This window comes from Ornithinicoccus halotolerans, assembly GCF_009602535.1.
In the GTDB taxonomy this organism is placed as follows: domain Bacteria; phylum Actinomycetota; class Actinomycetes; order Actinomycetales; family Dermatophilaceae; genus Ornithinicoccus; species Ornithinicoccus halotolerans.
This window is the reverse complement of record NZ_WIQI01000009.1, coordinates 1-55,954: the sequence shown is the minus strand read 5'-3', so window position 1 is coordinate 55,954 and position 55,954 is coordinate 1. Positions and strand designations below refer to the sequence as shown.

At 74.1% G+C, this 55,954-nt stretch carries 54 protein-coding genes and 4 tRNA genes (1 of these 58 cut by a window edge); 18 read left to right on the top strand and 40 right to left on the bottom strand.

Translation table 11 applies throughout. The features are described 5' to 3' along the window. Both GFJ45_RS03730 and GFJ45_RS03725 read right to left on the bottom strand, forming a co-directional pair. A protein-coding gene (locus GFJ45_RS03730; protein WP_153394280.1) for a dynamin family protein crosses the window boundary here: on the bottom strand, positions 1–432 show its 5' end (the start). Its footprint begins 1,275 nt before the window's first position; the window shows 432 of its 1,707 coding nt (coding positions 1–432); it begins with the start codon at positions 430–432; its stop codon lies beyond the left edge, outside the window. Between the two features lie 41 nt (positions 433–473). Continuing rightward, a tRNA-Arg gene (locus GFJ45_RS03725) sits at positions 474–546 on the bottom strand. A gap of 58 nt (positions 547–604) precedes the next feature. On the opposite strand from GFJ45_RS03725, the gene tyrA reads away from it, so the two are divergent. Then, the gene (gene tyrA / locus GFJ45_RS03720) at positions 605–1,741 is read left to right on the top strand and encodes a bifunctional chorismate mutase/prephenate dehydrogenase (RefSeq protein WP_228386439.1); all 1,137 of its coding nucleotides are present in this window, start codon (positions 605–607) and stop codon (positions 1,739–1,741) included. Here the strand turns inward: tyrA and GFJ45_RS03715 are convergent. Continuing rightward, complete coding sequence (locus GFJ45_RS03715) at positions 1,709–2,920, bottom strand: PrsW family intramembrane metalloprotease (protein WP_153394278.1); 1,212 nt, start codon at positions 2,918–2,920, stop codon at positions 1,709–1,711. The two genes, tyrA and GFJ45_RS03715, sit on opposite strands and share 33 nt — an antisense overlap. On the opposite strand from GFJ45_RS03715, the gene orn reads away from it, so the two are divergent. Beyond that, a complete protein-coding gene (gene orn / locus GFJ45_RS03710) occupies positions 2,919–3,713 on the top strand; it encodes an oligoribonuclease (RefSeq protein ID WP_153394275.1) in 795 nt (264 codons plus the stop codon). The two genes, GFJ45_RS03715 and orn, sit on opposite strands and share 2 nt — an antisense overlap. 31 nt (positions 3,714–3,744) lie before the next feature. Further along, complete coding sequence (locus GFJ45_RS03705) at positions 3,745–4,419, top strand: SAM-dependent methyltransferase (RefSeq protein ID WP_153394273.1); 675 nt, start codon at positions 3,745–3,747, stop codon at positions 4,417–4,419. Here GFJ45_RS03705 and GFJ45_RS03700 read toward each other — a convergent pair. Further along, positions 4,409–5,593, bottom strand: a complete 1,185-nt coding sequence (locus GFJ45_RS03700) for a zinc-dependent alcohol dehydrogenase (RefSeq protein WP_153394271.1) — start codon at positions 5,591–5,593, stop codon at positions 4,409–4,411. The two genes, GFJ45_RS03705 and GFJ45_RS03700, sit on opposite strands and share 11 nt — an antisense overlap. 107 nt (positions 5,594–5,700) lie before the next feature. On the opposite strand from GFJ45_RS03700, the gene GFJ45_RS03695 reads away from it, so the two are divergent. Then, on the top strand, positions 5,701–6,675 hold the full coding sequence (locus GFJ45_RS03695; protein WP_153394269.1) for an SDR family NAD(P)-dependent oxidoreductase: 975 nt from the start codon (positions 5,701–5,703) through the stop codon (positions 6,673–6,675). 61 nt (positions 6,676–6,736) lie between these two features. On the opposite strand, the gene GFJ45_RS03690 is transcribed toward GFJ45_RS03695, so the two are convergent. Continuing rightward, positions 6,737–6,812: transfer RNA gene (locus GFJ45_RS03690), tRNA-His, on the bottom strand. Positions 6,813–6,867: 55 nt separating this feature from the next. Continuing rightward, complete coding sequence (locus GFJ45_RS03685; RefSeq protein WP_153394267.1) at positions 6,868–7,980, bottom strand: YihY/virulence factor BrkB family protein; 1,113 nt, start codon at positions 7,978–7,980, stop codon at positions 6,868–6,870. Between the two features lie 158 nt (positions 7,981–8,138). Here GFJ45_RS03685 and GFJ45_RS03680 point away from each other — a divergent pair, with 158 nt between their 5' ends. Beyond that, complete coding sequence (locus GFJ45_RS03680) at positions 8,139–8,486, top strand: hypothetical protein (protein ID WP_153394265.1); 348 nt, start codon at positions 8,139–8,141, stop codon at positions 8,484–8,486. 131 nt (positions 8,487–8,617) lie between these two features. On the opposite strand, the gene GFJ45_RS03675 is transcribed toward GFJ45_RS03680, so the two are convergent. Continuing rightward, a tRNA-Lys gene (locus tag GFJ45_RS03675) sits at positions 8,618–8,690 on the bottom strand. Between the two features lie 70 nt (positions 8,691–8,760). On the opposite strand from GFJ45_RS03675, the gene tdh reads away from it, so the two are divergent. Beyond that, on the top strand, positions 8,761–9,816 hold the full coding sequence (gene tdh / locus GFJ45_RS03670) for an L-threonine 3-dehydrogenase (protein WP_153394263.1): 1,056 nt from the start codon (positions 8,761–8,763) through the stop codon (positions 9,814–9,816). 8 nt (positions 9,817–9,824) lie between these two features. After that, a complete protein-coding gene (locus GFJ45_RS03665; protein WP_153394261.1) occupies positions 9,825–11,042 on the top strand; it encodes a glycine C-acetyltransferase in 1,218 nt (405 codons plus the stop codon). A 37-nt stretch (positions 11,043–11,079) separates the two neighbouring features. Here the strand turns inward: GFJ45_RS03665 and GFJ45_RS03660 are convergent, their stop codons facing one another. The 3 genes from GFJ45_RS03660 to GFJ45_RS03650 are packed head-to-tail and all read right to left on the bottom strand — an operon-like array spanning position 11,080 to position 12,663. After that, a complete protein-coding gene (locus GFJ45_RS03660; protein ID WP_153394259.1) occupies positions 11,080–12,057 on the bottom strand; it encodes a magnesium and cobalt transport protein CorA in 978 nt (325 codons plus the stop codon). Further along, the gene (locus GFJ45_RS03655) at positions 12,054–12,368 is read right to left on the bottom strand and encodes a GroES family chaperonin (protein WP_153394257.1); all 315 of its coding nucleotides are present in this window, start codon (positions 12,366–12,368) and stop codon (positions 12,054–12,056) included. Before GFJ45_RS03655 ends, GFJ45_RS03660 begins: the two co-directional genes overlap by 4 nt. A 16-nt stretch (positions 12,369–12,384) precedes the next feature. After that, the gene (locus GFJ45_RS03650; RefSeq protein WP_153394254.1) at positions 12,385–12,663 is read right to left on the bottom strand and encodes a DUF3618 domain-containing protein; all 279 of its coding nucleotides are present in this window, start codon (positions 12,661–12,663) and stop codon (positions 12,385–12,387) included. Positions 12,664–12,754: 91 nt separating this feature from the next. Between GFJ45_RS03650 and bcp the strand changes: the two genes are divergently transcribed. From bcp to GFJ45_RS03635, 3 genes are all read left to right on the top strand, one after another. After that, positions 12,755–13,222, top strand: a complete 468-nt coding sequence (gene bcp / locus GFJ45_RS03645; protein WP_153394252.1) for a thioredoxin-dependent thiol peroxidase — start codon at positions 12,755–12,757, stop codon at positions 13,220–13,222. Between the two features lie 52 nt (positions 13,223–13,274). Next, positions 13,275–13,356 (top strand) — tRNA-Leu (locus tag GFJ45_RS03640). Between the two features lie 111 nt (positions 13,357–13,467). Beyond that, positions 13,468–14,193: a hypothetical protein gene (locus GFJ45_RS03635; RefSeq protein ID WP_153394250.1), complete on the top strand. Its 726-nt coding sequence runs from the start codon at positions 13,468–13,470 to the stop codon at positions 14,191–14,193. Here GFJ45_RS03635 and thrB read toward each other — a convergent pair. The 8 genes from thrB to GFJ45_RS03595 all read right to left on the bottom strand — a co-directional run bounded on the left by thrB (position 14,168) and on the right by GFJ45_RS03595 (position 21,811). Continuing rightward, the gene (thrB, locus tag GFJ45_RS03630; RefSeq protein WP_228386437.1) at positions 14,168–15,151 is read right to left on the bottom strand and encodes a homoserine kinase; all 984 of its coding nucleotides are present in this window, start codon (positions 15,149–15,151) and stop codon (positions 14,168–14,170) included. The genes GFJ45_RS03635 and thrB overlap by 26 nt on opposite strands. Further along, on the bottom strand, positions 15,152–16,237 hold the full coding sequence (gene thrC / locus GFJ45_RS03625) for a threonine synthase (RefSeq protein ID WP_153394248.1): 1,086 nt from the start codon (positions 16,235–16,237) through the stop codon (positions 15,152–15,154). Positions 16,238–16,296: 59 nt separating this feature from the next. Beyond that, a complete protein-coding gene (rdgB, locus tag GFJ45_RS03620) occupies positions 16,297–16,950 on the bottom strand; it encodes an RdgB/HAM1 family non-canonical purine NTP pyrophosphatase (protein WP_194288503.1) in 654 nt (217 codons plus the stop codon). Continuing rightward, complete coding sequence (gene rph / locus GFJ45_RS03615; RefSeq protein ID WP_153394246.1) at positions 16,947–17,738, bottom strand: ribonuclease PH; 792 nt, start codon at positions 17,736–17,738, stop codon at positions 16,947–16,949. Before rph ends, rdgB begins: the two co-directional genes overlap by 4 nt. Positions 17,739–17,841: 103 nt before the next feature. Further along, complete coding sequence (locus tag GFJ45_RS03610; protein WP_153394244.1) at positions 17,842–19,428, bottom strand: molybdopterin-dependent oxidoreductase; 1,587 nt, start codon at positions 19,426–19,428, stop codon at positions 17,842–17,844. Between the two features lie 4 nt (positions 19,429–19,432). After that, on the bottom strand, positions 19,433–20,212 hold the full coding sequence (locus tag GFJ45_RS03605; RefSeq protein ID WP_153394242.1) for an MBL fold metallo-hydrolase: 780 nt from the start codon (positions 20,210–20,212) through the stop codon (positions 19,433–19,435). Continuing rightward, on the bottom strand, positions 20,209–21,024 hold the full coding sequence (murI, locus tag GFJ45_RS03600) for a glutamate racemase (RefSeq protein WP_153394240.1): 816 nt from the start codon (positions 21,022–21,024) through the stop codon (positions 20,209–20,211). The genes GFJ45_RS03605 and murI overlap by 4 nt, the downstream gene beginning before the upstream one ends. Before the next feature lie 10 nt (positions 21,025–21,034). Continuing rightward, positions 21,035–21,811 carry a fumarylacetoacetate hydrolase family protein gene (locus GFJ45_RS03595; RefSeq protein WP_153394238.1) on the bottom strand — a complete coding sequence of 259 codons (777 nt, stop codon included), beginning with the start codon at positions 21,809–21,811 and terminating at the stop codon, positions 21,035–21,037. 17 nt (positions 21,812–21,828) lie between these two features. Here GFJ45_RS03595 and GFJ45_RS03590 point away from each other — a divergent pair, with 17 nt between their 5' ends. After that, positions 21,829–22,731, top strand: coding sequence for a 3-methyladenine DNA glycosylase (locus GFJ45_RS03590; RefSeq protein WP_153394236.1), 903 nt, complete (start codon positions 21,829–21,831; stop codon positions 22,729–22,731). 74 nt (positions 22,732–22,805) lie between these two features. On the opposite strand, the gene GFJ45_RS03585 is transcribed toward GFJ45_RS03590, so the two are convergent. Beyond that, a complete protein-coding gene (locus GFJ45_RS03585) occupies positions 22,806–23,909 on the bottom strand; it encodes a branched-chain amino acid aminotransferase (protein WP_153394234.1) in 1,104 nt (367 codons plus the stop codon). 55 nt (positions 23,910–23,964) lie between these two features. Beyond that, a complete protein-coding gene (locus GFJ45_RS03580) occupies positions 23,965–24,927 on the bottom strand; it encodes a ketol-acid reductoisomerase (RefSeq protein ID WP_153394232.1) in 963 nt (320 codons plus the stop codon). Positions 24,928–25,040: 113 nt separating this feature from the next. Between GFJ45_RS03580 and GFJ45_RS03575 the strand changes: the two genes are divergently transcribed. Beyond that, positions 25,041–25,874, top strand: a complete 834-nt coding sequence (locus GFJ45_RS03575; RefSeq protein ID WP_153394230.1) for a glycerophosphodiester phosphodiesterase — start codon at positions 25,041–25,043, stop codon at positions 25,872–25,874. Here GFJ45_RS03575 and GFJ45_RS03570 read toward each other — a convergent pair. The 8 genes from GFJ45_RS03570 to GFJ45_RS03535 form a co-directional block, all read right to left on the bottom strand. After that, positions 25,856–26,386: a SixA phosphatase family protein gene (locus GFJ45_RS03570; RefSeq protein WP_194288505.1), complete on the bottom strand. Its 531-nt coding sequence runs from the start codon at positions 26,384–26,386 to the stop codon at positions 25,856–25,858. The genes GFJ45_RS03575 and GFJ45_RS03570 overlap by 19 nt on opposite strands. A 4-nt stretch (positions 26,387–26,390) precedes the next feature. Beyond that, positions 26,391–27,338: a 2-hydroxyacid dehydrogenase gene (locus GFJ45_RS03565; protein WP_228386435.1), complete on the bottom strand. Its 948-nt coding sequence runs from the start codon at positions 27,336–27,338 to the stop codon at positions 26,391–26,393. Positions 27,339–27,348: 10 nt separating this feature from the next. Then, entirely contained in the window at positions 27,349–27,975 is a 627-nt protein-coding gene (locus GFJ45_RS03560) for a DUF421 domain-containing protein (protein ID WP_153394226.1), read from the bottom strand. A 24-nt stretch (positions 27,976–27,999) separates the two neighbouring features. Next, entirely contained in the window at positions 28,000–28,146 is a 147-nt protein-coding gene (locus tag GFJ45_RS03555; RefSeq protein ID WP_153394224.1) for a hypothetical protein, read from the bottom strand. A 158-nt stretch (positions 28,147–28,304) separates the two neighbouring features. Beyond that, positions 28,305–29,864 (bottom strand): Asp-tRNA(Asn)/Glu-tRNA(Gln) amidotransferase subunit GatB, encoded by a 1,560-nt coding sequence (gene gatB / locus GFJ45_RS03550; protein WP_153394222.1) that lies wholly within the window; start codon positions 29,862–29,864, stop codon positions 28,305–28,307. Next, positions 29,861–31,450: an Asp-tRNA(Asn)/Glu-tRNA(Gln) amidotransferase subunit GatA gene (gene gatA, locus GFJ45_RS03545; protein ID WP_153394220.1), complete on the bottom strand. Its 1,590-nt coding sequence runs from the start codon at positions 31,448–31,450 to the stop codon at positions 29,861–29,863. The genes gatB and gatA overlap by 4 nt, the downstream gene beginning before the upstream one ends. A 9-nt stretch (positions 31,451–31,459) precedes the next feature. Then, positions 31,460–31,756: an Asp-tRNA(Asn)/Glu-tRNA(Gln) amidotransferase subunit GatC gene (gene gatC / locus GFJ45_RS03540; protein ID WP_153394218.1), complete on the bottom strand. Its 297-nt coding sequence runs from the start codon at positions 31,754–31,756 to the stop codon at positions 31,460–31,462. Positions 31,757–31,809: 53 nt separating this feature from the next. Then, the gene (locus tag GFJ45_RS03535) at positions 31,810–32,070 is read right to left on the bottom strand and encodes a glutaredoxin domain-containing protein (RefSeq protein WP_153394216.1); all 261 of its coding nucleotides are present in this window, start codon (positions 32,068–32,070) and stop codon (positions 31,810–31,812) included. Positions 32,071–32,194: 124 nt separating this feature from the next. On the opposite strand from GFJ45_RS03535, the gene GFJ45_RS03530 reads away from it, so the two are divergent. Next, positions 32,195–32,965, top strand: coding sequence for a hypothetical protein (locus GFJ45_RS03530; protein ID WP_153394214.1), 771 nt, complete (start codon positions 32,195–32,197; stop codon positions 32,963–32,965). 19 nt (positions 32,966–32,984) lie between these two features. On the opposite strand, the gene GFJ45_RS03525 is transcribed toward GFJ45_RS03530, so the two are convergent. The 11 genes from GFJ45_RS03525 to GFJ45_RS03475 all read right to left on the bottom strand — a co-directional run bounded on the left by GFJ45_RS03525 (position 32,985) and on the right by GFJ45_RS03475 (position 44,145). Next, entirely contained in the window at positions 32,985–33,413 is a 429-nt protein-coding gene (locus GFJ45_RS03525; RefSeq protein WP_153394212.1) for a glutaredoxin domain-containing protein, read from the bottom strand. Positions 33,414–33,438: 25 nt separating this feature from the next. Beyond that, positions 33,439–35,550 (bottom strand): NAD-dependent DNA ligase LigA, encoded by a 2,112-nt coding sequence (ligA, locus tag GFJ45_RS03520; protein ID WP_228386422.1) that lies wholly within the window; start codon positions 35,548–35,550, stop codon positions 33,439–33,441. Then, positions 35,547–36,551: a DMT family transporter gene (locus GFJ45_RS03515; RefSeq protein ID WP_228386421.1), complete on the bottom strand. Its 1,005-nt coding sequence runs from the start codon at positions 36,549–36,551 to the stop codon at positions 35,547–35,549. Before GFJ45_RS03515 ends, ligA begins: the two co-directional genes overlap by 4 nt. A gap of 70 nt (positions 36,552–36,621) precedes the next feature. Continuing rightward, positions 36,622–37,650 carry a uroporphyrinogen decarboxylase/cobalamine-independent methonine synthase family protein gene (locus GFJ45_RS03510; protein ID WP_153394208.1) on the bottom strand — a complete coding sequence of 343 codons (1,029 nt, stop codon included), beginning with the start codon at positions 37,648–37,650 and terminating at the stop codon, positions 36,622–36,624. 48 nt (positions 37,651–37,698) lie between these two features. Beyond that, positions 37,699–38,391, bottom strand: a complete 693-nt coding sequence (locus GFJ45_RS03505; RefSeq protein ID WP_153394206.1) for a dihydrofolate reductase family protein — start codon at positions 38,389–38,391, stop codon at positions 37,699–37,701. A 74-nt stretch (positions 38,392–38,465) separates the two neighbouring features. Beyond that, positions 38,466–39,563, bottom strand: a complete 1,098-nt coding sequence (mnmA, locus tag GFJ45_RS03500; RefSeq protein WP_153394204.1) for a tRNA 2-thiouridine(34) synthase MnmA — start codon at positions 39,561–39,563, stop codon at positions 38,466–38,468. Then, positions 39,563–40,765 (bottom strand): cysteine desulfurase family protein, encoded by a 1,203-nt coding sequence (locus GFJ45_RS03495; RefSeq protein ID WP_153394202.1) that lies wholly within the window; start codon positions 40,763–40,765, stop codon positions 39,563–39,565. Before GFJ45_RS03495 ends, mnmA begins: the two co-directional genes overlap by 1 nt. A 63-nt stretch (positions 40,766–40,828) precedes the next feature. After that, complete coding sequence (locus tag GFJ45_RS03490) at positions 40,829–41,803, bottom strand: electron transfer flavoprotein subunit alpha/FixB family protein (RefSeq protein ID WP_153394200.1); 975 nt, start codon at positions 41,801–41,803, stop codon at positions 40,829–40,831. A gap of 26 nt (positions 41,804–41,829) precedes the next feature. Then, a complete protein-coding gene (locus tag GFJ45_RS03485; RefSeq protein ID WP_153394198.1) occupies positions 41,830–42,609 on the bottom strand; it encodes an electron transfer flavoprotein subunit beta/FixA family protein in 780 nt (259 codons plus the stop codon). 151 nt (positions 42,610–42,760) lie between these two features. After that, positions 42,761–43,552, bottom strand: a complete 792-nt coding sequence (locus GFJ45_RS03480) for an enoyl-CoA hydratase/isomerase family protein (protein ID WP_228386420.1) — start codon at positions 43,550–43,552, stop codon at positions 42,761–42,763. After that, positions 43,549–44,145 (bottom strand): hypothetical protein, encoded by a 597-nt coding sequence (locus GFJ45_RS03475; RefSeq protein WP_194288502.1) that lies wholly within the window; start codon positions 44,143–44,145, stop codon positions 43,549–43,551. Before GFJ45_RS03475 ends, GFJ45_RS03480 begins: the two co-directional genes overlap by 4 nt. 35 nt (positions 44,146–44,180) lie before the next feature. Here GFJ45_RS03475 and glgX point away from each other — a divergent pair, with 35 nt between their 5' ends. Beyond that, positions 44,181–46,358 carry a glycogen debranching protein GlgX gene (glgX, locus tag GFJ45_RS03470; protein ID WP_153394196.1) on the top strand — a complete coding sequence of 726 codons (2,178 nt, stop codon included), beginning with the start codon at positions 44,181–44,183 and terminating at the stop codon, positions 46,356–46,358. Between the two features lie 120 nt (positions 46,359–46,478). Continuing rightward, positions 46,479–48,062 carry an SLC13 family permease gene (locus GFJ45_RS03465; protein ID WP_153394194.1) on the top strand — a complete coding sequence of 528 codons (1,584 nt, stop codon included), beginning with the start codon at positions 46,479–46,481 and terminating at the stop codon, positions 48,060–48,062. A gap of 12 nt (positions 48,063–48,074) precedes the next feature. Here GFJ45_RS03465 and glgP read toward each other — a convergent pair whose 3' ends face one another. Then, complete coding sequence (gene glgP, locus GFJ45_RS03460) at positions 48,075–50,609, bottom strand: alpha-glucan family phosphorylase (protein ID WP_153394191.1); 2,535 nt, start codon at positions 50,607–50,609, stop codon at positions 48,075–48,077. A gap of 92 nt (positions 50,610–50,701) precedes the next feature. Between glgP and GFJ45_RS03455 the strand changes: the two genes are divergently transcribed. The 3 genes from GFJ45_RS03455 to GFJ45_RS03445 all read left to right on the top strand — a co-directional run. Continuing rightward, on the top strand, positions 50,702–52,783 hold the full coding sequence (locus GFJ45_RS03455) for an alpha-1,4-glucan--maltose-1-phosphate maltosyltransferase (RefSeq protein ID WP_323368706.1): 2,082 nt from the start codon (positions 50,702–50,704) through the stop codon (positions 52,781–52,783). A 5-nt stretch (positions 52,784–52,788) separates the two neighbouring features. Beyond that, a complete protein-coding gene (treS, locus tag GFJ45_RS03450; protein WP_153394187.1) occupies positions 52,789–54,510 on the top strand; it encodes a maltose alpha-D-glucosyltransferase in 1,722 nt (573 codons plus the stop codon). A 6-nt stretch (positions 54,511–54,516) separates the two neighbouring features. Continuing rightward, a partial coding sequence (locus tag GFJ45_RS03445; RefSeq protein ID WP_323368705.1) for a maltokinase N-terminal cap-like domain-containing protein occupies positions 54,517–55,954 on the top strand: 1,438 nt, incomplete at its 3' end.

Below are 55,954 nucleotides of genomic sequence, written 5' to 3'. Positions count from 1 at the left end.
CAGCCGCGACGAGGTGACCAGCCGCAACGAGCCGGGGTCGGTGGCCTCCCCGGCGCTCCCGGTGACCCGGGTGAGCTCGGGCAGCACCCGGGGGCCGGCGAACCAGTGCTGGTCCTCGGGGTGGTGCACCAGCACCGAGGAGCGGGTCGTAGGCCGGAGCACCCCCGCCCGGGAGACCTCCTCGCCGACCAGGGAGTTGACCAGCGTGGACTTGCCGGCACCGGTGGAGCCACCCACGACGCACAGCAGCGGGGCGTCCAGCGCCCGCAGCCGGGGCAGCACGTAGTCGTCCAGCTGCTGGACCAGCTCCCGGCGGTCCGCCCGTGCGGACCCGACGTCGGGCAGCTCCAGCGGCAGCAGCACCTGCTCGGCGGCGGCCCGTAGCCGCTCCACGGCGGCCAGCAGCGCCGGCGCGGTCTCGGTGCTCGTCACGGCTCCACCCTGCCCTGCCTCCTCGGTGCTCACCACTGCGGCGCCCCCGGCAGGACTCGAACCTGCAGCCTTGTCATTAGAAGTGACCTGCTCTGTCCGTTGAGCTACGGGGGCCGGCCCGCCGCGGCGGGCGGACGCCACGCGCATTCTAGGGCGCCGATACGATCCGCCCATGGACGGCATGGAGGACCCGGCGGCCCCGCTGGCCGGGCTGCGCCAGCAGATCGACGAGGTCGACCAGGCCGTGCTGGAGCTGCTGGCCCGGCGGCTGGAGCTGGTCGCCGAGGTCGGGAAGGTCAAGGGCCGGCACGGCGTGCCGATCTACGCGCCCGAGCGGGAGGCGGAGATGATCGCCGCCCGCCGCGCGCAGGCCGAGGCCCGGGGCGTCCCGCCCGACCTCGTCGAGGACGTGCTGCGCCGCTGCATGCGGGCCTCCTACACCCACGAGCGGAACGTCGGCTTCACCCAGCAGGCTCCCGGCCTGGGCCCGGTGGTCATCGTCGGCGGGGCCGGCCGGATGGGCCGGCTGTTCGCGCGGATGCTCACGCTGTCCGGGTACCAGGTGCGCACCCTGGACGCCGGTGACTGGGAGCGCGCCGAGGAGATCGTCGACGGCGCCGGGCTGGTGCTGGTCAGCGTGCCGATCCATGACACCGTCGAAGTGATCGGGCAGCTGCCCGCGCTGCCGCCGGACTGCCTGCTGGCCGACCTGACCTCGACCAAGCGCGGCCCGATGGCCGCGATGCTGCAGGCCCACCCCGGGCCGGTGGTGGGGCTGCACCCCATGTTCGGCCCGGACGTGGACAGCTTCGCCAAGCAGGTCGTCGCCTACTGCCCGGGCCGGGACCTGTCGGCGGCGGACTGGCTGCTGGAGCAGATCCGGCTCTGGGGGGCGCGGCTGCACCCGGTGGAGGCCGAGCAGCACGACCACGCCATGGGGCTGATCCAGGCGCTGCGCCACTTCTCGACGTTCGCCTACGGGCTCCACCTGGCCGGGGAGGACCGGCCGCTGGACGAGCTGCTGGCGCTGTCCTCCCCGATCTACCGGCTGGAGCTGGTCATGGTGGGGCGGCTGTTCGCCCAGGACCCCGGCCTCTACGCCGACATCATCATGGGCTCCCCCGAGCACCTGGACCTGATCGAGCGCTACCACGACCGGTTCGCCGAGGCGCTGGAGCTGCTGCGGCAGGACGACCGGGACGGCTTCGTGGCGCGGTTCCGCGAGGTGGGCGACTGGTTCGGCAGCTACGCCGAGCGGTTCCTGGCGGAGAGCCGCTCACTGCTCGCCCACGCCGACTCCTCCCGCTGAGCCCGGGGCGAACCCGGCGCGGTTGCCGGTGAGTGCGTGGAGCAGCTGCTGCTCGCGGCGCGGCCAGACCGGGTTGTCGTCCCCGCGCTCGATGTGCCGCCGGGCGACCGCGAGCTCGACGGCCTCGTCCTGGAAGGAGGTCATCGCCCGGGCGGCGCGCCGCCCGCCCTGCTGCCGGGCCCACCGCCGGGCCCGGCGCCGCTCCGCCGGGGAGATGAGCATGGCCACCTCGGCGGGGGTGAACCAGCCGTTGAGGCCGTAGCCGGTCAGGTGGTCCCGCAGCATCCGGCCCTCGCGCCGCCGCGCCCAGACCAGCAGCGTGACGAACCCGACGAACAGCGGCACCTGCACCACCAGGTACACCAGCAGCCACCCCTCCGCCGTGCTCACCGCGGCGAAGTTCCACAGCGTGTGCAGCGCCACCGCCGCCAGGTAGCCACCGAGCGGCAGCAGCAGGCGCCACACCGACCGCCGGTGGGCCACGAACCCCAGCGCGATGCCGAAGCACACCGTGAACATGGGGTGGGCGAACGGGCTCATCAGCACCCGCAGCAGGAACACCCCGGCCAGTCCCTCCCCGCCCAGCTCGGCATACGCGGAGCCGAGGTAGAGCACGTTCTCGACGAAGGCGAAACCGGCTGCGGTGACGCCGGCGTAGGCGATCCCGTCGACCACGCCGTTGAACTCCCGCCGCGCCACCCAGAAGATGACCAGCACCCCGAGCGCCTTCAGCGCCTCCTCCACCGCCGGGGCCACCAGCACCGCGCCCGCGACCAGCGGGTCCACCTGGAGCCCGGCGAAGACGGCCATCCCGAGCTCGTTCAGCACGGCCGCGCCCAGGGTGGCCACCAGCGCGCCCCACAGGAACGCGAACAGCATCCAGCGCAGCGGCTCGGCCTCCAGCCGGTCCACCCACAGGAAGACCGGCACCACGATGCCGATGGCCGTCGAGGCCGCGAGCAGCCCCAGCACCGCGCCGCGGACACCCGCGGTCTCGGTGATGACCAGCGTCATCACCAGCGCGCACAGCGCGAAGACCGAGACGCTGACGCCGGCGACCAGCAGCCCGCGCAGCAGCGGGCGCACCGTGCGGTTCCCGACCGGGCGGACCGGGGGGCCGGCCGTCACGGGCGGGCCGGAGGGACCGACGGGAGCAGAACCGGGCGGGCTGGTGGGCATGGCCCACACGCTAGCGGGGCCGGGCCGTAGGGTTGAGCCCGTGAGCCAGACCGCCGCCAGCCGCGCCCAGACCGACCGGATCGTGTGGATCGACTGCGAGATGACCGGGCTGGACCTGCAGCGGGATGCCCTGATCGAGGTAGCGGCCCTGGTCACCGACTTCGACCTCACCGTCCTGGGCGAGGGGGTCGACCTGGTGGTGCGGCCCCCGGACGCGGCGCTGGCGCAGATGGGCGACTTCGTCCGGCAGATGCACACCGACTCGGGGCTGCTGGACGTGCTCACCGAGGGGGTGAGCCTGGAACGGGCCCAGGAGCAGGTGCTGGCGTACGTGCGCACCTGGGTGCCCGAGGCCGGCAAGGCGCCGCTGGGCGGCAACACGGTCAGCACCGACCGGGCGTTCCTGGCCCGGGACATGCCGGAGCTGGAGCGCCACCTGCACTACCGGATCATCGACGTCTCCTCCGTCAAGGAGCTCAGCCGCCGGTGGTACCCCCGGGCCTACTTCGCCGCCCCCGAGAAGACCGGCGGGCACCGGGCGCTCGGGGACATCCAGGACTCGATCGCCGAGCTGCGCTACTACCGGGAGGCGGTCTTCCGCCCGCGGCCGGGGCTGGACACCGCCTCGCTGCGCGCCATCGCGCAGCGCTACGGCACGGCGCCGCCCGAGCCGACCGATCCCGACGAGGGCCACACCACGGCCGCGGCGGCCGCCCCCAGCGGCCAGCCCGGGCCGCCGACCGCCGGCGAGGCGGTCACCCCGTCGCCCGCCACGCCCGACGACGCCGGGTAGCGGCACACCGGAACGGCGGAGCGGGGCGACGATGGGCTGCTGCGAGCCAGCCGGGTACGGGCGGGTCTTCACCCCCGGCTCGGCGCGCCGGCAGGCCCAGGCCGCGACCCGTCGCGGAGTGCGCGGCACCGAGGCGCTGCTGGCGCGGATGGCGGCGGCGCACACCCGGCTCCGGGACGCCACTGTGCTGGAGGTCGGGGCGGGAGTCGGCGGGCTGACGGTGACCCTGCTGCGCCGTGGCGCCGCGCACGCCACCGCGCTGGAGATGACGGACAGCTACGACGAGGCCGCCGGGCAGCTGGCGCGGGAGGCCGGCGTCGCCGACCGGGTGCAGCGCCGGATCGTGGACCTGGCACGCGAGCCGCAGGCGGTGGCTCCGGCGGACGTGGTGGTGCTGCACCGGGTGGTGTGCTGCTACCCCGACCACGCCGCGCTGCTGCGGGCGGCCGCCGGCCGGACCAGGAGGCTGCTGCTGCTCACGCTCCCGCGGGAGCGACTGGCGGTGTGGGCAGGCATCAGCCTGGGCAACCTGACGCTGCGGCTGACCGGCCAGCAGTTCCGCGCGTACGCGCACCCGCACCGGGAGGTCCTGGCCGAGCTGGCGGCCGCGGGGCTGCACCCGGTCGCCGACGAGCAGGGGCTGCTGTGGCGCAGCCTGGCGCTCGCCCCGGTGGAGCGGGCCGGGCCGGGCCCGGTCACGGCGTGAGGACCACCTTGACGCACCCGTCGCGCTTGGCGCGGAACATCTCGTAGCCCTCGACGGCCTCCTCCAGCGGGAGCCGGTGCGTGGCCAGCGACTCCAGCCCCAGCACGTCCTCGGCCCCGGAGACCAGCTCGAGCAGCTCCGGCGCCCACCGGTGCACGTTGCACTGGCCCATCCGCACCTGGACCTGCTTGTCGAAGAGGGTGAGCATCGGCATCGGGTCGGCCGTGCCCCCGTAGACCCCGGAGAGGGAGATCGTCCCGCCCCTGCGCACCGCGTCGATCGCGGTGTAGAGGGCCGCGAGCCGGTCCACGCCGGCGTGCTCGAACGCCGCCCGGCCCAGCGGGCCCGGGAGGCGGCGCGCGCCGCGGATCACCGCCGCGGCCACCGGGTTGCCATGGGCCTCCATCCCGACGGCGTCGAGCACGGCGTCCGGGCCGCGGCCGTCGGTCAGGTCGCGCAGCGCGTCACCGACCTCGTCCACCGCGGACGCGTCGACGACCTCGGCGCCGTACGCGGAGGCGAGGGCCAGCCGCTCGGGCACCAGGTCGACCCCGATGACGCGGCCGACCCCGCGGTGGCGGGCGGCGCGCACCGCCAGCTGGCCGACCGGGCCGAGCCCGAGCACGGCGAGGGTGTCGTCGCTGCCCACGTCGGCGTACTCCAGGCCCTGCCAGGCGGTCGGGAGGATGTCGGAGAGGTAGAGGTAGCGCTCGTCCGGGCCCTCGGCAGGCAGCCGCACCGGGCCGGCGTCCGCGAACGGGACCCGCACGTACTCGGCCTGGCCACCCGGGACGCCGCCGTAGAGCTCGGTGTACCCGAACAGCGCCGCTCCGCTGCCGTGCTCGCGCACCTGGGTCGTCTCGCACTGGGTGTGCAGCCCGCGGGAGCACATCCAGCAGCGGCCGCAGGCGATCGGGAACGGCACCACCACCCGGTCTCCCGGCGTGAGGGAGGTCACCTGCTCGCCCACCTGCTCGACGATGCCCATGAACTCGTGGCCGAGGACGTCCCCGGACCGCAGGAACGGTGCGAGGACGCCGTAGAGATGCAGGTCGGAGCCGCAGATCGCGGTCGAGGTGACCCGCACCACCGCGTCGGTGGGCTCCTGCAGGACCGGGTCCGGGACCTCCCGGACCTCCACCTTCTCGACTCCCTGCCAGGTCAGTGCTCGCATGGCTCGACAGTAGGCCGACCGGTACCTCCCCGCATCCGGGCCGCGGTCCGGCGTCGCGCCGGTGGGTTCGGCGAGCGCAGCCCGCCCCGGGGACCTACCGTCGGTGGATGAACAACGCACCCGTCGCCCTGGTCGCCGGAGGGTCCCGCGGGCTGGGGTGGCTGATCGCCCGCGAGCTGCTCCAACGGGGGCACACCGTCGCCGTCTGCGCCCGGGACGCAGCCGTGCTCGCCGAGTCCACCAGCCGGCTGGCCACCGAGCGGCACGGGCCGGGGACGGTGCGCGGCTACCCGTGCGACCTGACTGACCCCACCCAGGTGACCGACCTGGTGCGTCGGGTCCGGGAGGAGCTGGGTCCGGTCGAGGTGCTCGTCACCGTCGCCGGGGTGATCCAGGTCGGCCCGGAGGCGGCCACCACCGAGGCCGACTTCCGGGCCTCGGTGGACACGATGCTCTGGGCGCCGATCCGGCTCGCCCGGGAGGTGCTGCCGGAGATGCGGGCCCGTGGGCACGGCCGGATCGGCACCATCACCTCGATCGGCGGAGTCGTCCCGGCCCCGCACCTGCTGCCGTACACGACCGCCAAGTTCGGCGCGGTCGGCTTCTCCGAAGGGCTGGCGGTCGAGCTGTCGGGGACCGGGGTCACCTCCACCACGGTGGTGCCGTGGCTGATGCGGACCGGCTCCCACGAGAACGCCTGGTTCGTCGGTGACCAGGCGCGGGAGTACGCCTGGTTCGGTCCGTCGGCGTCGCTACCGCTGCTGGCGATGAACGCCGAGCGGGCCGCGCGCCGCATCGTCGACGGCGTGCTGCGGGGCCGGCCGATGGTGGTGCTCACCCCGATGGCCAAGGTGGCGATGCGGGTGCACGGGCTGGCGCCGGCCACGACGGTGCGCGCGCTGGGGCTGGCCGCCCGGTTGCTCCCCTCGGCTCCCGACTCGGCGACGCACCCGGCGGCACGCGGCCACGAGGCCGCCCGCAGGCTCGGCTCCCGCACCGTCGGGGCCCTGACCGCCTTCGGCTCCCGGGGGGCGCGCCGCTACCAGCAGCGCTCCGCCCAGCGCACCGGCGGCGACCGGTAGCAGGCGTAGAGAACGGCACCGCCCCCGACTGCCTTCGTGCAGGTCAGGGGCGGTGCCGGCGTGGGGTGAGTGACGGGACTTGAACCCGCGACATCTGCGACCACAACGCAGCGCTCTACCAGCTGAGCTACACCCACCATGCCGCCCTGGCGGGTGACCCCGTCCGGACAACGCGGACCATCGTACCTGCTGTCAGGAGTCGCTCCGGCCACGGGGCCGGCGGGCGGCGCGCAGCCGGATCCGGCGTGCCTCGGCGACCAGCTCTTCCTGCTTCTCGGCCTTCTTTACGGCCTGCCGGTCGTCCCGCGGCGGCAGCTGGATGGCCTCCTCGGCGGGTAGTCCGGCGTGCAGCTCCCGGCCCCGCTCCAGCTCGGCGTCGAACTCGGCACCGAACAGCAGCGCGATGTTGGTCAGCCACAGCCACAGCAGGCCGATGATGACGCCGGCCAGCGCGCCGTAGGTGGCGTTGTAGTTGCCGAAGTTGGCGACGTAGACGCCGAAGGCCACGGTGCCCAGGGCCCAGGTCACGATGGCCACCGCGGCGCCCGGGCTGACCCACCGGAACTTCGGGGGCTTCACGTTCGGGGTGCCCCAGTAGAGCAGCGCGATCAGCGCGACGACCAGCAGCAGGACCACCGGCCACTTGGCGATGCTCCAGACCGTGACCGCAGTGCCTCCCAGGCCCACGACGGAGCCGACCGCCTCGGCGAGGCCGCCGGTCAGCACCAGCGCCACGACGATGAGGACCACCATCAGCAGCATGAGCAGGGTCAGCAGCAGCATCCAGGGGCGCAGCTTCCAGATCGGCCGCCCCTCCTCGACCTCGTAGATCCGGTTCATCGCGCGGGAGAAGGCGTTGACGTAGTTGGACGCGGTCCACAGCGCACCGACCAGACCCAGGACCAGACCGATCCCGGCGCCCTGGACGGTCTGCATGTTGCTGACGTAGCTCTCGACGATCTGCATCGTGTCCCCACCGGCGCCCAGCTGCCCGATCAGGTCCAGCATCGCCTGCGTGGTCTCCCGGCCACTCCCGAAGACCCCCAGCAGCGAGGTGAGGGCCACCAACGCCGGGAACACCGACAGCACCGCGAAGTAGGTCAGTCCGGCGGCCAGGTCCAGGCACTGGTCGGACCCGAACTCCGAGACGGTGCGCTTGAGCACACCCTTCCAGCTCCGCTTGGACAGGTCCGTCGGGTCGTCGGGGAACTGGTCGCTGTCGGCGAACCGCTCCTCGCCCGCCGCCCGGCCGCGCGTGGTGTGACCCTCGTGAGCGCTCGACGAGCCGGTCTGCTGCTGCTCCACGATGGATCAGGCCTCCTCACTGCGCTGGCCAGCGGACGCGTCAAGTCTGCCCCAGCGAGCCGCAGCGCGCGCCTCGAGCCGCACCGCGGACCGCGCCGCCGGGACACGCCGGTGGCACCCCGGTGGACCGCACGGGCGGCCGGGGTGATGCTGGGGTGATGACGACCGAGGACCCGACCCCATCCGCGCCGGACTCCCCGGCCGGGAAGCTGCGACAGAACAGCACCGGTGGAGACGAGCCGCGGGAGCAGCAGCAGACGCTGACCGACGACCCCACCGCCCCGCGGGGCCAGGAGCCCCCGGAGGTGCTCGCTCACCGCGAGCGCCCGGCGCGGCCCGCCTCGCTGGTGCAGCTGCCGGCCGGCGCGACGTTCGGCCGCAGCGACCGGATCAGCCCGGAGGAGCGCGAGCGGCTGGCTGCCTACGCGGCGCGGGCGCTGGCCGAGCTGGAGGGCGAGTCCGACCGCCGCGTGCTGCCGGACGAGCGGGACGCCGAGCAGCAGTGACGCCGAGCAGCAGTGACGCGGCGGCCTGGCGTGTTGGCCGCGCGGCCTGGCGTGTTGGCCGCGTTACCTGCCCCGGGCCCCCGGACGCGGACAGGCCCCGCCAGGCTGGTGCCGGCGGGGCCTGTTGGGGGTGCGCCATCAGGGACTCGAACCCCGAACCCGCTGATTAAGAGTCAGCTGCTCTGCCAATTGAGCTAATGGCGCAACAGCCGAGAACACTAGCACCGGGGAACCCCCTCGATGAAATCGAGACGGTTGCGTCAGGATGGCGGTCATGCGTGCTCTCGTGAAGCCCACCGCCGCGCCCGGACTCGAGCTGCAGGAGGTGCCCGAGCCGCAGCCAGGACCCGGGGAGGTCAAGATCCGGGTGCTGCGCGCCGGGCTGTGCGGCACCGACCTGCACATCGAGGCGTGGGACGACTGGGCGGCCTCCATGCTGCGTCCGCCCCTGACGGTCGGGCACGAGTTCTACGGCCAGATCGTCGAGCTGGGACCCGGCGTCCCCAGCCAGGGAGGCAAGTACGACCTCGCGGAGGGCATGTACGTCTCCGTCGAGGGCCATGTCGTCTGCGGGGTGTGCCGCAACTGCCGGGCCGGGCGTCAGCAGATGTGCGTGCAGACCTCCAGCCTCGGCGTCAACCGGGACGGCGCCTTCGCCGACTACGTCGTCGTGCCGCACAGCAACGTCTGGGTGCAGCCGGACATCATCGACGCCGACCTGGGCGCGGTCTTCGACCCGCTCGGCAACGCCGTCCACACCACGCTGCAGTTCCAGGTCTCCGGCAACGACATCCTCATCACCGGCGCCGGCCCGATCGGCGTGATGGCCACCGCGATCGCCCGCCACATCGGCGCCCGCTACGTCGTGGTGACCGACGTGTCCGACTACCGGTTGGCGCTGGCCAGCAGGGTCGGCGCAGACCACGTCGTCAACGTGGCCCGGGAGCGGATCGAGTCGGTGCAGGAGCGGCTGGGCATGGCCGAGGGCTTCGACGTCGGCCTGGAGATGTCCGGCTCCCCCACCGCGATGTCCGAGCTGATCGAGAACTGCACCCACGGCGGCAAGATCGCGATGCTGGGCATCCCCAAGGAGCCGTTCGGCATCAACTGGGGCCCGGTGATCACCCGCATGTTGACCATCAAGGGGATCTACGGCCGGGAGATGTACGACACCTGGTACCGGATGACCTTCATGATGCAGACGTCGGAGACGCTGCGGGAGCGGGTGCGCTCGGTCATCACCCACCGCGTGCCCGCCGAGGACTGGCAGGACGCGTTCGCAGCCGCCCGCTCGGGCGAGTGCGGCAAGGTCATCATGGACTGGAGCTGAGGAGGCGCATGATGGAGGCAGTCAGGGAGCAGCTGGCGCAGGAGCTGGAGCAGATCAGGGAGGCCGGCCTCTACAAGGTGGAGCGGGAGCTGTCCTCCCCGCAGTCGGCGCACGTGACCACCCAAGGGGCCGAGGCGCTCAACTTCTGCGCCAACAACTACCTCGGGCTGGCCGACCACCCCGACGTCCGGGCGGCGGCCCGGGAGGCGCTGGACAGGTGGGGCTTCGGGATGGCCTCGGTGCGCTTCATCTGCGGGACCCAGACCCAGCACCGCGAGCTGGAGCGGGCCATCGCCGACTTCGTCGGCACCGAGGACGCCATCCTGTTCCCCTCCTGCTTCGACGCCAACGGCGGCATCTTCGAGGTGTTGTTCGGGCCCGAGGACGCGATCGTCTCCGACGAGCTCAACCACGCCTCGATCATCGACGGGGTCCGGCTCAGCAAGGCGCGCCGGTTCCGGTACCGCAACCGCGACATGGCAGACCTGCGCGCCCAGCTGGAGGACGCCCGCGAGGGCGGCGCGCGCCGCACCGTCATCGTCACCGACGGAGTGTTCTCGATGGATGGCTACTACGCCCCGCTGGCCGAGATCTGTGACCTCGCCGACGAGTATGGCGCGCTGGTGATGGTCGACGACTCGCACGCGACCGGCTTCGTCGGCGAGCACGGCCGTGGCACCCACGAGCACTGCGGCGTGCTGGACACGACAGCGGAGACCCACAACCGGGTCGACATCCTCACCGGCACGTTCGGCAAGGCGCTCGGCGGCGGCAGCGGCGGCTACGTGGCCGCCCGCCAGGAGGTCGTGGACCTGCTCAAGCAGCGCGCCCGGCCCTACCTGTTCTCCAACGCGGTGGCCCCCTCGATCGTGGCCGGCTCGCTCAAGGCGCTGGAGATCGCCCGCGAGTCCGCCGAGCAGCGGGAGGCGCTGCGGCGCAACACCGGGCTGTTCCGGGACCTGATGGCCGAGGCCGGGTTCGACCTGCTGGAGGGCTCGCACGCGATCGTGCCGGTCATGTTCCCCGGTGAGGATGGCGCCAGGCAGGCCACCCAGATCGCCGACGCCATGCTCGAGCACGGCGTCTACGTGATTGCCTTCTCCTACCCGGTGGTGCCGCGCGGCAAGGCCCGGATCCGGGTGCAGCTGTCGGCGGCCCACTCCGAGGAGGACGTGCGCCGCTGCGTGGACGCCTTCGTCGCCGGCCGCAGCGCCGTCGCCGGGTGACCCGCCACCCGGCCGGGACGGCGCCGGGCCGGAGCCGCTACAGCCAGCCGGACCGGCGGAACAGCCGGTACAGCACGAAGCACAGGGTGGCCATCACCGCCAGCGCCACCGGGTAGCCATAGGTCCACTCCAGCCCCGGCATGTGGGTGAAGTTCATGCCGAAGATCCCGGCCAGCAGGGTGGGCACCGCCGCGATCGCCACCCAGGCCGAGATCTTGCGCATGTCGTTGTTCTGCTGCACCGAGACCTGGGCGAGGTGGGCGCTGAGGACGTCGGTGAGCAGCCGGTCGTAGCTCTCGATGTGGTCGACGATGCGCTGCAGGTGGTCGGTGACGTCGCGGAACTGCAGCCGCAGCTCCTCCGAGGCCACGGGGCCGCGCGACCCGATGAGCCAGCCGACGGAGGACACCAGCGGCTCAGCCGCGCGACGGAACTCCAGCACCTCCCGCTTGAGGCGGTAGATCGTTCCGGAGTGCACCGCGTTGGCGCCGGCGAAGACGTCGGCCTCGATCTCCTCCAGGTCCTGCTGGACCTCGTCGTCGATGTCCAGGTACGTGTCCACGATGGTGTCGATCACGGTGTGCAGCACCGCCAGCGGCCCGCCGCGGGCCAGCAGCTCCGGGTCCTGGTCCAGGCGGCGCCGCACCCCCGTCAGCGGGGCCAGGTCGCCGCGCCGGACGGTGAGCACGTAGCGGGGGCCGGCGAAGACCATCACCTCACCGGTCTCGATGTCGGAGGTGGCCTCGACGTAGCGCAGCGTCCGCAGCGCGGCGAACGTGACGTCGCCGTACTGCTCGATCTTCACCCGCTGCCGGCCGTGCAGGGTGTCCTCCACGGCCAGCGACGGCAGGTCCAGCGTGCTGCTGATCGTGGTCATCTCCTCGCCCGTCGGGTCCTTGAGCCCGATCCAGACGAAGGCCTGGCTGTCGGCCGAGGCCAGGGCCGGCAGCGCGTCGTTATCGTCCGGGGCTGGTTGCCGGCGCCCGTGCCGGTAGAGCGCCTGGTCGACGATCACAGGTAGAGACCGGTGCCGGCGTCCTCGACCCGCTCGGCGGCGACGGCGTGCAGGTCGCGCTCGCGCAGCAACAGGTAGTCCTTGCTCCCCAGCTCCACCTCGGCCTTGTCCTCCGGGTCGTACAGCACCCGGTCACCGACCTCGACCTGGCGCACGTGCTGGCCGGTGGCCACGACCCGGGCCCAGCCGAGTCGCTTGCCGACGCTGGCGGTGGCGGGGATGACGATGCCGCCGCCGGAGCGGCGCTCTCCCTGGTCCTCGGCGGATACGAGCAGCCGGTCGTGGAGCATCCGGATCGGCAGGCGGCCCATGCTCGGCACCGAGGCGTCAGCCCTTGTAGAACAGCCGTCGGGCGCCGCCGAGCAGCAGCGCGACCGCAGACACGCCGCTGAGGATGCCGGCCACGACCTCGTAGCGCAGGTCACCTGCCGGGGTGTAGAACGTCTCGTTGACCTTCTCGCGGACCGCTTCGCTCTGCTTGCGCTTCAGCTCGGCCGGGCTGACGCGGGAAGCCAACTCCTGCACGGAGCGAGCGAGCCGCTCCCGCGTCGCGTCCAGGTCGGCCTCGATCTCGGCGACGGATCGGGGCGACGTCTCTTCAGCCATCTGGTGTCCTTCCCGGAGGTCGGGGCGGCTGCGTGGTCACTGCCCTGAGACGATAACCCAGACCGCGCTCGATCTCGTGATGAGGAGAACCATGCCACGTCTGGAACCCGGCCAGCCCGCGCCAGCCTTCACCCTGTCCGACGCTGCGGGCAACCAGGTCTCGCTGAGCGACTACGCGGGGCAGAAGGTGATCATCTACTTCTACCCGGCGGCGATGACCCCGGGCTGCACCACGCAGGCGTGCGACTTCCGCGACAACCTCGCCCGGTTGCAGCAGGCGGGGTACGCCGTGCTCGGTATCTCCCCCGACTCCCCCGAGAAGCTGGTGACGTTCACCGAGCAGGAGTCGCTGACGTTCCCGCTGCTGTCGGACGAGGACCGGCAGGTGCTGGAAGCCTACGGCGCGTGGGGTGAGAAGCAGAGCTACGGCCGCACCGTCACCGGCGTCATCCGCAGCACCGTGGTGGTCGACGAGCAGGGGACCGTGGAGCTGGCCCGGTACAACGTCAAGGCCACCGGCCACGTCGCCTCGCTGGCCAAGGCGCTCGACGTGGCGTAGTGAGCAGGCGCTCCCGGCGCGTCCCGGGGCCGACGTAGCATCGGGGCCGCAGGCGCTCGTGGTGGAACTGGTAGACACGCAGGATTTAGGTTCCTGTGCCTCACGGCATGCGGGTTCGAGTCCCGCCGAGCGCACCCTCGGTCATGTCATGGTCGGCTACGGGGCGCTGCGGTGCACCCGCGTGGCGGCCCACGCCGACGAGCGCCACCGGTCCAGGTGGCCGGCTGCTGGGTACGATCCGTCGGGTGGGCGACCCTCGACCCCGCACCACGGTGACCGCCGTGCTACCGCCACTCGCGGCGGCTGCCACCTACCCGCACCCGGCCGGCTACCCCTGGCCCGTCGCCGCCCGCAGCGGGGTGCTCATGCCGGCTGGGCTCCGCGCCCGACCGCCCGAGCCCGATGACCTCACCCGGCGGGTGCCGGTCGTGGCGGTGGGCTCCAACGCCGCCCCCGCCGTGCTGGCCCGCAAGCTGGGCAGCCACCTGCGCCGCGGGCTGCCGATGGTGCGTGCCGTGGTCCACGGGCTGGGCGTCGGCCACTCCGCGCACGCGAGCGCCGGCGGCTACGTCCCGGCGGCGCCGTTCGCCGCGGCCCGCGGGGCGGTGTCGCCCGTCGTCGTCACCTGGCTCGACGAGCTCCAGCTGCGGCTGGTGGACCGGACCGAGCCGAACTACCGCCGGGTGCTGCTGCCGCCCGGGGCGTCCTGCCGGGCCGAGGGCGGCGCGGTGCTGAACGGCGCCCAGGTCTACGACTCCCGGCACGGGCTGCTCGGCCAGGCCGGGCAGCCACTGCCGCTCGGCCCGCAGCAGCAGGTGGTGTCCTGGCTGGCTGGGCGGCTGCCGGACCCGCACGGCGCCGCTCTCGCCGGTGACGACCCGCACGGCTGGCTGCGCCGGCCGGCCACCCGGCGCGGGTTTCCCCAGTTGCTTCGGGCGTGCCGCCTCACACGGCGCTCGGGACTGGCCTGACGGTCAGCCCGTCCCGGGCCACCCCGGGGCGCAGCGACCGCCAGCCAGGGCCCCACCCGCGGACCTCGTCGACGACCTGCTCGGCCCAGGCGGCACGAGCCAGCACCAGCACCGTGGGACCGGCCCCGGACACCACCGCCGCGTGACCCTGGGCTCGTAGCCCGTCCACGGCCGCCATCGTGGTGGGGTAGGCCCGCCTGCGGTACTCCTGGTGCAGCCAGTCCTGGGTGGCGTCCAGCAGCAGCGAGGGGTCAACGGTCATCGCGTGCACCAGCAGCGCGGCGCGGCCGGCCTGCCGCACCGCCTCGCTGTGCGGCACGTGCGGCGGCAGCACCTGCCGGGCGGTGCGGGTGGACAGCCGCTCCCCCTCCGGCACCAGCACCACCGGCTCGATGTCCTCGTGCACCTCCAGCCGTACGCTTCGCACGGCCCGCTCCGAGGGCAGCCAGGAGAGCGTCATCCCGCCGTACACGCTCGCCGAGGCGTTGTCGGGATGCCCCTCCAGCAGCCCGGCCTGGGTGTTGACCAGGGTCCGGTCGTCGTCGGTGAGCGCGCCGTCGCGGACCAGCGCGTGCGCGAGCCCGAGCCCGCCGACCAGTGCGGCGGCCGAGGACCCCAGTCCGGCCGACATGGGGATCGCGTTGTCACAGCGCAGCCGTAGTCCCCGGCCGTGCTGCGCCAGCCCGTCCAGCCAGGGCAGCCCGCAGGACTCCCAGCCGACCCGTAGCGCGCGGGCCACCAGGTGGTCCTCCCCCCGGGACAGCCGGTCCGCACCTTCACCGCTGTTGTCCACCACCAGTCCGGGCCGGTCGGTGACGGTCAGCACGTAGTCGTCGCGCAGTCCCAGCGCCAGCCCCACGCAGTCGTAGCCGGCGCCGAGGTTGGCGCTGCTGGCCGGCACGCTGACGCGAGCGCTGGCCCCCGCCGGCGGCACCTGCTGCTCCTGGCCCAGGGCCACTCAGCCCTCCATCCCGAGGGCCCGGGCGGCGGTGACCGCGTCCACCGGAACCCGCACCGGCTCGACGTCGGAGCCGTCGGCGTTGCGCAGCGCCCACTGCGGGTCCTTCAGGCCGTGCCCCGTGACGGTGCACACGATGCGGGCGCCAGCGGGCACCGCGCCGGCGGCGTGCTGCTTGAGCAGCCCGGCGACCGAGGCGGCCGAGGCCGGTTCCACGAAGACGCCCTCGCGGCTGGACAGCAGCCGGTGCGCGGCCAGGATCTCCTCGTCGGTGACCGCGTCGATGAGGCCACCGGACTCGTCCCGGGCGGCCTCGGCGCGCCGCCAGGAGGCAGGGTTGCCGATCCGGATGGCGGTCGCCACCGTGTCCGGCTCGTCCACCGGGTGGCCCAGCACGATCGGGGCCGCGCCAGCGGCCTGGAACCCCCACATGACCGGCCGGCGGGTGGCCGGCCCGGGCTGCTCGGCGTCGGTGGTGTACTCGCCGTAGCCCTGCCAGTAGGCGGTGATGTTGCCGGCGTTGCCCACCGGCAGGCAGTGGATGTCGGGGGCGTCGCCGAGCGCGTCCACCACCTCGAACGCGGCGGTCTTCTGGCCCTGGATCCGGTCCGGGTTGACCGAGTTGACCAGCTCGACCGGGTAGGACTCGGCCAGCTTGCGGGCCAGCGTCAGGCAGTCGTCGAAGTTGCCCTCGACCTGCAGCAGGGTGGCGCCGTGCGCGATCGCCTGGGACAGCTTGCCCATCGCGATCTTCCCCTCGGGCACCAGCACCCCGCAGCGCATGCCGGCCTTGGTGGCGTAGGCCGCCGCCGAGGCCGAGGTGTTGCCGGTGGAGGCACAGATCACCGCCTCGGCGCCGACCTCGGCCGCGGCCGAGATGGCCGTGGTCATCCCGCGGTCCTTGAACGAGCCGGTGGGGTTGAGCCCCTCGTACTTCAGGTGCACCTGCGCGCCCACCAGCTCGGAGAGGTGCTCAGCGGGGATCAGCGGGGTGCCACCCTCGCGCAGCGTCACCACCGCGCGGGTCACGTGCTCGGGGAGCCGGTCAGCGTACTCGCGGATCACGCCGCGCCACTGGTGTGCCATCTGCTGGTGCCTCTCGGTGGTGGGTGCTGGCGTCGGTGGGACGAGGTCAGTGTGCCCGGTCAGCGCGCGAGCAGCCGCTCCAGGTCCTGGCCCAGCGCCCGGAACGCCTCGCCGCGGTGGGAGATCCGGTGCTTCTCGGCCGGGGACAGCTGGGCCAGCGTGCGCCCCTCGGGCAGTCGCAGCAGCGGGTCGTAGCCGAACCCCTCCTCGCCGGCCGGCTCGCGGCCGAGCCGGCCGCGGACGGTGCCTTCCCGGACCACCTCGGTCCCGTCGGGCAGCACCAGCGCGGCGGCGCACACGAAGCCCGCGCCCCGGTGCTGCTCGGGCACGTCGGTCAGCTGGGCGAGCAGCAGCGCGTTGTTGGCGCGGTCCCGCTCCGCCCGGGTGCCGCCCGTCCCCGACCAGCGGGCGGAGAAGACGCCGGGGCTGCCGCCGAGCACGTCGACCGCCAGGCCGGAGTCGTCGGCGAGCGCGGGCAGTCCGGTTGCCGCGGCCACGGCACGGGCCTTGAGCAGGGCGTTCTCGGCGAACGTGACCCCGGACTCCACCACCTCAGCCACGTCGGGGAAGGCGCTGACCCCCACCAGCTCCCGGTCGATACGGGCCAGCACGCCGGCGAGGATGTCGGTCAGCTCCCGGACCTTGTGCTCGTTGCGCGTGGCCAGCACCAGCCGCGGACGCCCCTCGCCGGCCTGTTCCTCTGGTGAGGTCACGGCAGGTCCGCCCCGGCCTCGTGCGCGTCGCTCCCGGCCACGTCGTCGGCCCCCAGCGCTGCCTCCTGCCGGGCGGTGAGCTCGGCGCAGCCGTCGGCGGCCAGGTCGAGGAGGACGTCGAGCAGCTCCCGGTCGAACGGCTCCCCCTCGGCCGTGCCCTGCACCTCGACGTAGCGGCCGTCGCCGGTCATGACCACGTTCATGTCGGTGTCGGCCGAGACGTCCTCGGTGTAGTCCAGGTCCAGGACCGCCTCGCCGCCGACGACACCCACGCTGACCGCGGCGACCGACCCGGTGATCGGCTCGGTGCCGGCCGGGATGACGCCCTGCCGGCGGGCGGTCTCGACCGCGTCCACGAGGGCGACGAACGCGCCCGTGATCGCCGCCGTCCGGGTGCCTCCGTCGGCCTGCAGCACGTCACAGTCCAGGTGCAGGGTGTTCTCCCCCAGCAGCGACAGGTCGACCACGGAACGCAGGCTGCGGCCCACCAGCCGGGAGATCTCGTGGGTGCGTCCCCCGAGCCTGCCCTTGACGGACTCGCGGGCGCTGCGGGTGTGGGTCGCCCGCGGCAGCATCGCGTACTCCGCCGTCGTCCAGCCCAGCCCGCTGCCCCGGCGCCACGGCGGGACCCCTTCGGTGAAGGACGCCGCGCACAGCACCCGGGTGCGCCCGAACTCCACCAGCACGCTGCCCTCGGCGTGGTCCAGCCAGTCCCGGGTCAGCCGGACCTCCCGCAGCTCGTGTGGGGCTCGTCCGTCGTGCCGGCGTCCGTCGGTGGAGGTCGTCATGGGCCCAGGCTAGCGAGCCGGACGCGCGCGCCGGCCACGCCCCGAGACGGGGGGACCGGGCCGGATCTCACTCCTCGTGGCGGCGCTGGCGGCCCCGGTGCGGTCAGCGGGCCGCCGACACGCGCACCGAGTGCCACCCGCTGGCGCCGTCGGGCGCGGGCGGGGCGACCTGCTCGGTCTGCGGGCGGCCGGTGCCGTCGGTGGCGCGCACGGTGAGGGTGTGCTCCCCGGGCTCCGCCGGCCACTCCCAGCGCCACAGCCGCCAGGAGTCCACGCTCGGCTCGGCCGCCAGCGTGGCCTGCTGCCAGTCGCCGTCATCGACCCGGACCTCGACCGCGGTGATGCCGCGGGTCTGCGCCCACGCCACACCCGCCACCGTCACCGTCCCTTGCTCACCGGGCGAGACCGAGTCGCCCTCGCGCGGGACGTCGATGCGGGAGGCGGTCTTGATCGGGCCGCGCTCGGCCCAGCCACGGGGGGTCCAGTAGCCCTGCGCCTGGTCGAACCGGGTGACCTCCAGGTCAACGACCCACTTGGTGGCCGAGACGTAGCCGTAGAGCCCGGGCACGACCATCCGGACCGGGAACCCGTGGCGGTCCGGCAGTGGCTCGCCGTTCATCGCCACGGCCAGCAGCGCGTCCCGGTCATCGGCCAGCACCTCCAGCGGCGTGCCGGCACTCCAGCCGTCGGCACTGGTGGACAGCACCATGTCGGCCTCCGGCAGCGGCCGGGCCCGCGCCAGCAGCTCCCGCACCGGCCACCCGGTCCACAGCGCGTTGCCGACCAGGGACCCACCGATCTGGTTCGACACGCAGGTGAGGGTGACCAGGGCCTCGACCAGCGGCTGCTCGAGCAGCTCGTCGAAGCTCAGCTCCACCTCCTGCTCGACGAGGCCGTGCACCCGCAACCGCCACGGTCCCGGGTCTACCTGTGGCACCGCTAGCGCCGTGTCGATCCGGTAGAACTCGTCGTTCGGCGTCAGGTAGCCGCTGACGCCCGGCACCTGCAGGCTCGCCTCCGCGGGGACCGCCACCGCACGCACCGGCTCCGGGATCCGCAGCGCCTCCCGGGCGCGGCGGGCGGCCGCACCCGCCTGCCCCCAGACCCGGCCGGCGACCAGCGCCGCTACCCCGACGACCGTCAGTCCCAGCCCCCATTCGAGCACCTGCCGCCGGTCGTGTCGGGACGGGGTCGACCCGGCCCCCGCACCCCCGACGACGGACTCGCCGGCAGCCGCGGGCTGCCCGCGGCGGTGGCGAGGACAGAGCCCCAGCAGCACCACCAGCCCCAGCGCGGTCGCTGCGGCCGTCGGGACCACATCGGCCGGCGTCGCGTCCGGGCGGACCAGCACCGCCGCGGCGCCGGCGGCTCCGACGAGCAGGAAGCACAGCGGCCCCAGCCGCCGGTGCCGCGCGGTGACCTCCCCGAGCACCGCGCAGACGAGGGTGAGCGTCAGCGCCATGCCCACGAAGAGGGCGACCTTGTCGGCGGTGCCGAACCAGGAGACGGCCAGGTCCTTCAGCCAGGGCGGGGTCAGGTCGACGAAGCCGGCCCCGACCGCCAGCACCGGCGAGGGTTCACCGTCGGTGCCGACGGTGCGCGCCAGAGCGACCGCCGCCAGCTCGGCCGCCCCGACGGTGACGGCCCCGGCGGCGATCCCGGCGAGCGCGGCCGGCGCACGGGAGGCCATGGCACTACCAATCGTAGGCCCCTCCGGGCTCCGCCAGCTCGACCTCGCCCGGCCACACCCGCGCGGCCTCTGCCCGGGTGGCCTCCCGGTCGTTCCAGGCCGGGATGTGCGTCAGCAGCAGCCGCCGCACGTCCGCCTCGACCGCGGCCTGCGCGGCCCGGCGGGCGGTCAGGTGGACGCCACGGCCGGTGTCGCGGTCCTCCAGGAAGGCGGCGTCCATCAGCGCCAGGTCCGCGTCCCGCAGCAGTGGCGCCAGCGCCGGGCAGCTGTCGGTGTCCCCCGTGTACGCCAGGGTGCGACCGTGCGGCGCCAGGACCCGGTAGCCGTAGGCGGTGACCGGGTGCTCGACCCGCACCGGGGTGATCCGGAACGGCCCCACCTCGAACGGCTCCCGGTCGGCCACCTCCCGCACGTCGTAGACGTCGGTGACGTCCTCGGCGGCCGCCACCCCGTAGGCGCGCGCGAGCCGCTCGGCCGTGCCCGCCGGCCCGTGCACCGGCAACCGGTCCGCTCCCGGCGTCCCCCCGCTGCCCGGGGCGTGGTTGAGCACCACCTTGAGGCTGGTCAGGTCGAGGCAGTGGTCCGGGTGCAGGTGGCTGAGGACGACGGCGTCCAGCTCACGTGGGTCGGCGTACCGCTGCAGCGCCCCGAGCGCACCGTTGCCCAGGTCGAGGGCCACCCGCCAGGTGCGGCCCTCGTGCTCGGCGGTCAGCAGGTAGCAGCTCGCCGGGCTCTGCGGGCCCGGGAACGACCCGGCACAGCCCACCACGGTCAGCCTGCTCACTCCCCCGGCCTCCCGACGTAGGCGCGGCCGACCTGCTCGACCTCCGGGCCGAGGAAGCGGCGCGCCAGCGGCGTGAAGCGGTGCGGCTCCCCGGTGGTGAGGAACTGGTGCGTCGGCGGCCCCTCGGCCTCGCTGCGCAACACCCCGGCGTCGGTGAGCACCCGGAACAGCTCGGCCGCGGTGGCCTCCGCCGAGGAGACCAGGGTGACCCCGTCACCGAGCACGTAGTGCAGCGCGCTGGTCAGCAGCGGGTAGTGGGTGCAGCCGAGGATGAGGGTGTCGATCTCGGCGCGCTGCAGCGGGGAGAGGTACTCCCGTGCCGCGTCGAGCACCTCCGGTCCGCTGGTGACGCCGCGTTCGACGAACTCCACGAACCGGGGACAGGGCTGGCTGTGCACCTGCAGGTGCGGCGGGGCCGCGACGAAGCAGTCCAGGTAGGCCCGGCTCTGGTGGGTCGCCGCCGTGGAGATCACCCCCACCCTGCCGGAGCGGGTGGTCGCCACCGCCTGCCGCACCGCCGGCCGGATCACCTCCACCACCGGTACGTCGTAGCGCTCCCGGGCATCGGCCAGCATCGCCGCCGACGCCGAGTTGCACGCGATCACCAGGGCCTTCACCCCGTGGTCGACCAGCCGGTCCAGGCACTCCAGGGCGTAGCGGCGCACCTCGGCCACCGGCCGCGGCCCGTAGGGCGCACGGGCGGTGTCGCCCAGGTAGAGCACCTGCTCCTGGGGCAGCTGGTCCAGCACCTCCCGGGCGACCGTCAGACCGCCGAACCCGGAGTCGAAGATGCCGATGGGGCTGTCGCTCACGTGCCGCAGGCTAGCCGCGGGCGCGGACGAACCGGTTGTGCAGCGCCCCGATGCCCTCCACCTCGACCTCGACTTCCTGGCCGTCCTCGACGGGGCCCACCCCGGCGGGGGTGCCGGTCAGGATCACGTCGCCCGGCAGCAGCGTGAAGGCCGCCGAGACGTGCTCCACGAGGGCCGCTACCCCGTGGACCATGTCCGCGGTGGTGCCGTCCTGGCGCAGCTCCCCGTCGACGTGGGTGGTCAGTCGCAGGTCGGTGACGTCCAGCTCGGTCTCGACCCACGGCCCGAGCGGGCAGAAGCCGTCCATGCCCTTGGCGCGGGCCCACTGGCCGTCACCGCGCTGCAGGTCACGGGCGGTGACGTCGTTGGCCACGGTGTAGCCGAACACGACCTGCTGGGCCTGCTCGGCGGCGACGTCCTTGCACATCCGGCCGATCACCACGGCCAGCTCGCCCTCGAACGACACCTCCTGGGTGATCTCCGGGAGCACCACCGGGTCCCCGGGGCCGACGACCGCGGTGTTGGGGATGAGGAACATCAGTGGCTGCTCGGGAACCTCGTTGCCCAGCTCGGCGGCGTGGTCGGCGTAGTTGCGCCCGATCCCGACCACCTTGCTGCGCGGGATGACGGGCGCCAGCAGCCGGACGTCCTCGATTAGGTGGGTGGCCCCGGTCAGCTCGATCCTGGTGTAGAGCGGGTCGCCGGAGATCTCGGCGATCTTCTTCCCGGCGCCGTCCACCAGCCCGAACGCCGGCTCCTCACCCGTGGTGAACCTGCAGATCCGCATGGCCCCACACTAGAGGGGTGCAGACAGCGCAGGTTCGGCGGGAGCAGTCGTCCGAGCGGTGGGAGCCCCAGGAGTGGCGCCCCCTCGAACGCGCCCACGCCGCGGCGGTCGAGCAGCTGACCGCCGACCGGCTGCGCCGGCGCCGGGAGGGGCGGGCGCACCCGGTCGAGGACTTCCTGTTCGACTACTACCACCACCGGCCCGGGCAGCTGGCCCGCTGGCACCCGGGCCTGGGCGTCCGGCTCGCCGGGGCGGCCGAGCGTGCCGGCTGGCCGTGCTACCGGGTGGAGGATGCGACGGCGGCGGTCGACGCTGCGGAGTTCGTGCGCCGGCGCGGCAGGGCGGTGGCGTTCGTGCGGCGGCTGCTGCGGGCCACGCTGGAGCGTCCGGGCCGGTTCGGCTGCTTCGGGCTGCACGAGTGGGCCATGGTGTACCGCGCCGGCGGGGAGCGGCGGCACCCGAGCTGGCCGCTGCGGCTGGGCGAGGAGGGCACCGACGCGGTCGTGGAGGCGCTGCCGCTGGCCTGCTCCCACTTCGACGCCACCCGGTTCTTCACCGCCGAGGCGGTGCCGCGCAACCGGCTGCGTCCCACGCGCGAGGGCCAGGTCGCGATGGAGCAGCCGGGCTGTCTCCACGCCGGGATGGACGTGTACCGCTGGACGTTCAAGCTGGCTCCCGCGGTGCCCAGCGAGCTGACGCTGCGGGCGTTCCGGCTGGCCCGGGAGATCCGGGAGCTGGACATGCGCGCCTCCCCTTACGACCTCACCGAGCTCGGCTACCAGCCGGTCCCGATCGAGACCCCGGAGGGCCGGGCCGAGTACGCAGCGGCGCAGCGGGCGTTCAGCGAGCGCAGCAACGCGCTGCGCCGGGAGCTGCTCGCCGCGCTGGCACCGCTACCGGAGCAGCCCGCCACCGGCTGAGCGGCGTCAGCCGTGGAGCGGGTTGGCACGCGCGAGGCAGGCCTCGCCGCCACCACGCCTCGGCCGGGTCGGGCTCAGACCAGGCGGTGCATCCAGCCGTGGGTGTCCTCGGCGTTGCCGTACTGGATCTCCAGCAGCGCGTTGCGCAGCCCTTCGGCGACCTCACCGGCCTGGCCGGGGTCGCCGGTGGTGACCTCGCCGCCGGTCCACACCAGCCGCCCCACCGGGGTGATGACGGCCGCGGTGCCGCAGGCGAACACCTCCACCAGCTCGCCGGAGGCGGCGTCCTGGCGCCACTCGTCGATGCTGTAGCGGCGCTCCACCACCTCGTGGCCACGCTCGCGGGCCAGCTCGATGACCGAGGAGCGGGTCACTCCCTCCAGGATCGTCCCGGTCAGCTCGGGGGTGACGATGGTGCCGTCCCGGTAGGCGAAGAACAGGTTCATGCCGCCCAGCTCCTCGACCCACCGGTGCTCGATGGCGTCCAGGAAGACCACCTGCTCGCAGCCGTGCTCCAGCCCCTGGGTCATCGGCGCCAGCGAGGCGGCGTAGTTGCCGCCGCACTTGGCGGCGCCGGTGCCGCCGGGCGCAGCCCGCACGTAGTCCTCCGACAGCCAGATGCTCACCGGCTTCAGGCCGCTGGCGAAGTAGGCCCCCGCCGGGGAGGCGATGAGGCAGTAGGTGGCCTGCCGGCTCGGCCGGACGCCCAGGAACGGCTCGGTGGCGATCATGAACGGCCGCAGGTAGAGGCTGGTCTCGCCGGTGCCGGCCGGCGGCACCCATGCCTCGTCCAGCCGGACCAGGGCCTCCAGCGAGGCGAGGAACAGGTCCTCGGGCAGCTGCGGCAGCGCCAGCCGCGCGGCGGAGCGGGCGAACCGGGCCGCGTTGGCCTCCGGCCGGAAGGTCCACACCGTCCCGTCCGGGTGCCGGTAGGCCTTCATCCCCTCGAAGATCTCCTGGCCGTAGTGGAACACCGCCGCCGAGGGATCCAGCGACAGCGGGCCGTACCCGGTGATCCGCGGGTTGCTCCAGCCGTGGCTGGCGTCCCAGTCCACCAGTGCCATGTGGTCGGTGAAGACGGCCCCGAACGCCGGGTTGGCCACGACCTCGGCCACCCGCTCAGCCGGGGCGCGGTCGGCGCGCTGCTCGACGGCGAACGTGGTGGCCTGCGTGCTCATGGTTCCTCCTGGCCGGCAACGGTGCTGGGTGTGGGCGACACGCTACCGCGCCCGCTCAGGCCCGCACCCACCCCATCACTGCGCGCACCCGACGACCGGTCTGCTCCAGCGGGTGGGCGGCCCGCCGCGCCGCGGCACGCGACCCCGGGACGGCCTCCTCGGCAGGCCGTCCGCCCGCCGGCCGGTACCCGCGCCAGGCCTCCTCGAGGCGGGCCCGCAGCTCCTGGCCCTGCCACAGCGGCGGGCGGTGCAGTCCCCCGTCGGGGCCGTGTGCGGAGGCGAAGCCGCTCACCCCGACGGCCGCGAGCTGCTCCTGCAGCTCGTGCACGACCGCCAGGTAGGCCACCGCTGGCTCGACCCCCTGCTCGGTCAGCACCTCGAAGCCGGTCTCGAGCAGCTGCCGGACCCCGTCGTGGACGACGTCACCGGCGAACGCCCGCGCGCGGACGTCGTGCTCCAGGGTGGTGCGGACCACGCCGGGGAGGGCGCACCCCAGTGCCGCCGTGTACCCGGCCAGCACCTCCTCGGCGTGGCCGGTCGCGTCCCGGTGCACGGCCGCGACCACCGGCGGCGGCCGGCCGTCGACGGACTCCCGCCGCAGCCGCTCCGGGTCGGCGACGGAACGCACCAGCAGCACGTCCACCCCGCCCGGGAGCTGCTCGGGCGGGGGCAACCCGGTCGAGTCGGCCAGCACCAGCGCCCGGCCCGGGGGCATCCCCGCCAGCAGCGCGGTGTCGATCCCGTCACCGGCCGGCTCCACGACCAGGATCTCGGCCCGGCGCACCAGGTCCGCCGGGTCGAGCCTGGTCAGCCCCTCCTCCGCGACCCGCGCCACGACCCGGCCCTCGGCCGGCACCCCCACCAGCACCTCCACCCCTCGGTCGCGCACGTTCAGCGCGTGCGCCGCCAGCACCGGCCCGAACCCGAGCACCCCGACCAGGGCGTCGCGCACCACCCCGGGGTCCTGCCCTGCCGGAACCAGACCGGTCACCGTCGGCACCGCGTCGCTCTGGCTCATCGCTCACCTCCTGCGGCCCCACCGTAGCGGCGCCACGACCGCGTCGTCGGCCCGTCGCCTCGTCGTCAGCGAGTCGTCACCGCACGGCCACCCTGGAGCGGTAGGCAGGGGGCGTGCCTGCACCTGAGCCGGTCCTCACCGCCCAGCGCACCCGCCCCTCCCTCGCCGCCAGGCCGCTGCTCGACACCCTGGACTCGGCGCCTGGGCCGCTGGTCGTGGCCCACCGCGGCGACCCCACCAGCGCGCCCGAGAACACCCTGCCGGCGTTGGCCCGCGCGGTGGCGTTCGGGGCCGACATGGTGGAGGTCGACGTGCGCCTCACCGCAGACGGCGTGCCGGTCCTGCTGCACGACGCCACCCTGGACCGCACCACCACCGCCCGGGGCCCGGTCGGCGCGCTGACCAGCGAGCAGCTGGCCCACGTCGACGCCGGGAGCCGGTTCGGGACCGCCTTCGCCGGGACGCCGGTGCCGACCCTGGCGGCCGCGCTGCGGCTGCTACGCGAGGCGGGAGTGCCGATGCTGCTCGAGCTGAAGCCGCCGATGGACCGGGTGGCCGTCTCCCGGGTGCTGCGGGAGGTACGACTGGCCGGGATGGGCGAGCAGGTGCTCGTGCAGTCCTTCGACCGGGCCGTGGTGGCGTGGGCGCGGCAGGCGGAGCCCGGCGTGGCACGCGGGCTGCTGGTCACCCGGGTGCCGCGCGACGCGGCCGAGGTCGCCACCGGGCTCGGTTTGGTCGCCTGCAACCCGGCCGCGCTGCCGCTGCTGGCCGACCGTCCCGGCGTGGAGCGGCTGCGCGCGCTCGGGCTGCGGGTGCTGCCCTACACGGTGAACACGCCGAGGTCCTGGGACGGCCTGCACCGTCGCGGCGTGACAGGGCTGATCACCGACCGGCCGGGGCACCTGCGGGCCTGGCTGGCGCAGCGCGCTCAGCCGCGGGCCCGGTAGAGCTCCACGAGCCGCGCCGACTCCGGCGCCAGGTCCGGCCAGGCGCGGCCAGCGGGCTCGAGTACCGCGAGCGTGCAGGTGGGGAAACCTCGCTGCACGGCCTGCAGCAGCGCCGGCCGCGAGGCCTCGGGGTCGGCCAGCCCGGCCACCAGGCTGCCCACCCCCGGGTGGTGGCCGACGAGGAGCAGCGTCGCCGCGTCGTCGGGGGCGCCCCTGAGCACGTCGAGCAGGTCGGCCGGGTGGGCCTGGTAGATGGCCCGTTCCGGCCACACCTCGGCCTGCTGCAGCCGGTCGCCCGCGCCGGCCGCCCCCTCCCAGGTCTGCCGGGCGCGGGTGGCCGTGGAGCACAGCACGAGGTCGGGCACCAGCTCGCTGCTGAGCAGCCAGCGCCCGGCCGCAGCGGCGTCGGCCCAGCCGCGGTCGGTCAGCTCCCGGTCGTGGTCCGGGCTGGACTGCTCGGTCTTGGCGTGGCGCAGCAGCACCACCCGGCGGGGCGTCTCGGCGGCGGTCACGCCCTCACGCCTCCTCGGCCAGCGCGCGCCGGGGGCCGCTGGCGACGACGTGGTCGACGGAGCCGGTCGCCAGGTAGCGTTCCAGCTGGCGGCGCACGTAGGCGGCCCCCCGGCTGGGGAACGCCCGGCTGCTGCCACCGGTGTGGTGGGAGACGAGCACGCCGGGGGCCGACCACAGCGGGTGTCCCTGCGGGAGCGGCTCGGGATCAGTGACGTCCAGAGCGGCCCGCAGCCGGCCGGCGGTGAGCTCGGCCAGCAGCGCGTCGGTGTCGACCACCGCTCCGCGGCCCAGGTTGAGGACCAGGGCGTCCTCCGGCAACGCCGCGAGTACGGCGGTGTCCACCAGGCCGCGGGTGTCCTCGGTGAGCGGGAGGGTGACGGCCAGCACGTCGTGGTCGGGCAGCAGCGCGGGCAGCGCGTCGATCGGGTGCACCCGTTCGACGTGGTCGTCACCGGCGCGGGCACGGCTGGCGACGGCCGTCACCGTCACCTCGCAGGCCCGTAGCCGGGCCGCCAGGGCACGCCCGACCCCGCCGTACCCGAGCACGAGGGCCCGGGAGTCGGCGAGCGAGCGGCGCACCCGCGGCGCCAGCCACTCCCCGCGGTCCTGGGCGCGCACCATGTCGGGCAGTTCACGCTGCGCGGCGATCAGCAGTCCCAGCCCGAGCTCGGCGGTGGCGGTGTCGTGGACGCCGACGGCGTTGGCGAGGACCACCCCGGGTGGCAGGTGGGGCTGCACGTGCTCGTAGCCGGCGGTCGCGGTGACGACGGCCCGCAGCGCGGGCAGCTCCTCCAGCCGGCGCAGCCACCGGGCGCCGAACGGTGGCACGACGACGAGCTCGATCTCGTCCGCCCGCTCGGGCGCCTCGGTCATGTCCCAGCTGAGGATGTCGGCGCCGCTGATCGGCCCGAGCAGGTCGGCGAACATGGTCGGGACAGAGACGACGGTCACGGCCGCCACGTTAGCGGGGCCGCTCCTTCGGGACCGTCCCGGTGCGCTCCGGCGCCGCGGCGGGGTCCGGGGCGGGCGACCGCGGCTCGGCGCGACCGCTGACCAGCCTGGCCGGCAGCAGGTCAGCGCCCCGCACGTCGGCCAGCAGCGCTGCCTCGATCGGCTCCCCGCGCCGGATGACGCTGATGGCGCCGCTGCGCTCCAGGATCACCGCTGCGACCTCCGAGCGCGTCCGCACCCCCGCCAGCCGCAGCCGCGAGTGCAGCTCGGGGGTCACGATGTGGGCCCGGTCCAGGTTCTCCTGCACCACCTCGTGACCGGACATGAGCAGCAGCGCCTGGTTGGTGACGACGCGGTCACCGGCGCGGGTGCGTCGGGCCTGCCCGACGAGGGCCTGCACGGTGAACAGTGTCACGAGCGCGATGACGCCGCCGGCGAGCGTCGGCGAGTGCCCCAGGATCGCCCGCCCGGACACCGACCCGAAGGTGATGATCGCGGCGAGGTCGAACCCGGACAGCGCCGCGACCGAGCGTTGCCCGAGCACCCGTACCAGGCACAGCACGGTCGCGTAGATGCCGAGCACCGACACGACGACGGCCAGCGCTCCCAGCGGCGTGATCCCGATCAGTTCCCACACGCCGCTACCGTAGAACCCGCGGGCTCAGTGGTGGCGGCGGTGGAAGCGTTCCCCGAGGACGAGCAGGCCCGCCAGCAGCAGGGTGCCGCCGCCCAGCACGGCCGCGGCCTGCTCCGGGGGCACCGCGGTCACGGTCTCCAGGGTCGTGGTGAGGACTGATCGGACGTCCATGCTTGCCCCTCCTCCCGGCGAGCCCGCCCCTCGGGCCCACCTGCTGGCCGGTGACCAGCGTGACAGCGGGGGCCGGCCGGGTGGGTCACGGCGCGGTCACGGTTGGACAACGAGTTCGTGACGCGCCCCGGAGGGTCGGCGCGGGAGCGCCCGAGGGCTCACTCCGGCGGGCTCAGCCGCTCCAGGATGAGCTCACGGGCACGGGCGGCGTCGGCCTGGCCCTTCATCTGCTTCATGACCTGGCCGATGAGGGCGCCGGCGGCCTGCACCTTCCCGCCGCGGACCTTGTCGGCGACGTCGGGACTGGCCGCGATCGCCGCGTCGACGGCCTCCTCCAGCGCCGAGTCGTCGCGGACCATCCGCAGCCCGCGGGCGTCGGCCACCTCGGTGGGGGTCCCTTCCCCGGCGAGGACGCCCTCGAGCACCTGCCGGGCCATCGAGTCGTTGAGTCGGCCCTCGCCGACCATCCCGTCCAGCTCGGCGACGTGCGCCGGGGTGACACCGAAGTCGGTGACCTCCCGGCCCTCGGCGTTGGCGCGGCGGGCCAGCTCGCCGGTCCACCACTTGCGTGCCCCGGCTGGGGTGGCCCCGGCGGCCACGGTGTCCTCGATCACCTCGACCGCGCCGGCATTGACCACGTCGCGCATCTCCAGGTCCGAGTAGCCCCAGTCCTGCTGCAGCCGGCGCCTCCGCTGGGCAGGGGGCTCGGGCAGCGTGGCGCGCAGCCCTTCGACCCACTCCGCCGACGGCGAGACCGGGACCAGGTCCGGCTCGGGGAAGTAACGGTAGTCGTCGGCGTCGGACTTGGGGCGCCCGGCGGTGGTGATGCCGGTGTCCTCGTGCCAGTGACGGGTCTCCTGCACCACGGCCTGGCCGGCGTCCAGCACGGCGGCGTGCCGGCAGATCTCGTAGCGCACGGCGCGCTCGACCGAGCGCAGCGAGTTGACGTTCTTGGTCTCGGTGCGGGTGCCGAAGGGCACCGACTGCTGTGCGGCGTCGTCGCGCGGCCGCAGCGAGAGGTTGGCGTCGCAGCGCAGCGAGCCCTGCTCCATCCGCACGTCACTGACCCCCAGCGCCCGCAGCAGGTCCCGCAGCGCCCCGACGTAGGCGCGGGCGACCTCGGGGGCACGCTCCCCGGCGCCGGTGATCGGCTTGGTGACGATCTCGATGAGGGGGATGCCGGCGCGGTTGTAGTCGACGAGGGAGTAGTCGGCGCCGTGGATGCGCCCGGAGGTGCCGACGTGGGTGGACTTGCCGGTGTCCTCCTCCATGTGGGCCCGCTCGATCTCGACCCGGAAGACCTCCGGCGGCTCTCCGCTGTCGCCGGCGCCGGGGATCTCCACGTCCAGGTAGCCGTCGAAGGCGATCGGCTCGTCGTACTGGCTGGTCTGGAAGTTCTTCGGCATGTCCGGGTAGAAGTAGTTCTTCCGGGCAAACCGGCACCAGTCGGCGATCCGGCAGTTCAGGGCCAGCCCGATGCGCACCGCCGACTCCACCGCACCCTCGTTGACCACCGGCAGCGCGCCCGGCAGGCCCAGGCACACCGGGCACACCTGGGTGTTGGGGTCGGCGCCGAAGGTGGTGGCGCATCCGCAGAACATCTTGGTGGCCGTGCTCAGCTCGACGTGCACCTCCAGGCCCATCACCGGGTCGAACCGGGCGACCGCGTCGTCGAAGTCCACCACGCGGGCGGGGGTGCCGGTGCTCGTGGTCGTCATGCGGTCACCTCGCGGTCGGCGGAGCTGGCGGTCGTGGCGAAGGCGTCGACCAGGGCCGAGACGTCCGGCGCCCGGTCCAGGACCGACCCGGAGCCGCCCCACTGTGCGGCGAGCCGGGCCTCGAGGGCGGCGCCCACCGCGTACATCCGTTCGTCGCTGGTCGCGGGGGCCAGGAGCTGCACTCCCACCGGCAGCCCGTCGCCGGCGATGCCGGCGGGCACCGACAGGCCCGGCACGCCGGCCAGGTTGGCCGGGATGGTGGCGATGTCGTTGCGGTACATCGCCATCGGGTCCTCGGCCTTGTCCCCGATGCGGAAGGCCGTGGTGGGCGCGGTCGGGCTGATGAGCACGTCAACCTGCTCGAAGGCGGCCTCGAAGTCGCGCGCGATCAGGGTGCGCACCTTCTGGGCCTGGCCGTAGTAGGCCTCGTAGTAGCCGGCCGACAGCGCGTAGGTCCCCAGGATGATGCGGCGCTTGACCTCGTCGCCGAAGCCGGCGTCGCGGCTGGCGGCCATCACCTGCTCGGCGCTGGGCCGGTCCACCCCCTCCGGGTGCACCCGGAGGCCGTACCGCATCGCGTCGTAGCGGGCCAGGTTGGAGGACGCCTCGCTGGGCAGGATCAGGTAGTAGGCCGGCAGCGCGTAGCGGAAGTGCGGGCAGGACACCTCGACGACCTCGGCGCCGGCCTCCCGCAGCTGCGCCACCGCCTCGTCGAACCGCGCCTGCACGTCCGGCTGGTAGCCCTCTCCGGTCAGCTCGGACACGATCCCGACCCGCAGCCCGGTCAGGTCGCGGGTCCCGGCCGCCTCGAGCACCGGCGGGACCGGGGCGTCGATGCTGGTGGAGTCCATCGGGTCGTGCCCGCCGATGACCTCGTGCAGGAGCGCGGCGTCGGTGACGGTGCGCGCGCAGGGGCCGATCTGGTCCAGGCTGGAGGCGAGCGCGATGACCCCGTAGCGGCTCACGCCGCCGTAGGTGGGCTTGGCGCCGACGGTGCCGGTCACGGCCGCCGGCTGGCGGATGGAGCCGCCGGTGTCGGAGCCGATGGCCAGCGGCGCCAGGTAGGCGGCGACGGCGGCCGAGCTGCCGCCGCCGGAACCACCGGGGATCCGGTCCAGGTCCCAGGGGTTGCGGGTCGGGCCGAACGCCGAGTGCTCGGTGGAGGAGCCCATCGCGAACTCGTCCATGTTGGTCTTGCCCAGGATCGGCATCCGGGCCTCGCGGAGCCGGCGCACGACGGTCGCGTCGTAGGGCGGGACCCAGGCGGCGAGCATCCGGGACCCGGCCGTGGTGACCAGGCCCTCGGTGCAGGCGATGTCCTTCACGGCGACCGGGACGCCGGCCAGCCGGGGCAGCTGCTCGCCGCCGGCCCGGGCGGCGTCCACCTCGCGGGCGGTCGCGAGCGCGCCCTCGGCGTCGACCCGCAGGTAGGCGTTCAGGACGGGGTTGAGCCGCTCGATGCGGTCCAGGTGGGCGTGCACCAGCTGCTCGGAGGTGAGCTCGCCCGCGGTGAGGCGGTCGGCCATCGCCGCCGCGGTCAGCCGCGTCAGCTCCTCCCCCGCGGCAGGGGTCGTGGTCTCGGTCATCGTCGGTCCTCAGTCCTCGTCCAGGATGCGCGGCACGGCGAAGCGCTGCTGCTCGGCCTCGGGCGCGCCGGCGAGGGCCTGCTCGGCAGTCAGCGCGGGGCGCACCTCGTCGGGGCGGGTGACGTTGGTCAGCGGCAGCGGGTGAGACATCGGCGGGACGTCGGCGGCAGCGACCTGGTTGACCTGGCCGACCCAGTCGACGATCTGGTCCAGCTGCCCGGCCAGCCGGTCCAGCTCGTCCTCCGACAGGCTGATCCGCGCCAGCATGGCGACGTGCGCGACATCGTCGCGGGTGATGGCGGACATGGGGACAGTCTAGGTAGCGGGGGGCCGGTGCCGGCATCCCGCTCCCCCGGCGGTCAGTCCGGCGGCTGCGGCAGCCGCTCCCGCACCCACTGCGGGTCCGGGTTGGTGAACGGCTCGCCGTCGATGACCACCGTGGGCACGGTCTCGTTGCCGTCGTTCACGCTGCGCACGAAGGCAGCATCGGCCTCGTCCTCCCAGATGTTGCGCCAGCTCGCTCGCTCCCCGACCTCACCGAGCACCGCGCGCAACCGGGCCGAGAAGCCGCATCCCGGCCGCCAGTAGATGACGACCCCGTCCTGCTGCTGCTCGGGCATCACTCCGCACCTCCGCCGTATCCGACGTCACGTCCAGCCACCCTCCACCCTGGCACGGGGCCAGCCGGTTCGCCCGGCCGACCATGCTGTCGGTTCGCTGCCGGTCCGCTGCCAGACTGGCCTGGTGACCACGACCGAGCCGCTGCCGGCCCGGCCGGGACCGGACGACGTCCGGGCGCTCGCCCGGTCCGCGCCGTGGCTGTTCCGGCGGCTGCACTTCACCCACCACGACGAGCGTGGCGGTGACGTGGAGGCGTGGTTGGAGCGGCCCTGGCAGCTGCGGGTGCGCACGGCCGACGGGGAGGAGCACGACGTGAGCGGGGGCCCTCCGTACACCGTGGTCCTCTCCAGGGCGTACGAGCGCACCCCGCGGGGGCTGCTGGAGTGGGCCCGGGACACCGTCGGGGACGCACTCCACGGCACCCGACGGGGCGAGCCGGTCCCCCCCGTGCCGCCGCAGGCGGTGACCCCCGGGCGGCGGCCCGATGGGCTGGTCCTCACCCGGCCGACGGCCGACTACGACGACCCGATGTGGCAGAGCTACCGGTGGGTGGCCATGCTCGACCCGGTCGAGCTGTCCGAGGGGGTGGACCTGCGCGACGTGACAGCCGGCGAGCGGCAGGGACGCCGTACCTGGTGGGCGACCGCGGTGCCGCAACCGGGCTATGACCCGCGCTGCGGCTGCTGCCCGCTGCTGCTCTGCGCGGTGACGATGGCAGCCGAGTTCTCGGACGGCGCCGAGCCTGCCGGCGTGCCACGCTCCGGCTGGGAGCGGCTGCCCACCACCTACCGGGTCGGCCTGGACGTGGCCACCGGCGTCGTCGTGGCGGTGGCCCCGCTGGACGGGGAGATCGAGCGGCAGGGGTTCAGCACCGACATCCACGCAGCCGGCTGAACGACGGCAGCCGGTCGGCTCAGCAGGCGCGCAGCCGGTCGCGGAGCGCGACCGGGTCCGGGTTGGTCTCCGGAGCGCCGTCGACGACCACGGTGGGCACGGTCTCCGCGCCCCCGTTCACGCCGCGCACGAAGGCTGCCGCCTCCGGGTCCTGCCAGATGTTGACCCACTGCACCTGCTCGGGCAGCCCGCGCAGCACCCAGCGCAGCCGTGCGCAGTACCGGCAGCCGGGACGCCAGTACACGACCACGTGCCGGCTGCCCCCGGTCGGCGGCTGGACCTCGGCGTGACGCAGCGAGCGCCCGCGCCACCACGGCGAGAGCCAGCAGGCCACGCCGAGGAACGCGGCGCCGCCCGCGACCCCCAGCAGCAGCTGGTCGTCGCGGACGAGCTGGACCGTGAACAGCAGGCCGAACAGCCCGACGAGGAGCCAGAGGTGACGCTCCATCCCGGTCACGCCGGTCCCGGACGGCTCACTCCGGAGAGCCCGTCTCGAGCAGCCGGACGAACTGGGCCTCGTCCAGCACCGGCACGCCCAGCTCCTCCGCCTTGGCCGCCTTGGACCCGGCGTTGGCGCCCACCACCACCCAGTCGGTCTTCTTCGACACCGACCCGGCGGCGCGGCCGCCGCGGGCGATGATCGCCTCCTTGGACTCGTCCCGGGAGAACCGCTCCAGGGACCCGGTGACCACGACCGTGCGGCCCTCGAGGGTGCGGGCGATGGAGGCGTCCCGCTCGTCGGCCATCCGCACCCCGGCGGCGGCCCACTTCTCGACGATCGCGCGGTGCCAGTCGACGTCGAACCAGGCCTTGACCGCCTCCGCGATCGTCGGTCCGACCCCCTCGGTGGCCGCCAGCTCCTCCGTCGTCGCCCCCCGGATCGCCTCGACGGAGGCGAACTCGGTGGCCAGCGCCCGGGCGGCGGTGGGTCCCACGTGGCGGATCGACAGTGCCACCAGCACCCGCCACAGCGGCCGGTCCTTGGCCTGCTCGAGGTTGACCAGCAGCTTCTCGCCCGTCGCCGACAGCACCCGGCCGTCCACGACCGCGTCCGCCGGGTCCGACCTCTTGGCCGCCCGCGTGTAGAGCTCCAGACGCAGCAGGTCCTCGGTCGTCAGCGCGAACAGGTCACCCTCGTCGGTGAGGGCGTCGGAGGCCAGCAGCGCGCCCGCGCCCTCCCACCCGAGCGCCTCGATGTCCAGGGCGTTGCGCCCGGCCAGGGCGAACAGCCGCTCGTGCAGCTGCGCGGGGCAGGTGCGTGCGTTCGGGCATCGGATGTCCTTGTCGCCCTCTCGCTCGGGGCGCAGCGCAGTGCCGCAGGCGGGGCACTCGGTCGGCATGACGAACTCGCGCTCGGTGCCGTCCCGCAGGTCCACGACCGGCCCGAGGATCTCGGGGATGACGTCGCCGGCCTTGCGCAGCACCACGGTGTCCCCGATGCGGACGCCCTTGCGCACCACCTCGTGGGCGTTGTGCAGCGTCGCCATCTCGACGGTGGACCCGGCCACCTGCACGGGCTCCATGACCCCGTAGGGGGTGACCCGGCCGGTGCGGCCGACGTTGACGCGGATGTCGAGCAGCCGGGTGGTGACCTCCTGCGGCGGGTACTTGTAGGCGATCGCCCAGCGCGGCGCCCGGGAGGTGGCGCCCAGGGCACGCTGTACCGGCACCTCGTCGACCTTGACCACGACCCCGTCCAGCTCGTGCTCGAGGGAGTGGCGGTGCTCGCCGTAGTGGCGTACCAGCTCCTCGACCGCTGGCAGCTCCGCCACCACCTGCGCGTGCGGCGAGACCGGCATCCCCCAGGCTCGCAGCACGGTGTAGGCCTCCGACTGCCGGGCGATGTCGAACCCGGTGCGCGCCCCGATCCCGTGGACCAGCATCCGCAGCGGCCGGGTCGCGGTCACCCGCGGGTCCTTCTGCCGCAGCGAGCCGGCCGCGGCGTTGCGCGGGTTGGCGAACGGCGGCTTGCCGGCCTCGACCAGGGCGGCGTTGAGGTCCTCGAAGGCCTCCAGCGGGAAGAACACCTCCCCGCGGATCTCCACCAGCCCCGGGACCGGCACGTCCAGCTGCTCGCCCTGCTCCTCCGGCGGCGTGAGCCGGTGGGGGACGCCCTGGATGGTGCGGACGTTGAGGGTGATGTCCTCGCCGGTGCGGCCGTCCCCGCGGGTCGCGGCACGCACCAGCCGCCCGTCCTCGTAGAGCAGGTTGACCGCCAACCCGTCGATCTTGGGCTCGCACAGGTAGTGCAGCTGCGCGCCCCCGGCCTCGCGCTCGACCCGCGCGGCCCAGGCGCGCAGCTCCTCCACCGAGAACGCGTTGTCCAGGCTCAGCATCCGCTCGACGTGGTCGACCGGCGTGAACTCCGTCGACCAGGTGCCGCCGACCTGCTGGGTGGGGCTGTCGGGAGTGCGCAGCTCGGGGTGCTGCTCCTCCAGGTCCTCCAGCTGCCGCAGCAGCGCGTCGAACTCGCCGTCGCTGATGGTCGGCGCGTCCCGCACGTAGTAGGCGAACTGGTGGGCCCGGACCTGCTCGGCGAGCTCGGCCCAGGCGTGGCGGACGTCCTCGGGAGGTGCGGTGCTCACCGGTCCATCTTGGCCCACGGCGCCGACACCGGTGCGTCACCGGCCCCGGCGGGCCGACGGTTCCTCCCCCGGCGGGTCATCCTGGGCACCGTGCCGCCGATCAGCAGCGAGGCGCCGAGCACCACGGCGGCACCGGCCAGCACCAGGGGTCCGAGCCGCTCGCCGAGGACCACCGTGCCGAGCAGCACTGACACCACCGGGATCAGGTAGGTCACGCTCGTGGCCACCGTCGGTCCCGCGGCACGGACCACGTCGAACTGCATGGACTGCGCCAGGCCGGTGCCCACCACGCCGAGGGCGACGACGGCCAGCACCGGCACCAACGCCCCGGCCGGGGTGTGCAGCGACCAGGGCGCGGCCAGCGTCTCCCGCGCGCCGGCCAGCCACCACAGCAGCAGCACCAGCGGCATCTGCACCAGCGCGACGGTCACCTGGGCGGTCGGCAGGGAGAGCCCACCGGCGTCGACGCCCACGAGGAACCGGCGCACGTAGGTCCAGCCGACGCCATAGCTGGCCGAGGCGGCCAGCACCATGGCGAAGCCGACAGGGTCGGGGCCGCGCTCCAGCGACCACGGCTGCAGGATCAGCAGCACCCCGACGAAGCCGATGAGGACCCCGGTGACCCGGCGCCGGCCCACCGGCTCGGCCCGCAGGAACGCCATCGTGCACAGCACCGTCGCGATGGGGGTGGCGGCGTTGGCGATACCGGCGACCGCCGAGGTGACCCGCTCCTCCCCGACGGCGAAGAGCGTCCACGGCAGTGAGCACAGCAACGTGCCGCTCACCACGAGGTGGGCCCAGGTGCGCCCGCCGCGGGGCAGCCGGCCGCCGGCCAGCCGCAGCAGCACGAGCAGCACGGTGGCGCCGCAGGCCACCCGCAGCGTCGCCACCTGCACCCCCGACATCGCCGCCAGCCCCACCTTCATGAGCAGGTAGCTGGATCCCCACACCAGCGCCAGCGTCAGGAACTTGAGCTGCCACGGCACCCGCTGCTGCGTCACGGACGGAGCATGTCACCGACCGCTGACGCTGCCGGCCGCCCGGCCCGTCCGGTCGCCGGTAGCGGCGCGCTCACCGGGCCGCGAGCTCGGCCAGTGCCCGGGCCGCCTCCCGGACCCGCTCGGTGACCGCCCTCGCCCGCTGCGGCGTCGCCCCCGCCAGCCCGCAGGTCGGGGTCAGGGTCACCTCCGCCAGCGTGGCCGGCGCCAGTCCCACCTCGCGCCAGCCGCGCTCGACGGAGTCGGCCAGCGTCGCGGCCGGCGCCAGCTCCTCGGTGGCTGCGGGCAGCACGCCCGCCCAGAGCGCCACCCCGGCCTCGACGGTCGCGGCGGCCGACTCCCACTGCTGCGGGCCCCAGCCGGTGGTGTCCAGGGCGACCGCGTCGGGGCCGGCTCCGCGCAGCAGCGGCAGCGGGGCCCGCTCCGCGCAGCAGTGGACGACAGTGGCCGCCGCTCCCGCATCCCGGGCCGCGTCGAAGGTCTCCCGCAGCCGCGCCGTGACCAGACCGGTCTCCGGGGCGGGAAGGGCACGGTAGCCGGAGGACGAGCGCACCCGTCCGGCCAGCACCGTCGGCAGGCTCGGCTCGTCCAGCTGCAGCACCACCGAGGCCCCCGGCAGCAGCCGGCTGACGGCCCGCACGTGCTCGGCCACGCCCTCGGCGAGCGAGAGCTGCAGGTCCCGCACCGCCCCGGGGTCGGAGAGCACGCGCTCCCCGCCGGGCAGCCACAGGCCGGCCGCGAGCGTCCACGGCCCGGCCAGCTGCACCTTGAAGCGGCCCTGCCAGCCGTCGAACACCTCGGCCAGCTCGTCCAGGTCCTGCCGCCACCATGCCCCTGTCCGATCGGCGTCCATCCCGGGCCGCGCCGTCAGCCGCCAGCCCTGCGGCTGCAGGTCGACCGGCATCTCGATCAGCAGGTGCGCGGTGCGGCCGAGCAGGTCCGCACCGGGGCCGCGGTCCGGCAGCTCCGGCAGATAGGGCAGCGGCTGGACGCCGGTGGCCTCCGCGGAGTCCGCGGAGTCGGCGAGCTCGTTGAGCACGATGCGCAGCGCCTCGCGGACGTCGTGCCCGGGCCAGGACCCGATCCCCGTTGCTCCGACCATGGCCCCAGTGTGCGGCATCGAGGGCGGCTGGCCGGTCAGCGGCCCTTCTCACCGCTCGTACCGCAGCCACAGCGCGCCGTCGTCCAGCTGTGCGGTCTCGACCAGGCGCAGCGGCAGGCCCCCGTCGGTGAGGGGCCGAGGCAACCGGACCAGCGGGGCCGCGTCCGGCCGGCCGGCAAGGCAGGGGCTCAGGATCACGGCGATCTCGTCGACCAGCCCGGCCGCCACCAGCGCCCCGGTGAGCGTGCCGCCGGCGTCGGTCCGCACCGAGCGCACGCCGTGACGGTCGTGGAGCACCTCCAGCGCAGCCGCCAGGTCCACGTGGTCCGCCCCCGTCAGCACGTGGTCGACGCCACGCCGGGTCAGGTGGTCGAGGTACTCGGCGGGGGTGGTGGCAGACACCAGGGCGATCCCGGCGCGGTACCACGGTTGGGCCAGGGCGTGCCGCCAGTTCCGCACCCTGCCGCGGCTGTCAGGGACGACCAGCAGCGCCCTCGGCTCCTCCACCAGCTCCTCGAAACCCGGGTGCACCGGCACGGGCGCCACGTCCGGGCCGCCGGCGGCTTGCTCCTCGGTGCTCTCGGGCGGCCCGAAGGCCTGCGCCGTGGCGCTCCCCACGAGGATGGCGTCGCTGCGCCACCGGAAGCCGAGCCGGTAGTAGCGGACCGGGCCGGCCGCGAACCCCTCGAGCCGGCCGTCCAGGCTCACCTGGTTGTAGACGATCACCCGTGGTCGCGCCACGGTCCCACCCTAGAGAGACCCGCTGACAGCCGGGCCCTGGAGCAGTCACGCGCTCCCTGGTCGAGGACGCCTGCTCAGCCGCGCCCCGTGGCGGCGATGGTGGCCGAGCCGACCACCCGGGTCCCCTCGTAGAGCACGACCGACTGGCCGGGGGCGACACCGCGGACGCGGCGGTGCAGCCGCACCTCGACGCGGTCGCCGTCGGCCCACGCCTGCGCCGGGTACTCCTCGCCGTGGGCGCGCACCTGGGCACCGACCTCGACGATCCCGGCCGGGGCCGGGCCGCACCAGCGGGCGTGCTCACCGCTGATCCGGTCCACCCCGAGCAGCTCCTCCGGCCCCACCACGACGGTGTTGGTCCTCGTGTCGGTCTGCAGGACGTAGCGGGGCCGGCCGTCCTCGGCCGGCGTCCGCAACCCCAGCCCGCGGCGCTGCCCCACGGTGTAGCCGTGCGCGCCCCCGTGCTCCCCGAGCACCTGCCCGGAGGTGTCGACCACCGGGCCCGGCTCGGCCCCCAGCCGCTCGGCCAGCCACGCCCGGGTGTTCCCGTCGGAGATGAAGCAGATGTCGTGGCTGTCCGGCTTCTTGGCCACCGCGAAGCCCCGGCCGGCGGCCTCGGCGCGGATGTCCTCCTTGACGGTGTCCCCGAGCGGGAAGAACGAGCGGGCGAGCTGGTCGGCGTCCAGCACCCCGAGCACGTAGGACTGGTCCTTGCCCGCGTCGACCGCGCGGTGCAGCTCGCGGCGCACCCGACTGGGGGCGTCCTCGTCGGGGACCTCGACCACCTGCGCGTAGTGGCCGGTGGCCACCGCGTCGAAGCCGAGCGCCAGCGCCTTGTCGAGCAGCGCCGCGAACTTGATCTTCTCGTTGCACCGCAGGCACGGGTTGGGGGTGCGGCCGGCGCGGTACTCGGCGACGAAGTCCTCGACGACGTCCTCGCGGAACCGCTCCGCCATGTCCCAGACGTAGAACGGGATGCCCAGCCGGTCGGCCACCCGGCGGGCGTCGCCGGCGTCCTCGATGGTGCAGCAGCCGCGGGCGCTCTCCCGCAGGGTGTCGGCCGACTGGCTCAGCGCCAGGTGCACGCCCACCACGTCGTGGCCGGCGTCGAGCATCCGCGCTGCGGCCACGGCCGAGTCGACCCCGCCACTCATCGCCGCGACGACCCGCATCAGCCGGCCCTCCCGGTCGCGTGCCGGGCGCGCCTGGCCCGCTCCACCGCGGGCGGCAGCGCCGCCAGGAAGGAGTCGACGTCCGCCTCGGTGGAGCTGTGTCCGAGGGTGAGCCGCAACGAGCCGCGGGCCTCGTCCTCGCTGAGCCCCATCGCCAGCAGCACGTGGCTGGGCTGCGGCACCCCGGCCTGGCAGGCCGAGCCCGTGGAGCACTGCACGCCGGCCGCGTCCAGCAGGTACAGCAGCGAGTCACCATCGCAGCCGGGGACGCGCAGGTGGGCGTTGCCGGCGAGCCGGTGCGTGACGTCGCCCGGCTGCCACCACCCGCTGACGGCCATGGTCGGGTCCGCGGCGAGCGCGCTGGTGATGAGCCGGTCCCGCAGCCGCGCCAGCCTGGCGGCGTGCTCGGCCTGGTGGTCCACCGCGTGACGCACCGCGACCGCCAGCCCGGCGATCCCGGGGACATCGAGGGTGCCGCTGCGGATCTGCCGCTCCTGCCCACCGCCGTGGGTGAGCGGCACCGGGCGCTGGTCGCGGCCGGCCACCAGCACGCCCACCCCCAGGGGGCCCCCCACCTTGTGGCCGGTCAGGGTGACCAGGTCGGCACCGACCTCACCGAGCGGCAGTCGGACCTGCCCGAGGGCCTGCACGGCGTCGGTGTGGAACGGCACGCCGTACTCGCGCACGACCTCGGCGATCGCCGCGACCGGCTGCACGGTGCCGACCTCGTTGTTGGCCCACATCACGCTGACGAGGGCCACGCTCCCGGGGTCCTGCTCGATGGCCGAGCGCACCGCCTCCGGACGCACCACTCCGTCGCCGTCCGGCTCGACCCAGGTCACCTCGGCGCCGTCGTGCTTGACCAGGTGCAGCACCGGGTCGAGCACGGCGTGGTGCTCCAGGCCGCTGACGACCAGCCTGGTGCGGGAGGGGTCGGCCTGCCGGCGGGCCCAGTAGCTGCCCTTGATCGCCATGTTGTCCGACTCGGTGCCACCGGAGGTGAACACCACCTCCGAGGGCCGGCAGCCGAGCGCCTCGGCGATGTCCTCCCGCGACTCCTCGACGACGCGCCGGGCGGCCCGGCCGGAGGTGTGCAGCGAGCTGGCGTTCCCGACCCGGCGCAGCTGGGCGACGACCGCCTCGACGACCTCCGGCAGTGCCGGCGTCGTCGCGGCGTGGTCGAGGTAGGCGGGCTCACTCACCCGGCCGAGTCTACGACCGGACCGGTCGCTCCCGGTCGCCCGGCGCAGCCGGGACCGGCCCGGTCAGCCCTTGCGCCGCTGGATCTCCTCGGCCGCCTGCGGCAGCACCGTGAACAGGTCGCCCACGACACCGAAGTCGACCAGCTCGAAGATCGGCGCCTCCGCGTCCTTGTTGACCGCCACGATCGTCTTGGAGGTCTGCATGCCCGCCCGGTGCTGGATCGCCCCGGAGATGCCGGCAGCGACGTAGAGCTGCGGGGAGACCGAGGCGCCGGTCTGACCCACCTGGTAGGCGTGCGGGTACCAGCCGGCGTCGACCGCCGCGCGCGAGGCGCCCACGGCGGCACCCAGGGCGTCGGCCAGCTGCTCGACCGGTCCGAAGTCGCCACCGGTGCCGCGGCCGCCGGAGACCACGATCGCGGCCTCGGTGAGGCCGGGCCGGCCGGTCTGCTGCTTCTCGGAGCGCTGCACGATACGGGCGGCCAGCGACTCCTCGGGGATGCTGACGTCGACGGCCTCCTCCACCACCGCGGCCTCCCCGCCGGCCTCCTCGACCGGCACCGAGTTGGGCTTGAGCGTCACCACCGGGGTGCCGCGGTTGACCAGCGAGGTGACGGTGTAGCTGCCGGCGAAGACCGATTGCACCGTGCGCACCCCGGCACCGTCCTCGGCGGGCTGGACGTCGACCGCGTCGGTGATGACGCCGCTGCCCGTGCGCACGGCGAGCCGGCCGGCGACCTCGTTGCCGTCCGGGTCCGAGGGCAGCAGCACCGCGGCGGCGCCGGTGCGCTCCACCAGGTTCGCGAACACGTCGACCAGCGGGGCGACCAGGTGCTCGCGCACCTCGGGGGCCTCCACCCGGTAGACCTTCTCGGCGCCGTACCGACCCAACGACTCCCGCGCGGCGTCGGCGTGCTCGGGGGCGGCCACCAGCACCGCCGAGGGCTCACCCAGCCGCCGGGCTGCGGTGAGCAGCTCGGCCGTGCTCTTGCGGACGGCACCCTCGACGTGGTCGACGAGGACGAGGACTTCACTCATGCTGACTCCTTCGTACAGCCGGCTGCTCAGACGAACTTGCGGGAGGCGAGGAACTCGGCCAGCGCCTGGCCGCCCTGACCCTCGTCGGTGACCACCTCGCCCTGCTCGCGAGGCGGGCGTGCCTCGACCGACTCGACCGTGGTCCACGCGGCGTCCAGCCCCACCTGGGAGGCGTCGACGCCGAGGTCGGCCAGCGTCCAGGTCTCCACCGGCTTCTTCTTGGCGGCCATGATCCCCTTGAAAGAGGGGTAGCGCGGCTCGTTGATCACGTCGGTGACCGACACCACCGCCGGCAGCCGGGCCTCGATGGTCTCGGAGGCGACGTCGCTGTCCCGGCGGATCCGGACGGTGCCCTCCTCGACGGACAGCTCGGAGGCGAAGGTGACCTGCGGCACGCCCAGCCGCTCGGCGAGCATCGCCGGCACCACGCTCATCGAGCCGTCGGTCGAGGCCAGCCCGGTGAGCACCAGGTCGATGTCCCCCACCTTGCGGATCGCCTCGGCGAGCACCAGCGAGGTGGCGACCGCGTCGGAGCCGGCGATGGCGTCGTCGCAGACGTGCACGCCCTGGTCGGCGCCCATCTGCAGCGCCCGCTTGATCGCGTCGGCGGCGTCCTCGGGGCCCATGGTGAGGACGGTCACGGTGCCCTCCGTGGCCTCGGCCAGCTTCAGCGCCTCCTCGACCGGGTACTCGTCCAGCTCCGACAGCAGCCCGTCCACGCCCTGACGGTCGGTGGTGTGGTCGGCCTCGAATCCCCGGCCGGCCTGGGCGTCGGGCACGTACTTGACACAAACGACGATGTTCACGTGTCACGTCTTTCGTGAGGGTGCGGTGGTCTGCCGGCCATCTTGGCACCTGCCGTCACGGCAGGAGCAACCGGCTGCGTCGGCCGGGGTCACCCGGCCGGGGCGCGCAACCTAGTCGCACGCCACCCACCCGGCGGTGGGCTGACCGCGCTCAGCGGCCCTCGAACCGCGCCTTCCCCGGTCCCTCGGCGACGAAGGACCGCATCCCGATCTCCCGGTCGCGGGTGGCGAAGACGCCGGCGAAGTGCTGGGCCTCGATGGCCAGCCCGGTCTCCAGGTCGGTCTCCAGACCCCGGTCGATGGCCTCCTTGGCCGCGCGCAGCGCGTACGCCGGACCTCCGACGTAGCGGCTCATCCGCTCCCGCGCGGCGCGGTACACCTGGTCCGCGGGCACCACCTCGTCGACGAGGCCGAGCTGCAGCGCCTCGTGCGCGGTGACCATGCGCCCGGAGAAGACCAGGTCCTTGGCCCGGGCGGCGCCGACCAGCCGCGCCAGCCGCTGCGTGCCCCCCGCCCCGGGGATCACGCCGAGCAGGATCTCCGGCTGGCCCAGCTTGGCGTCCTCGGCGGCGACCCGGAAGTCGCAGCACAGCGCCAGCTCGCAGCCGGCGCCGAGCGCGTAGCCGGTGATGGCGGCCACGGTCGGCTTCGGGATGCGGGCCACGGCCCGGAACTGCTCCTGGATCACCGAGGCGCGGTCGACCATGTCCGTGTAGGACATGTCCTGCATCTCCTTGATGTCGGCCCCGGCGGCGAACACCTTCTCCCCGCCGTAGACGACGACCGCCGCCACCTCGGGGTCGGCCGAGACCTGCCGGGCTGCCGCCCCGAGCGCGTCCTGGATGCCGGTGTCCAGCGGGTTCATCGGCGGCCGGTCGATGCGGACGGTCGCGATGCCCTCCTCCACCTCGACGCGCACGCGCTGGTCGTCACCGTCGCTCACGAGCTGCTCCCCTCGCCCTCGCCGGTGGTGTCGCCACCCTGGTCCTGCTGGCCGCGACGGCGCGGCGCCGCCTCGGACAGCCACGGCCCAGCCGCCTGCTGGCCCTCCTCGGGCGGAGGTGGCTCCTCGCCGCGGGCGAGCGCCTGCTGCCGCTTGGCCTTGGCCACGGCGTTCTTGTGCCACAGCGCCACGGCCTGCAGCAGCATCCCGGTGGCGATCTGCAGCTTGGCCTTCGGGTCTTCCTGCTGGCCGATCACCTGCTCCACGGACAGCACCAGGTTGCCCGAGGCGATCCCGGCCTTGACCAGGTTGACACCGAGCGTGACGTCGTTGCAGGCGTTGAGCCGGGTCATCAGGTCGTCCGGCACACTCTCGGCGATGCGCCACTGGCCGTAGACGCGCATGACGTCGACCTGCCCACCGGTCAGGCAGCGCACGAACAGCTGCTGCTGCTTGGCCGTGAACCGGACATCGCCCTGGGAGTCCAGGTCCGGACCGAACTGCAGGTCCTGCAGCGCGTCCAGCACCCGTCCTCGTAGGGGGCGCTCCTCCGGCGGCGGCGGGAAGTTCGGCAACGAGGTCGGGTCGGTCATGCTTCCCAACCTAACGACTGCCTAGGCTGGCGGCCATGCCCGGCCCCCGCCCCCGTGACCTGCCGCCACCCCCGGGAGTGCACCTGGTGCCCGGGGGCGCCGAGGTGGCCGTCGCCGCCCACCACGCCGAGGCCGTCGAGCTGTGCCTGTTCGAGGCCGGCGACGAGCGGGGGGAGAGCGAGCGGCGGGTGGAGCTGACCCAGCGGGTGCACGGGACCTGGTGGGACACCGTGCCCGGTGTCGGCGCCGGGACCCGGTACGGGCTGCGGGTACACGGCCCCTGGGACCCGGCCGCCGGTCACCGGCACAACCCCGCCAAGCTGCTGCTCGACCCCTACGCGCGGGCGATCGAGGGAGACGTCCGGTGGGGACCGGAGGTGTTCGGGCACACGGTCGACGGCGGCTGGTCCGGCGACGGGGCGACCCCGGACGGGCGGGACAGCGCCGGCCACGTGCCCCGCGGCATCGTCCTCGACGACGCCGACGACGCCGACGACGCCTTCGACTGGCAGGGGGACCGCCCGCCGGCACGGGCCTGGGGCGAGACCGTGCTCTACGAGACCCACGTGCGCGGCCTGACCATGCGTCACCCGGGGGTTCCCGAGGAGCTGCGCGGCAGCTACGCGGCGCTCGGTCACCCGGCGGTGCTCGAGCACCTGACCGACCTGGGCGTGACCGCCGTCGAGCTGCTGCCGGTGCACGCCTTCACCTCCGAGCCGCACCTGGTGCGGGCCGGGTTGCGCAACTACTGGGGCTACAACTCGCTGGGGTTCTTCGCCCCGCACGCCGGGCACGCCGCGACCACTGATCCCCAGGCCGTCGGGGACGAGCTGCGCACCGCCGTCCGCGCCCTGCACGCCGCCGGGATCGAGGTGCTCCTCGACGTCGTCTACAACCACACCTGCGAGCAGGGCGCCGCGGCCGGGCCGACGCTCAGCTGGCGCGGGCTCGACGCACGCACCTACTACCGGCTGGACGCACGCGGGCGCGACGTGGACGTGACCGGGTGTGGCAACACGCTGGACCTGCGGCAGCCGACCGTGGTGCGGCTGGTGCTGGACTCGCTGCGGCACTGGGTGAGCAGCTACCACGTCGACGGGTTCCGGTTCGACCTGGCGCCGGCGCTGGCCCGGGGCCGTGACGACGCCTTCGACCCCGACCACCCGTTCCTGGTCGCGCTGCGCAGCGACCCGCTGCTCTCGCGGGTGAAGCTGGTCGCCGAACCCTGGGACGTGGGCCTGCACGGCTGGCGCACCGGCCAGTTCCCGCCGCCGTTCGCGGAGTGGAACGACCGGTTCCGCGACGCGGTGCGGACGTTCTGGCTCGCCGACACCCCCCAGCTGCGCGCCGGCCGTGCCGGCCACGGCGTGGCCGAGCTGGCCCGCAGGATCGCGGGGTCGGCGGACCTGTTCGACGGCCTCCCCGGTGGCCGCGGCGCCGTTGCCTCGGTGAACTACGTCGCCTCCCACGACGGGTTCACCCTGGCCGACAGCACGGCCTACGAGCAGCGGCACAACGAGGCCAACGGCGAGGGCAACCGGGATGGTCACCGCGACAACCGCTCGTGGCACCACGGCGTCGAGGGGCGCACCAGCGATCCGCAGGTGCGGGCCGCGCGCCTGCGGACCGCCCGCGCGATGCTGGCCACGACGCTGCTGTCGGCCGGGGTGCCGATGCTCGCGGCCGGGGACGAGCTGGGCCGCACCCAGCAGGGCAACAACAACGCCTACTGCCAGGACACGCCGCTGAGCTGGCTGGACTGGCCGACCCCGGCCGCCGACCGCGAGGCGGAGGGGCTGCGGGCACACGTGCGCGCGCTGCTACGGCTGCGGCGCGAGCACCCGGTGCTGCGGCCGCTGCTGGCCCCCACGCCCGAGGCCGAGCCGGGACGCGTGCGGCTGCGGTGGTTCACCGAGCACGGCGCGCCGATGACGGCCGCGGAGTGGGCCGACCCCGACCGGCGCACGCTGGTCGCGCTCCTGGACGACGCGGCGCTGCGCAAGCCCGGCGAGCCCCCCGACGTGCTCGCGCTGGTGCTGCACGCCGGGGACGGCGAGATCACGGTCCACCGACCGGAGGTCGGGACCAGCGAGCACCGCGTGCTGTGGGACAGCGAGCAGGGCTCCCCCGGCAGGGTCCCCGACCGGGGCCCCGGCACGGGCGAGCCTGCGGTGCTCCCGCCCCGCACCGTCCAGCTCTGGCAGCTGGGCTGACCGCTCGCTCCGAGGCGCTGTCTCGGGTAGCCACCCGGCTGCCGCTGCTCTAGAGTGCCCGCGACAGTGCGGTGTCTCCCCACCGCACGAGGGCCGGCAGCCGCACGAAGGAGCGAAGCCATGCCCGAGCGCACCGCCGAGCCGACGGCGCAGACGAGCACGACCAACCCCGAGCAGGACCGCCGCAGCCCGCGGCTCGTCTGGGGCGTGCGGCTGCTGGGCGTCGCCGTCGCGGTGGCGGTGTACCTGGCGCTCGGCGCGGCCGACATGAGCCCCGATGCCCGGGTCGTGGCGGCCGTCGCGTCGCTCATGGCGGTGTGGTGGATGACCGAGGCGATCCCGCTGGCGGCCACGGCGCTGCTGCCGATCGCGCTGTTCCCGGTGCTGACCGAGCGCACCATCGAGGAGACGACCGCCCCGTACGCCAACGACATCGTCTTCCTGTTCATGGGTGGCTTCCTGATCGCCATCGCCATGCAGAAGTGGCACCTGCACCGGCGCATCGCGCTGCGCACGCTGGTCACCGTCGGCACCCAGCCGCGCCGGATCATCCTGGGGATGATGATCGCCACGGCGTTCCTGTCGATGTGGGTCTCCAACACCGCCACCACACTGATGATGCTGCCGATCGGGCTGTCCATCCTGGCGCTGATGGTCCAGAGCGACTCCGGCGCCGGTGGCGAGGAGCTGGTCGAGGACCGGCCGCTGTCGGAGACGATCACCGACCCGCAGGTGCGCACGTTCTCGGTCGCCCTCGTGCTCTCCATCGCCTGGGGCGCCAGCATCGGGGGGCTGGGGACCCTGCTGGGCAGCCCGCCCAACGCGATCGTCGCCGGCTACCTCGCCGACGAGGTCGGCGCCGACGTCGGCTTCCTCGAGTGGATGATGCTCGGGCTGCCGCTGGTGGTGGTGTTCCTGCTGCTGGCCTGGCTGCTCATCACCCGGGTGATCTTCCGCTTCCAGCTGGACGAGATCGCCGGCGGCCACGACCTGATCCACCAGGAGCTGCGCGGGCTCGGGTCGATGTCCCGAGGCGAGAAGGTCGTCCTCGTGGTCTTCGTCAGCGCGGCCTTCCTGTGGATCGTGCCGGGCCTGGTCGCCAACTTCGGCAACAACGCCGAGCGGTTCCCGTGGCTGGAGCTGCTGCCCGACTCGGTCATCGCCATCGCAGCCGGGATCGCGCTGTTCCTGATCCCGGCCGAGCGCGAGGGCCGGATGGCGCTGTCCTGGCACGACGCCGAGCGGGGGCTGCCCTGGGGCGTGCTGCTGCTCTTCGGCGGCGGCCTCAGTCTGGCCAGCGCCGTCGCCGGCACCGGCCTCGACGAGTGGTTCGGTCAGCAGGTGCAGGGGCTGGGCGCTCTGCCGACCGTCCTCATCCTGGCCAGCGTCTGCACGCTGGTCCTGCTGCTCACCGAGATGACCAGCAACACCGGCACCGCCGCCACCTTCATCCCCGTGCTGGGTGGCGTGGCGACCGGGATCGGCGTGGACGCGACCACGCTGCTCATCCCCGCCGCGCTGGCCGCCACCTGCGCGTTCATGCTGCCGGTCGGGACTCCGCCCAACGCGATCGTGTTCGGCTCCGGGCTGGTGCGGATCAGCGAGATGGTGCGCGGCGGGGCGGTGCTCAACGTGGTGGGCGTCGTCCTGATCACGCTGGCCACCGTCGCGATCGGACCGTTCGCGCTCGGGATGGTGCTGTAGCCGCCGGCCCGCTCAGGCCAGCGCCACCAGCCCCAGCTCGGCCGGGGTCGCCAGACCCGCGTGCCGAGGCAGCACCCGCACCGTCCAGCCCAGCGATCCGGTCCGGCGCAGCGGTAGCTCGGCCTCGAACCGGTGCCGCCCGGCCTCGTACGCCTCCACGTGGCGCAGCGGCACCGACTCGGTGTCGGCGAGCTCGTCGCCGTTGGAGGCGCGCCCGATCACGACCTCGGCGGCGACGTCCTGCGGGTCCAGCCCGTCCAGGGCGAGGAAGGCGCGCACCCGCACGGTGTCACCGACCTGCGGCGTGTCGCCGATGCCCTCGGCCTCGACGTGGTCGACCGCGACGTGCGGCCAGCTGTGGCCGACGCGGTCGGCGTAGCCGGCCAGGTCCCGGGCGCCGCGGAAGGAGTCCTGCGCCACCCACCCGGCCGAGCGGCCCGCTGGGGCGTATAGCTCCTCGACGTACTCGCGCACCATCCGGTCGGAGAGGACCTTGGGCCCGAGCGTGGCCAGCGTGTGCCCGACCATGGCCAGCCACCGCTGCGGCAGCCCGCGCTCGTCGTGGTCGTAGTAGGCGGGGACGACGGCGTCCTCCAGCAGGTCGTAGAGCGCGCCCGCCTCCAGGTCGTCGCGCCGCTCGGGGTCGTCGACCCCGTCGGCGGTCGGGATCGCCCACCCGTTGCGGCCGTCGAACCACTCGTCCCACCAGCCGTCCAGCACGCTGAGGTTGAGGGCACCGTTGAGCGCGGCCTTCATGCCGGAGGTGCCACAGGCCTCGAACGGGCGCAGCGGGTTGTTGAGCCAGACGTCGCAGCCCGGGTAGAGCCGCTGGGCCATGCCGATGTCGTAGTTGGGCAGGAACACGATGCGGTGGCGCACCCGCGGGTCGTCGGTGAAGCGCACCAGCTCCTGGATCAGCCGCTTGCCGGTGTCGTCGGCGGGGTGGGACTTGCCGGCGATCACCAGCTGCACCGGGCGCTCGGGGTCCAGCAGCAGCCGCGCCAGCCGCTCCGGGTCGCGCAGCATCAGGGTGAGCCGCTTGTAGGTCGGCACCCGCCGGGCGAACCCGATCGTCAGCACGTCGGGGTCGAGGGCCTCCTCGACCCAGGCCAGCTCCGGCTCCACGGCGCCGCGTCGGCGCATCGAGCGGCGCAGCCGGGCCCGGGCGTCCGCCACCAGCTGGGCGCGCAGCTCGCGCTTGGTCGCCCAGAACGCGGCGCCGTCGAAGCCCTCCGCCGCCTCGCCGACCAGGTCCCGCAGCGCCGGGTCCACCCAGGTCGGGGCGTGCACCCCGTTGGTGACCGAGGAGATCGGCACCTCCTGGGCGTCGAAGCCCGGCCACAGCCCGCAGAACATCTCCCGGCTGACCTGGCCGTGCAGCCGGGAGACGCCGTTGGCCCGCTGCGCCAGCCGCAGCCCCATGACGGCCATGTTGAACACCGAGTGGTCCCCGCCCTCGTAGCTCTCCGCGCCGAGCGCCAGCAGGCTGTCGACCGGGACGCCGGGGAGCTCGGCGGCGCCGCTGAAGTGCAGCCGCACCTGCTCGGTACCGAACCGGTCGATGCCCGCCGGCACCGGCGTGTGGGTGGTGAAGACGGTGCCGGCCCGCACCGCCTGCAGCGCCTCGTCGAAGGTCAGGCCGGCGCCGGTCACCAGCTCGCTGATGCGCTCGACGCCGAGGAAGCCGGCGTGGCCCTCGTTGGTGTGGAACACCTCCGGCGCCGGGGCCCCGGTGATCCGGCTCCAGGTGCGCAGCGCCCGCACGCCGCCGATGCCCAGCAGCATCTCCTGCTGCAGCCGCTGGTCGCCCCCGCCGCCGTAGAGGCGGTCGGTGAGGCTGCGGCGTGGGGCGTCGTTGGTCTCGACGTCGGAGTCGAGCAGCAGCAGCGGCACCCGCCCGACCTGGGCCCGCCAGACGCGGGCGTCCAGCCGGCCGCCGCCGGGCATGGCCAGCGAGACCACGCAGGGGGTGCCGTCGGCCTCGCGCAGCAGCGACAGCGGCAGCCCGTCGGGGTCCAGCACCGGGTAGGACTCCTGCTGCCAGCCGTCGGCGTCCAGCTGCTGGCGGAAGTACCCGCTCTTGTAGAACAGGCCCACGCCCACCAGTGGCAGCCCCAGGTCCGAGGCGCTCTTGAGGTGGTCGCCGGCCAGGATGCCAAGCCCGCCGGAGTACTGCGGCAGCGCGGCGGTGATGCCGAACTCGGGCGAGAAGTAGGCCACCCCCGCGGGCAGCGTCGCCCCGGCCTGCTGCTGCCGCTGGAACCAGCGCGGCTCGGTCAGGTAGCGGCGCAGCTCCTCCCCGGCCTCGCGCACCCGGGTGACGTAGCCGTCGTCGCCGGCCAGCTCCTCGAACCGGGCCGGCGGGACAGCGCTCAGCATCGCCACCGGGTCCCGCCGCACCGCCTCCCACCGCGGCGGGTCCAGGTCGCGGAACAGCGCCAGCGTGGGCTCGTGCCAGGACCAGCGCAGGTTCAGCGCCAGGTCGGACAGCGGGGACAGGGGCTCGGGGAGCACGGTGCGCACGTGCAGCCTGCGGATTGCCTTCACGCAGGGAGGATACGAGACCGCCCTGCGAGGTCGTGCAGGCGCTAGCGTCAGCGCCGGTGCGCGCCGCTGCCCATCCCGGTAGCGTCGGGCCCGTGACTGCGCGACCCGAGACCCCTGCGATCGACCGATCCGTGCTCGCCCTGCTCGGTCAGGAGCCGATCGGGCGGATCCCGGTGCTGGACGTCCGGCCGGCCGTGGACGACGGGGCCCGCCCCACCCGCTCGGTCGTGGCCGAGCTGTTCACCGTCACCGCCACCGTGTTCCGGGAGGGCCACGACGCCGTCAACGCCACCGTCGTGCTGACCGACCCGGACGGCGCCGAGCGGCACGTCCCGATGCAGTGCACCAACCCGGGGCTGAGCCACTGGGAGGCCGAGGTCAGCGCGGACCGTCCCGGCATCTGGCGGTACCGGGTCGAGGGGTGGAGCGACCCCTACGCCACCTGGCGCCACGACGCGACCATCAAGGTGGAGGCCGGCGTAGACGTCGAGCTCATGCTCGAGACGGGCGCCCAGGTGCTGGACCGTGCGGTCGCCGCGGGTGAGCTCCCGGTGGAGCACGCCCGGGTGCTGGCCGACGCCGCGACCGGGCTGCGGGACGGCTCCCGGCCCCCGGAGGCCCGGCTGGCGGCGGGCACCGACCCAGTGGTGCGGCAGCTGCTGGCCGAGCAGCCGTTGCGGGAGCACGTCACCCGCAGCGCGGAGCGGACCTGGTGGGTGGAGCGCACGCTGGCGCTGACCGGGGCGTGGTACGAGATCTTCCCCCGGTCCGAGGGGGCCCACGTCGACCCCGACACCGGGCTGTGGGTCAGCGGCACGTTCGCCACCGCCGCCGAGCGGCTGCCGGCGATCGCCGGCATGGGTTTCGACGTCGTCTACCTGACGCCGGTGCACCCCATCGGGCAGACCCACCGCAAGGGGCCCAACAACACCCTCACCGCCGGCGAGCACGACCCCGGCTCGCCGTACGCGATCGGCTCCTCCGAGGGCGGCCACGACGCGCTGCACCCCGACCTCGGGGACTGGGACGACTTCGACGCCTTCGTGGCCCGCGCCCGCCAGGAGGGCCTGGAGGTCGCCCTCGACCTGGCGCTGCAGGCCTCCCCCGACCACCCCTGGGTGAGCGAGCACCCCGAGCTCTTCACCACCCGGGCCGACGGCACCATCGCCTACGCGGAGAACCCGCCCAAGAAGTACCAGGACATCTACCCGCTCAACTTCGACAACGACCCGGCCGGCAGCTACGCCGAGGTGCGGCGGGTGATCCAGGTCTGGCTGGACCACGGCATCCGGCTGTTCCGCGTCGACAACCCCCACACCAAGCCGCTGGAGTTCTGGCAGTGGCTGATCGCCGACGTCGCCCGCGACCACCCGGAGACGATCTGGCTCAGCGAGGCGTTCACCAAGCCGGCCATGATGCACGCCCTGGCCAAGATCGGGTTCCAGCAGTCCTACACCTACTACGCCTGGCGCAACACCGCCCACGAGCTGCGCGACTACGTCACCGAGCTGGCCGGCGAGGCCGCCAGCTACATGCGGCCCAGCTTCTGGCCCACGACGCACGACATCCTCACCCCGTACATGCAGTACGGCGGGCCGACCGCGTTCAAGGTGCGGGCGGCGCTGGCGGCCACCCTGGTGCCCACCTACGGCATCTACGCCGGCTACGAGCACTGCGAGCACGTGGCCCGGCCCGGCGCCGAGGAGCACGTCGACAACGAGAAGTACGAGTACAAGGACCGGCGGTGGGACCTGGACGCCCCGGGCGTGGACCGCTCCTCGCTGCCGCCGGAGCTGGCCCACCGGCCCAACCTGGCCCCGTGGCTGCAGCGGCTCAATCAGATCCGCCGGGAGCACCCCAGCCTGCACTGGCTGCGCACCATCCGCTTCCACGCGGTCGACGACGAGAACTTCCTGGTCTACTCCAAGCGCGGGGGCGGCGCCGGGGACGGCTCCGACCAGGACACGGTGCTGGTGGTCGCCAACCTGGACCCGCACGGCACCCGCGACACCTGGCTGCATCTGGACATGCCGGCCCTCGGCCTGGACTGGCAGGACCACTTCGTCGCCGAGGACCTGATCACGGGCCAGCAGTGGCAGTGGGGGGAACACGTCTGGGTCCAGCTCGGGCCGGACAGCGAGCCGGTCCACGTCGTCCACGTCCGGAGGTTCTGAACCGCATGGCGGCCATACCCGGTCACGAGCCCACCCGCCCCGGCCTCGCCGATGACCCGGACTGGTTCCGCAAGGCGGTCTTCTACGAGGTGCTGGTGCGTGCCTTCGGCGACAGCGACGGCTCCGGCTCCGGTGACTTCACCGGGCTCATCGAGCGGCTGGACTACCTGCAGTGGCTCGACGTGGACTGCCTCTGGCTGCCCCCGTTCTACGCCTCGCCGCTGCGCGACGGCGGCTACGACGTCGCCGACTACACGGCGGTGCTGCCGGAGTTCGGGACGCTGGAGGAGTTCCGGCGCCTGATCGCCGAGGCCCACGACCGCGGCATCCGGATCATCACCGACCTGGTGATGAACCACACCTCCGACCAGCACCCGTGGTTCCAGTCCTCCCGCAGCGACCCCGACGGCCCCTACGGCGACTTCTACGTGTGGTCCGACACCGACGACCGGTACAACGACGCCCGGATCATCTTCGTGGACACCGAGGCCTCGAACTGGACCTTCGACCCGGTCCGGCGGCAGTACTACTGGCACCGGTTCTTCTCCCACCAGCCGGACCTGAACTTCGAGAACCCCGCCGTGCACGACGCCATGTTCGACGTGGTCCGGTTCTGGATGGACATGGGCATCGACGGCTTCCGCCTCGACGCCGTGCCCTACCTCTTCGAGGAGGAGGGCACCAACTGCGAAAACCTCCCCCGCACCCACGCCTTCCTGGCCTCGCTGCGGGCGATGGTCGACCGGGAGTACCCGGGGCGGGTCCTGCTGGCCGAGGCCAACCAGATGCCCACGGAGGTGGTGGACTACTTCGGCACCGAGGACCAGCCGGAGTGCCACATGTGCTTCCACTTCCCGGTCATGCCGCGGCTGTACTACGCGCTGCGGGAGGAGAAGGCCGAGCCGATCCGCCGGGTGATGGAGGAGACACCCGCCATCCCCGCCGGGACCCAGTGGGGCACCTTCCTGCGCAACCACGACGAGCTCACCCTCGAGATGGTCTCCACGGAGGAGCGTTCGGCCATGTACGGCTGGTACGCCCCGGACCCGCGGATGCGGGCCAACGTGGGCATCCGGCGGCGGCTGGCCCCGCTGCTGGACAACTCCCGCGACGAGATCGAGCTGATCAACGCGCTGCTGCTGTCGCTGCCGGGCAGTCCCTGCCTCTACTACGGCGACGAGATCGGCATGGGCGACAACATCTGGCTCGCCGACCGCGACGCGGTGCGCACCCCGATGCAGTGGACCCCCGACCGCAACGCCGGCTTCTCCACCGCCGACCCGGGCAAGCTGTACCTGCCGGTCATCACCAGCCTCGTCTACCACTACAACAACGTGAACGTCGAGGCGGCGATGGCCGCCGGGTCCTCGCTGCTGCACTGGACCCGCGGCATGCTCTCGGTCCGCAAGCGGCACGAGGTGTTCGGCGTGGGCGCCTTCGTGCTGTGCGAGACCGACAACGACGCGGTGCTGGCCTACGTGCGGATGCTGCCCGAGGAGGAGGTCGACGAGCGCAGCGGCTACCCGGCGGTGCTGTGCGTCAACAACCTCTCCGCCCGGCCGCAGGCCGCACACGTGACGCTGCCCGACCGGCTGTGGGGCGCTCCCGCCGAGGACCTGTTCGGCGGGGCCGGGTTCCCTGACATCCCCGCCGAGGGCAGCGTCCACCTGACCCTCGGCTCCCGCGACTTCTACTGGCTGGGGCTGACCCTGCCGAAGGAGGCCTGACTCACCATGACGACGAGCACCCCCGACAGCGCCACCACCGTCACGGAGCTGCTCGAGCAGTGGCTGGGAGCGCGCCGGTGGTACGCCGGCAAGGGCCGCGCCCCACGGCTCCGGTCCCGTGGGGTGCTGGCCTGGCCGTCCGCCGGCGGCGCGGCAGGCGAGGACGCGGTGCGGGTCGAGTCGCATCTGGTGACCGACGAGTCCGGACCCGAGCCGGTGCTCTACCACGTGCCCCTCACGCTGCGGGCCGACCCGGTCGAGGCGCTGCACACGGCGCTGGTGGGCACCGTCGGGGAGGGCGGGCAGCGCCGCTACGTCTATGACGGCTGCCAGGACCAGGTCTACGTGCAGGCGCTGCTGGACACCGTCCACGACGGCCGGGAGGTGCCCGCCGCGAGCGGCCAGGAGGCACCGAGCGCCGCCGGCCACCCGGTGGGCCAGCCGGCGCCCCGCCCGGAGGTGACCCGCGCGGCGGTGCTCACCGGCGAGCAGTCCAACACCTCCGTGATCGTGGAGACGGCCAGCGGCCCGCGGATCGTCAAGGTGTTCCGGGTGCTCCACCCCGGCGACAACCCCGACGTGGCAGTGCAGGCCGCGCTGGCCGAGGGCGGCTCCCAGCTGGTACCGCAGCCGATGGGCTACCTGCAGGGGCGCTGGCCCGCCCCGGACGGGCACGGGGTGGAGACCGGTCACCTGGCCTTCGCCCAGGAGTTCCTGCCCGGCGTGCAGGACGCCTGGCGCACCGCCCTGGAGGCCGCCCGCGAGGACCGCGACTTCACCGATGCCGCGCTCACGCTCGGGGAGGCGACCGCCGGGATCCACGCCCAGCTGCGAGCGGCGTTCGGCTCGACCGCCGCCACCGACGAGGTGAAGCAGCAGCTGCTGGCCCGGATGCGCCGCCGGCTCGCCGCCGCGCTCGAGGCCGCCCCGCAGCTGGCCGAGCAGGCCGCGGCGGTGGAGTCGCTCTACGACCGCGCCGCCGAGGGCCGGTGGCCCTCCCTGCAGCGTATCCACGGCGACTACCACCTGGGGCAGGTGCTCGACGTGCCCGGCCGGGGCTGGGTCGTCGTCGACTTCGAGGGCGAGCCGCTGCGACCGCTGGCCGAGCGCACCGCCCCGGACCTGGTGCTGCGCGACGTCGCGGGCATGCTGCGCTCCCTGGACTACGCCGCGGGCAGCGTCGGCCAGGAGCACGACCTGGAGCGCAGCGGATGGAAGCAGCGCTGCCGGGCCGCGTTCCTGGAGGGCTACGCCGCCGGAGGGACCAGCGACGACCCGGGCGAGTACGCCCTGCTGCTGGCGGCCCTGGAGGTGGACAAGGCCCTCTACGAGGTGGTCTACGAGGCACGCAACCGGCCCGCCTGGATGCCGATCCCGCTGGCGGCGGTGTCCCGGCTGCTGGCGCGGCACGGCGCGCCGGCCGGGACGCCGGCGGGAACGCCCG

Bases quoted from the DNA above. Each gene is read 5' to 3' on its own strand.
- GFJ45_RS03700 (WP_153394271.1), bottom strand. From the start codon at position 5,593: ATGCGAGCACTGACCTGGCAGGGAGTCGAGAAGGTGGAGGTCCGGGAG.
- GFJ45_RS03580 (WP_153394232.1), bottom strand. From the start codon at position 24,927: ATGAGCCAGAGCGACGCGGTGCCGACGGTGACCGGTCTGGTTCCGGCA.
- GFJ45_RS03695 (WP_153394269.1), top strand. From the start codon at position 5,701: ATGAACAACGCACCCGTCGCCCTGGTCGCCGGAGGGTCCCGCGGGCTG.
- gatA (WP_153394220.1), bottom strand. From the start codon at position 31,450: ATGACCGAGACCACGACCCCTGCCGCGGGGGAGGAGCTGACGCGGCTG.
- tyrA (WP_228386439.1), top strand. From the start codon at position 605: ATGGACGGCATGGAGGACCCGGCGGCCCCGCTGGCCGGGCTGCGCCAG.
- GFJ45_RS03535 (WP_153394216.1), bottom strand. From the start codon at position 32,070: ATGCCCGAGCAGCAGCAGGACGGGGTCGTCATCTACTGGCGGCCGGGA.
- bcp (WP_153394252.1), top strand. From the start codon at position 12,755: ATGCCACGTCTGGAACCCGGCCAGCCCGCGCCAGCCTTCACCCTGTCC.
- orn (WP_153394275.1), top strand. From the start codon at position 2,919: ATGGCCCACACGCTAGCGGGGCCGGGCCGTAGGGTTGAGCCCGTGAGC.
- gatC (WP_153394218.1), bottom strand. From the start codon at position 31,756: ATGTCCGCCATCACCCGCGACGATGTCGCGCACGTCGCCATGCTGGCG.
- GFJ45_RS03525 (WP_153394212.1), bottom strand. From the start codon at position 33,413: ATGGAGCGTCACCTCTGGCTCCTCGTCGGGCTGTTCGGCCTGCTGTTC.
- GFJ45_RS03510 (WP_153394208.1), bottom strand. From the start codon at position 37,650: ATGGTCGGAGCAACGGGGATCGGGTCCTGGCCCGGGCACGACGTCCGC.
- treS (WP_153394187.1), top strand. From the start codon at position 52,789: ATGGCGGCCATACCCGGTCACGAGCCCACCCGCCCCGGCCTCGCCGAT.
- GFJ45_RS03610 (WP_153394244.1), bottom strand. From the start codon at position 19,428: ATGGCCTCCCGTGCGCCGGCCGCGCTCGCCGGGATCGCCGCCGGGGCC.
- GFJ45_RS03715 (WP_153394278.1), bottom strand. From the start codon at position 2,920: ATGCCCACCAGCCCGCCCGGTTCTGCTCCCGTCGGTCCCTCCGGCCCG.
- GFJ45_RS03475 (WP_194288502.1), bottom strand. From the start codon at position 44,145: ATGACCGACCCGACCTCGTTGCCGAACTTCCCGCCGCCGCCGGAGGAG.
- gatB (WP_153394222.1), bottom strand. From the start codon at position 29,864: ATGACGACCACGAGCACCGGCACCCCCGCCCGCGTGGTGGACTTCGAC.
- GFJ45_RS03665 (WP_153394261.1), top strand. From the start codon at position 9,825: ATGATGGAGGCAGTCAGGGAGCAGCTGGCGCAGGAGCTGGAGCAGATC.
- GFJ45_RS03555 (WP_153394224.1), bottom strand. From the start codon at position 28,146: ATGGACGTCCGATCAGTCCTCACCACGACCCTGGAGACCGTGACCGCG.
- GFJ45_RS03465 (WP_153394194.1), top strand. From the start codon at position 46,479: ATGCCCGAGCGCACCGCCGAGCCGACGGCGCAGACGAGCACGACCAAC.
- GFJ45_RS03650 (WP_153394254.1), bottom strand. From the start codon at position 12,663: ATGGCTGAAGAGACGTCGCCCCGATCCGTCGCCGAGATCGAGGCCGAC.
- tdh (WP_153394263.1), top strand. From the start codon at position 8,761: ATGCGTGCTCTCGTGAAGCCCACCGCCGCGCCCGGACTCGAGCTGCAG.
- GFJ45_RS03655 (WP_153394257.1), bottom strand. From the start codon at position 12,368: ATGGGCCGCCTGCCGATCCGGATGCTCCACGACCGGCTGCTCGTATCC.
- GFJ45_RS03595 (WP_153394238.1), bottom strand. From the start codon at position 21,811: ATGCGGATCTGCAGGTTCACCACGGGTGAGGAGCCGGCGTTCGGGCTG.
- GFJ45_RS03705 (WP_153394273.1), top strand. From the start codon at position 3,745: ATGGGCTGCTGCGAGCCAGCCGGGTACGGGCGGGTCTTCACCCCCGGC.
- glgX (WP_153394196.1), top strand. From the start codon at position 44,181: ATGCCCGGCCCCCGCCCCCGTGACCTGCCGCCACCCCCGGGAGTGCAC.
- GFJ45_RS03585 (WP_153394234.1), bottom strand. From the start codon at position 23,909: ATGAGCACGCAGGCCACCACGTTCGCCGTCGAGCAGCGCGCCGACCGC.
- GFJ45_RS03490 (WP_153394200.1), bottom strand. From the start codon at position 41,803: ATGAGTGAAGTCCTCGTCCTCGTCGACCACGTCGAGGGTGCCGTCCGC.
- thrC (WP_153394248.1), bottom strand. From the start codon at position 16,237: ATGGCACACCAGTGGCGCGGCGTGATCCGCGAGTACGCTGACCGGCTC.
- mnmA (WP_153394204.1), bottom strand. From the start codon at position 39,563: ATGCGGGTCGTCGCGGCGATGAGTGGCGGGGTCGACTCGGCCGTGGCC.
- rph (WP_153394246.1), bottom strand. From the start codon at position 17,738: ATGACGACCTCCACCGACGGACGCCGGCACGACGGACGAGCCCCACAC.
- GFJ45_RS03680 (WP_153394265.1), top strand. From the start codon at position 8,139: ATGACGACCGAGGACCCGACCCCATCCGCGCCGGACTCCCCGGCCGGG.